A 57079-nucleotide genomic window follows, 5' to 3' on the forward strand; every position below is an offset into this window, starting at 1 on the left:
TTTAGTTCCTTACTATACTTCATCCAGCGACGGCTTTCCTCTAGCCCCTCAATACCAGATTCTTTGTACTTCCGAACCCAGTTCGATAGGGTGTCTTTAAACACACCATGGTGCCTAGCTAACCAGCTAAGTGATTTCCCAGCTTCCAAGTGGAGTAGAACAATTTCTAGTTTCTCAGAGACAGACTTTGGACTTCTTTTGGACATAATAAAACTCCCTTTATAGTTTCTAGTGAAAATTTTTGTTTTTTCACTGTCCACTATAAGGGGAGTATATCAATAACTTGAGGGGATTTTTATGTGTCAGTCGTTGCGATTTCTATGTAAACTAAAATGGTCTGGAACAGGGTCTTCTCCTCCTTCAACAAGCGGATGACAGCGAAGAATACGGGCAATTCCCATAAGGACACCTTTGGCCCCATGTTTTTCAATAGCTTCGATCATGTAAGCCGAGCAAGTCGGTTTGTAGCGACAGGATGGTGGAAAGGCTGGAGATATGAATTTTTGATAAAAGCGAACAGGTGCTATCAAAAGCTTTTTTATCATTTAACCTTATTAATAGCCATGTTATGCAATTGACTAATTTCTTTTTTATTAAGCCTGCGTGATTCACCTGGACGTAGACCTGTCAAATCCAGATTCCCGAAACGAATGCGAGATAACTTGTCCACCAATAGTCCTACACTTTCAAACATTTTTTTAACCTGATGATTGCGACCTTCATGAATAGTCAATTCAACGACAGAGCGGTTCTTTTCTGGCTCAACTTTGATAATATTATAACGTGCTGGCTTAGTTTTCTTGCCATCAATAACAAGGCCTCTAGTCAATGGACGAAGATTCTCCTTTGTCGCTATACCTTTAACACGCGCCAGATAAACCTTGTCAATCTCATTTCGAGGATGAATCATCTTATCAGTGAAATCCCCATCATTGGTTAAAATTAACAAACCAGATGTGTCCCAGTCAAGTCTCCCGACAGGATAAATCCGCTCCTTTACTTGAGGTAGAAGGTCAATAACAGTTTTGCGCCCTTTCTCATCAGATACTGATGAAATCACACCTCGCGGCTTATTGAGAAGATAATAGACTTTCTCCTCATTGTAAATCGGTGTTCCTTCTACTTCAACAAGATCACCAGCTTTGACAATTGTCGCCAATTCTCTAACAACCTGACCATTGATGGTCACAAGACCTTTTTTGATAAGTTCTTCAGCTTTACGGCGGCTGGCAACACCAGCATGCGCAATGTATTTATTTATTCTCATTTTCTTCTCCTCGCGGACTCACGTCCGTGTTTTTTGATATAGTTCCCTAGGATATAGCAGTGGATCACTGGTTATCCTAATATACAACAAAGTGTGCTATGAAAATGGCAGAGGTAAATTACTCATTTTTCTCTTCTTCTGGAATCTCAGTGGTGTTGAATAGTGTCATCTCTTCTTCACCAATTTCCACATCAGAAACATCAACAAGTTCTGCCAAATCATTGATACCCATAAAATCCAAGAAATAATCAGTCGTTGCATATAAATTTGGTCGACCAATAACCTCTTTCTTCCCAGCTTCTGTAATCAAACCCAATGCCATAAGTTTACTAATAGCAGAAGTTGAATTAACACCTCGAATATCATCAACCTCAATTCGTGTGATGGGTTGCTTGTAGGCAATAATAGACAAAACTTCTGTGCTGGCACGCGATAAACTTTGATTAACTGGTGCCTTGGCAAAATCACGCAACAAGTCTGCAAAAACTTCTTTTGTTACCAACTTATAAGTATTTGATGTTTCCAAAAGACAAAGACTGGAACTATCATCTTCTTGGTATTTTTGCGACAATTTTTCCAACTGTTGCTGAAGAGCTGTGGGGGTAAGATTTAATAGACTAGCCAACTGGCGCAAACTCAAGCCATCCTCACCCGCTACAAAAAGCAATGCTTCAACTTGGGCTAAATAATTCATATCATGCTTCTCCATCTACTCGGTAGGTTTGGTTAAAATAATATCCCCAAAATTTTCATCTTGTTCAACTACAGCCTCATGAATTTTTATCAGTTCCAGAGTCGCTAGAAAAAGTGTCAGCATTTCTTGAACAGACTGACATTCTTCAAAAACAGTAGTCAAGGTCAATACTGGCTGAACTGCCAAACGCTGCTGTATGCTACTCATCATATCCTCAATCCGAAAATCATCACGCTCAATAACCGTATGATTGCACCGAAAGGACTCTTTCTTATCTGCCATAAGCTTTGAAAAAGCGAGAAAAAGATCCATGGTAGTCTTGTCCTGATTCAGCACCGCATTTTCAAAAATCAATTCTTGCTTTGGCTTCGAATAAAACTTGGCTCTCTCTTCGTGCTGGAGTGTCATCTCTTCACTCAGAACCTTGAAACGACGATATTCCTCGATTTGTGAAATCAAAACTTGCTCAAGATCCTCTTCATCTGCCTGCTCTTCTACTACCTTAGGCAAAAGTTTTCGGCTTTTTATCAGCATAAGCTGACTGGCCATAAGCATATACTCACCTGCCACCTCTAACTTCATAGCTTGTAAGGTTGAAATATAAGTCAAGTACTGCTCTATCACCTCCACAATGGGAACATCATAAATATCCATCTGGTATTTGGATACTAAGTGAAGCAGTAAATCCAGAGGTCCTTCAAAATCTTTTAATTTAATATCCATTCTTATAATACTTCTCCAGCGTTATTGGACTTTTCAGACCTAGAAGCCGACTAACCTGGCTTATGCTTTTCCCGTCTTCCTTTTGCTTTAGAATAAATTGCTGACGCAGATCTTTAGCTGTCAAAGTTGTTAAGCCTATCTCAGCCAAAAAATCTTTAAGCCGTTGAAAAAACCACTGTCGTGAGTAAGATTTGCCATTCTTATCAAACAGATAAATCTGATCAGAAGAGACAGCACGTTCTAAATAAGGTAGAAGCTGATGTGGAATTTCCAAAACGCGAACGCTACCACTCTTCCCCAAGCGTAAAATAGCAAAATCAAGGTCAAGATTAATCAACTTGATTTCCTTAAGTTCATTTGGTACTAGGCCTAATTCTAAGATTAGTAGAGCAATCAGTTGACCTGAGATATATTTTGTTTCTTGGTAAAATAAACTTCTATCAATCAAATTTTCTTTGACTACTTGAGCGACTAGTTTCTCGCTATTCTTCAGCTTAAAAAAGGTGTCAATTCTACCAGTCTCATAAAGAAAGAATAAAAATTGATTGACTGCTGACAACTTGCGTTTCTTGACAGAAACCTTGAGTTTAGTCAGCGACTGTTCATAAAGCGCCAGCTTTTCTCGGGTGATGGTATCGCAAACTGTCGTCGCAAATTGTTGAAGGTCATAAAAATAGGCTGCTCTGCTATTTTCTGACAACTCCTTACTGGCTACAAAGGCGTCTATCCACTCAATCATGTTTTGACCTTATCTCATAATCGTCGGTAAAATCATGTAAAAGGCTATTTACGGCTTTCAAAATTGATTTACGCGTAATAATACCAATGAAAATATTATCTTTATCAACAACAGGAAGAAATGGGTATTCCACCAATTTGTGCATTGTTTCTGTCAGAGTTGCCTCAATAGGAAGGGTTTCGATTTTATCGTTGACCATACATCCAATATCCATAGAAGTCATTTCCCAATCTGCTAAATGATGTTTAGATTGATAAGAAAGGATATCTGAGATACTGATAGTCCCAACATACTTCTTATCTTTGGTAATGACTGGCACTCGCGAATAACCATTATTAGCCAAAAGTAGCATAACATGTTCAGCATTGTGTGTATCAATAAAAATTGCTAAATCATCAGCAGGAATAAGATAAGAATCAAGGTGGCTTAATAAAAATTGTTCAAATTCTTTTGCAATCATCGTGAAAAATCCTTTGAAATAGCTGGAAAAAGTTTGTGGTCACGTGTGTAATAGTCAACTTTGATACTATCAGTGGTTATCTCTACCAGAGCATAGAGTTTTTCGTTGATTTCTCCACGAGGCTGTAGAACACTACCAGGATTAACAAAAACGATATTTCCTTCTTTCCAAGCTGCTGCCCGGTGAAGGTGCCCATAAAGACAAATATCTGCCTGTGCTTCCTGAGCAAACAAATCCAGCCTATCCCACATAAAATTAATGTGATAAAGGTGACCATGTGTTTGAGCAATGGTTGCATTTGGTAAGTGGACAACCAAACTATTTGGATAGCCTGAGTCATAGTCACAATTTCCTGCCACTACATGGATACCTTCCCAAATTGGATCTGAACTAGACAATTCAGAATCACCATTATGAAAAATAGCATCTACTTTCCCCAGATAACGTTCCTTGATATTTTTAACAATTTCTCGGTCACCATGTGAATCACTCATCACAACTATTCTTGTGCTTGCCATTTTGGAAATACCTCCATCAATTTCTTGACCGCTTGACCACGATGGGAGAGCTCATTTTTTTCTTCTGCTGTTAACTCCGCAGCATGATGACCCGTTTCCCCAACAATAAACAGTGGGTCATAGCCAAAACCATTTTTACCTTTAGGCTCTGTAGCAATGTAGCCTGCCCAATCAGCATCAACTACCAAGCTTTCCTTGCCCGGCGCTGCTACAACTAATGTTGTATGGAACTGAGCAGAACGCTTTTCCTTGTCAAAAACCATGGCCAACTCATGCAATAGTTTAGCATTATTTTTTTCATCAGTTGCGTCTGGTCCAGAAAAGCGAGCAGACCAGACCCCCGGCAATCCACCCAAAGCATCAACTTTGAGTCCTGAATCATCAGATAAGACCATTTTACCAGTCAATTCAGAAATCGTTTCAGCTTTTAGACGAGCGTTTTCCTCAAAAGTAACTCCCGTTTCTGCCACTTCGGGCAAGTCTGGATAGTCATTAAGATTTTCAACCTTGATGCCTAGAGCTGCAAACATCTTTCGAAACTCTTTGGTTTTACCTTCATTGCGCGTTGCAATCAAGATAGTGTCCCCAATCTCATCAATGCCGCCACTTCCAAAAAAGTCTTTTAATAACACCCCACTCTCTGGCAAGTGTACCAGTAAAAGTTGTTCTCCTTCTTTTACCAGAATAGCCCCTTGGTGTTGAAAAACCTTGAACTGACGATTGTTTAATTTATTCAATACCTCACAGGCAAACTGAAAAAGCCTAAAGTCTGATTGTAATTTGATAACTTCAATACTGACACACTGGTTATAATTTTCATCATCATAGTTCCCAGGGATAAGTTGATTTAAGAGATGACCGATCTGAAAGACTTCTTGCTCTCTCCCTATTTCTCCGAAACTGCTAATTAGATTGGCAAAATTAGCTTTTCCGATAAACCAGTTCTGTTCATCTCTGTATTCGTAAATTTTTTCGCTCATTCATACCTCTTCTAATCACTCAGTTCAATGTGTTCAACACTCAGATCCCGACCTAGCCAATTAACAGCAATTTGCTTAAAGCTTTCAGGGTTGGCCGTTGTGTAAAAACAGTGTTCCTTCATCTCAACAGCTCTACTACGATTAATTTGAAAATAATTCAATAAAACAGAAATATCACGTACACACTCGGCACCACTATCAATTAATTTTACTTTAGGTCCCATGACATTTTGAATAATTGGTCGCAAAAGTGGGTAATGTGTACATCCTAAAACAAGTGTATCAACCCTACCGACCAAAGGTGCCAAACTTTCGTAGACTACTTTTTTAGCAATGCTTGAATTGATTTGATTGGATTCCACCAGTGGCGCAAATTTAGGACAGGATAAACTTTTAACCTCCATCTGAGGTGCCAAAGCCATAATCTTCTGCCGATAAATATCTGAGCTAATGGTCATCGGAGTTCCAATAATACCAATATTTCCAGTCAGAGTAGACTTAATTGCCGCACTAGATCCAGGCAAAATCACTCCTAAAACAGGAATATCCAGTTTCTCTTTGACTTCCTCCCAAGCAACAGCTGTTGCTGTATTACAGGCAAAGACTATCATCTTAACGTTTTTGGTCAGTAGAAAATTAACCAGTTCCCAAGTGTATTCACGAATTTGTTCGGCTGGTCTTGGTCCATAAGGAGCCCTAGCGGAATCACCAATGTACACAATTTCCTCAAAGGGTAATTGTCGCATCAACTCCTTCACAACTGTCAGCCCACCAACACCTGAATCTAAAAAACCAATTGGTCTATTATCCATAAATTTTCTTCCTAAATAGAACGTAGAACACTTAAAAACTCAGTTGGTGAGCCAACTGAGTTCTTCTTTTTTGAGCCTTTTTGCTCAAGAATCTAGTTTGCTGACTGCTTTTAATCACCATCAAAACAGTCTTTTCTAATTGATTTAGACTAAAACTATTTTTTCTTAGCCTTTGCAGCTTCTTTAGAATGTTTAATAATATTACGGTAGGTTTGTTGAATCTTAGCTTCATTTGGCTTTTGACCCATTTGACTCATCATTTCACGAAGAGCATCTGGGGTTAATCGTGGGTGTTCGCCGAGTTCTTTCTCAATTTGCTTACGAGCAATATATGCACCTCCGACAAGGCCAGCACCAAGAGCTACAATAATCAATAAAATCCATACAAAAGTTGGCATAATTCTTTAATTCTCCTAAGTTTTATTACGTTCTATATTATAGCAAAAAAGTGTTAGCTTTACAAACTCCAGTAGCTTTTCAAAGAAAATAGTAAGACCTTTAAGAACAGATAAAACAAAAAGAAACTCATTTACTCACTAGAGTAGAGAGTTTCATAACTTTGCAATTTTTCCTTTTTTAGTCAATTAACTTTGAGTAAATACTAATTAATAAATATCATAACTCAATGCGTCAAAGAGACCGTTTTCAACGCGCATCAATAGCAATAGCACAGTAACATTATCAATCTCTGTTTCGAGTATATTATTGCTCCAAAACTTTATTTCTCAAAACCAAAGCCATACAAGGTTGCGAAATAATCTTCCGGTGTTTCAGCACGGCGAATCAAGCGAGCCGAGCCATCTTCTTGGAAGAGAATTTCCGCCGAACGCAGGCGACCATTATAATTATAGCCCATTGAAAATCCATGAGCACCTGCATCGTGGATAACTAAAGTATCTCCAACACGTGCTTCAGGCAATTCACGCTGCTTGGCGAATTTATCGTTATTTTCACATAGTGAACCAACCACATCAACGACTTCAACCTTTCCACTTGGATTAGTCATATTAGTGATGTGATGGTAAGACCCATACATAGCAGGCCGCAGCAAATTGACCGCTGATGCATCTACACCAATGTAATCTCTGTAAGTTTTTTTGCGGTGTAAAACCTTTGTTACCAAAAGACCATGAGGAGCCAACATAAAGCGTCCTAGCTCAGTGTAAATACTGATATGACCGAGTCCAGCTGGCACCAAAACCTCATCAAAAACGTGATGCACACCTTCACCGATAACAGCAATATCATTAGGCTCTTGGTTAGGAAGGTAATTAACGCCGATACCGCCTGAAAGGTTGATAAAACTGAGTTCAACATCGGTCTTTTCCTTGATTTCAACAGCTAATTCAAATAATTGTTTTGCCAAAGTTGGATAATAATCATTGGTCACCGTGTTAGAGGCCAAGAAAGAATGAATCCCAAATCTTTTGACACCAGCTTCTTTCAAGTCCTTAAACCCTTGAATAAGTTGATCATGTGTCATGCCAAATTTTGACTCTTCCGGATTGTCCATAATATCCGTTCCTAGAGCAAAAACACCACCAGGGTTGTAACGAAGAGAAATGGTATCAGGAAGACCAACCTTGTCCTTGATAAAATCAATCATCTCGTAAGCATCAAGATTAATAGTTGCTCCAATTTCCTTTGCGTAGGCATACTCACGCTCAGGTGTATCATTAGACGAAAACATAATATCAGTGAAGCCCAATTTATGCGCCATCAATAGTTCAACCTCTGTCGCACAATCCACACCGCACCCTTCCTCTTGTAAAATCTTCAAGATAGTAGGATTCGGTGTTGCTTTGACCGCAAAATATTCTTTAAAGCCTTGGTTCCATGCGAAGGCTTTGTTAACTGCACGCGCTTTCTCACGAATACCTTTTTCATCATAAAGATGGAAAGGTGTCGGAAATTGTTCCGTTATCTTATCTAAATCTGCTGTTGAAATAAAGGGTGTTTTCATAGTCTATCCTCAAAAATTCAAAATATTAAAACTATTATAACATAAAGCACTGCTATTGCAAAAAATACAGAAAAAAGTTGGCAAAAAGCCAACTCTCATCAATCATTTCTCGCAAATAAACGTAAGATATTTAAGAACAAGTTGATAAAATCAAGGTAGAGACTGAGCGCCATAGAAATAGCCCAGCCATCTCCAACATTACCACCAGTAGCATCGTAAACACGTTTAATCATCTGATTATCATAAGCAATGAGACCTGAGAAAATTAAAACGGATACAATACTAATGATATAACTCATGGTTCCTGAACCAATAAACATGTTGATTAGACTTGCCACAATAATACCAATAATTGCCGCAAAGAATGCTTTAGCTAAACCTGACAAATCCTTTTTAGTCACCACACCTAAGACCGCCATAACCAAAAAGACTACCACCGATGTCAGAAAGGCTTGAAAGACCGTTGTTCTGGCATAAGAAAGAATCACAAAGCTGAGCGTGAAGCCATTTAGAGCTGAGTAAGTTAAAAACAAAGGTAAGGCCAACGGCGAATTTTTTCTTGCCGAACCGGAAGCGACGAAAACAAGCACCAATTCTAATAAAATCGCACCATAGTAAATCATAGGGGAATTTATCATGATTCCTAACATGTTATCCGTAAAAATATAAAGCATGAGGTAGGAAACGAAGGCTGACAAGCCAATCCCCATTCCAACCAGGCCATAAATTTTAGCAAAGAAGCGGTTTAAACCACTGTCTGCTTCTGTGTAAATAAGATTATCGTTCATCATATCTCCTTAAAAATAAATAGAAACTAAAGCGGAACTCCCTTGTATACGTAATTAGTGATCACTGTGTAGAATCTTACGGCTGAAGCGTCTTGGCTTCGAAAAAATTTTCCGTAAAGGTCTAGCAGCCTCTTTGACCGCCCAATACTTGTCAACCATCGTAACAATATAACCTTCCTTGTAACGCGGCGGTGCTATGGTAGCTCCCCACATGTGTTTGAGGATGATGTCTTCTTCTTTTTTATTTAAATCAATCAGTTTTCTTGCGTTACGCACAGCAATTCTAGGATGAACCCAAGCATGTCCCTTATTAAATTTGGTCACTCGCCAGTCATAGTAGAAAAAGTCATGCAAAAGACCACCACGAGCTGTTGACTTAGAATCCCACCCTAGTTTTCTAGCAATCCGAAAACTGGTGTAGGCGACATTTATAGAGTGCTCCATTCGCGTAGAATGTTGGTGCTGTATAATTCCATCCAAACGTTGAAAGCGTGGGTGGTCAATTAAATGCCCCACATATTTCATAAATTCTTGATCTTGTTCATATTTTTTCATACAAGTCACCTCTTATACTACCATTATAACATAGTAACTTAAATTAAGCTGAAAAGAACAATACCCGTAGCAACAGCAACATTTAAACTCTCTGCCTTCCCTGGCATAGTGATGTGTAGCAAATCATCAGCAAGCTCAGCCATCTCCTTAGAAATCCCTTGTCCTTCATTTCCCATAACAAGAGCAAAATGGGAGGGATTTTGAATCACTCTAAAATCCACAGACTGCTGAGAAAGAGTCGTCGCCATGACAGGCACACCTACTATCTGTAATTGTTGGCAAGCTCTGATAACATCCGTCCGCCAAATAGGCAAGTGAAAATGACTACCTTGCATAGAGCGTAAGGTTTTTTGATTGTAAATATCTGCAGACTTGTTTGAAATAATGACGCCATCAAGACCAGCCGCATCAGCCGTCCTAATCATAGTACCAAGATTTCCGGGATCTTGAATATCCTCAAGAACCAAATAACGCCCCGCTTGTAACTCTTCTAATTCACGATGTGGCATAGTAACTTCGGCAACGATTCCCTGAGGTGTTGGAGAATCTGTCAACTCTTTGAGGACATCATTGGTCACAAGAGTTACATTAGTGACATTTGGAAGTCGCTCCGCCATTTCCTCAAGAACAAAAATATGAAGAAAAGTCTCACCAGAATTTTGAGCCTCTTCGAATAAATGCCACCCCTCAATAAGATACGATTCTTGTCGATACTTTTTTTGTAAAAGTTTTTTTGTTTTTTTGATGAGATTGTTTGATTTTGAGGTTATAATAGTCATAGGAATATTATAACATATTGGAGGGATTTGCATGAAAAAAGTGCATTTAATTGTCTCTGGACGTGTTCAAGGCGTTGGTTTTCGTTATTCAACCTATGCGTTAGCACTTGAACTAGGCGATATTTATGGACGTGTCTGGAATAATGATGATGGTACTGTAGAAATTTTAGCGCAGTCAAATGATGCTGCTAAGATGGCCAAATTCATTCAAGAAATCCGCAAAGGGCCATCAAAATGGGCAAAGGTGACCTATGTCGATGTCAAGATGGGATCTTTTGACGATTATAGTGATTTTCGTATGGCTAATTAAAATCAGTCTCTAGAACTATTGTATATTTTGCTAAAAAACAGTAAAATAGTAAGGTATTATTAAATTTAAAGGAATATTTACCATTGAAAAAGAAACTTAATCGTGTCCTGCTTTCAGGACTAAGCTTGTCAATGCTCTTATTCTTAGCAGGTTGTGTTCAGACAACCAAAAAGAATGGGCAAATCGTACCAACTGGTGATGGTTGGGTTTATAACCTCCTCGTCAAACCTATGGGAGCTGTTATCCAGTATTTTGCTAACGATCTCGGACTTGGTTTTGGTATCGCAGTTATCTTAGTAACTATTATTGTTCGTTTTCTCATTTTGCCGCTGGGCTTGTACCAATCTTGGAAAGCCAGCTACCAATCTGAAAAAATGGCCTACTTAAAACCAATCTTTGAACCTATCAACGAGCGCATGCGCAACGCCTCTACACAAGAAGAAAAATTAGCTGCCCAAACCGAACTAATGGCCGCTCAAAAAGAAAATGGTGTAAGTCCATTTGGTGGTATTGGATGTTTACCACTTATCATCCAAATGCCCTTCTTCACTGCTATGTATTATGCTGCCCGCTTTACAGATGGCGTTTCCGAAAGTACATTTTTAGGGATGAATCTTGGTGAGCGCAGTCTCGCTTTAACAGCTATCATTGCAGTTCTCTATTTTGGTCAATCATGGTTGTCTATGTACGGTGTTCCTGAAGAACAAAAAGCACAAATGAAGTCAATGATGTATGTAACTCCATTAATGATGATTTTTATGTCTATCAATCTTCCAGCAGGAGTCGGTCTTTATTGGTTGGTCGGAGGCTTCTTCTCAATTTTCCAACAATTGATTACCATGTATGTCATTAAACCGCGTCTTCGTAAAAAAATTGCTGCTGAATTTGAAAAAAATCCACCCAAAGCTTACAAATCTACCAAAGCTCGCAAAGATGCAACACAAACAAATAACCAACAAACTCAATCGGCGATTTCTACCAAATCAAACAAACGCCGCAACGCAGGCAAACAACGTAAACGTTAATATATTATAAAAAGACGACACTCCATTTGCTAGGTAAACATTCTAGCAAACGGAGTGTCTTTTTGATTACCGTCTTTAACTAAGATCCTCATCTCTGGCACCTACCCTACTATATTTTCAAGAAATACTTGCTAATACTGACTAAAAATCGCTATCTGATAGTAATTGAATATATTAAAAATGGATAATTACACGATTGATGAAATCTTTTGTTATGTTAAAAAGGTATAACTCGTGAATAAATGGGAGATTGCTATTTTTGATTTCGGTTGAATACAGGTTCTAAATTTTGTTTTAGACCCTATGGTGCATCAAAAAGACCCCAATAATTTTGCAATGGACAGATTTACTCATTACGAAATTATGGGACCTGCATCATCATTTTGAAATCATACTCAAAAAATAGTGATAGCTGACTTCATTGATAGTTTTTACGCTGTTTTTTCAACGCTTAGGATTTTCACATCATAGCTACCTGCGGGGGATTCAATTGTAGCAATATCGCCTGTTTTCTTTCCGATAAGAGCCTGAGCGATTGGACTTTCATTGGAAATCTTTCCTGAGAAAATATCTGCTCCTGCTGCACCAACGATATGATATGTGTCTTTATCACTTGTACCAATTTCTTGAACAAGAACTGTCTTTCCAATCGCAACTTCATCTTTTGCAACAGCATCGCTATCAATAATCTCTGCATAGCGAATTTTTGTTTCCAAAATTTGAATTTGTCCCTCAACAAAGGCTTGTTCATCTTTTGCAGCCTCATACTCAGAGTTTTCTGAAAGATCTCCATATGAACGAGCAATTTTAATACGCTCAACAACTTCTGGACGACGAACAAGTTTATAATCTTCAAGTTCCTTTTCAAGTTGTGCTTTTTCAGCAAGTGTCATTACATAAGTTTTTTCTGCCATTTTTATTCTCTTTCCTAAATATATTTAAGTTGAAGTATTGACTCCACTATAAACGTAAGCATGATGCCTAGGCTGACACCATGCTTACATACAATTTACTGATTTAATTGACTATTGATATATTTCTCAACATTGGCTTGATGTTCTTCAAACGTTTCGGAGTAGTAAACTGCTCCAGTTTTAACATCTGCCACAAAGTAAAGATAGTCAGTTGAAGCTGGGTTAATAGTCGCTTCAATAGCTGATAGACTAGGACTATCAACTGGACCAGGCATTAAGCCAGTATTAGTATAAATATTATACGGCGAATCAATCGTTGTGTCAATAGCTGCATCTTCTGCTAAGCTGGTCTTTTCTCCAAGTTTACCCATTGCATACAGGATTGCAATGTTACTTTGCAATGGCATATTAGCATTGAGACGATTATAAAATACACTAGCAATATTTCGACGATCCTCATCTGTTGAACCTTCTTTTTCAACGAGAGATGCTAATGTAAGCACTTCATTAACGGTCATTCCCTTGCTTGCAATTGTATCATAGTAAGATGATAAATAAGAATCTGTCGTTGAAATCATTTGTTCAACTAAATCCTCAAGCGTTGTATCCTCATAATAATTGTATGTTGCTGGGAAAAGATATCCTTCTAAACGATATGTTACCTGATCAGCACTCGGAAGACTTGCAAATAGATTTGGGTACTTAGCTACCATCTTAGCAATGAATGTCTCATCCTTAACTAGTTTCAGAAAAGCATTTTTTGAAAATGGTGTTGAAGTTTTCTCACCTTTTTGAGCAATAGTATTAGTCTCCACCGCATCCGCAATCTGCTTAATTGTATAACCCTCGGTAATTAGAATTTTTCCAAGGGTTGGACGTTCTGGTTCATCAGTTCCACCTTTTTGCAACAATTTACTGATTTCATCTAAATCCATACTTGCCTTAAGATTATAATAACCACTGCCAAAATTAGTATAGTTTTTAAACTTGGTATAAAAATTAAAGATAGTCGCATCCTTAATAACTCCAGCTTTCTCAAGGATTTGTCCAATATACTTATTGCCAGAACCTTCAGGAATTTCTACTGTTATATATTTGGACGATGATTTGTCCAAGGGACCAACTGCACTGGTCACATATCGATAGGTGAAGAAACCTCCAACCAAGATTAAAATCACAGCTATGGAAATGATTGCTGAAGCAATGCGCTTTGCAAGACTATCTGTTCTTTGACGTTTTCGTCTTATTTTAGATGGTCTTGCTGGTTCTTCTGGAATAGTAGATTGTTCTACAGGGACACTTTTAGTTGTCATTGATTGCACAAACTCCTTCTCGTTATCAGGCTGATAACTTGGCTCATCTTTGACTTGCCCTACTTGTTCGTCTAAAATAGTCTCAGTAGGCTCAACTATTTTGCTGTGAGGCAATGTAAAAGCCTGTTCTAGACTTTCTAATGCTTCATCAACTTTTTGACGTTCTGAAGTCAAATGCAATTGATTTTCTTCGAGAGCTCTCTGAGCTTCTTCTGCCAATCTAATCTTTTCTGCAATCAAATCAGCATCTTTGTTTTGCTGAGTAACTTTCTCTTGCTGTTCCAAGGATTTTTGAGCAATTTCTTTAGCCTCTTGCTCTTTTCGGAACATCTCTTCCTCTCGGAGCTGACGCAAGCGATTAGCTTCTTTAATCTCTTCTAGTATCTGCTCCTTGAAACTTTTTGCTTCTTGGCTAGTATCTTTGTCTTTTTCAAAATCGGTCAAAGCTAGTCCTCCTAGTTTTAATCAATCGCCATTATAACCTAAAAATAGCATAAAATCAACAAAATCAATATTTTGTTATCATTTCGTAACAAACAGAAAGCGTTTTACTATTTTTTCAATGGATTTTCCCAAACCATATTATACCATTTAGTACCACCATGTGTTGACAATGACTCACCTTCATCAACAAATCCATTCATTTCATAGTAACCAATCAAATAGTCATGGCAAGTCAGGTTAATCCCTAAACGATTTTGAGAAACAGCTAGATCTTTTAAGGCTGCTAATAAAGATGTCCCAATTCCTTGACCTTTAAAATTCTCAGAAACGGATAGACTCGTAACAGCTATGAAGCCACCTTCTGCTACATTAGGGACCACGTGATGAAAAAGCTCATCTGTCAAGTAGCGATGTGTCACAACTGGTCCTTCGATGTATCCTGCGACTTTTCCGTTGATTTCTGCAATTAAAAATGTATCGCTAATGACCTTCAACCGTTCTGCCATTGCCTCAGGAGTAGCTGCTTCAGCTGGTGAAAAATTTGCCTGTTCTATACGTACCACATCTTCCAAGTCTTCCATATTTGCGTGTCTGATAATCATAAATTTCCTCTCAAAATGCGCAAAGAAGGAGCCTTCATCAGCCCCTTGCATATTATTGGGTATTCTTTGTTAAATTTGACAATAATTCCTCAAAGGAACGTTCATAAAGTTGAATGTCTCCTGCACCCATGAAGACATAGACAGCATTATCATGGTCAAGGAGAGGAGATACATTTTCAACTGTCACAACTTTAGCTGGTTTAACAATTTTTGCAGCCAAATCTTCAACTTTGACATCCCCATGATCTACCTCACGTGCGGAACCATAAATTTGAGCCAGATAAACGGCATCAGCTTGATTTAAAGCATCAGCAAATTCATCCAAAAGGGCAATGGTACGTGTAAAGGTATGCGGTTGAAAAATGGCAACAATTTCTTTTGATGGATATTTTTGACGGGCAGCATCCAAAGTCGCAATAATTTCTGTCGGATGATGTGCAAAGTCATCAATAATGACAGTTCCGTTGATGATTTTTTCTGTAAAACGGCGCTTAACTCCCGAGAATGTTTTTAAGTGTTCAGCCACTAGCGTCATATCGACCCCTGCAATATACAAATTTGCAACAACTGCTGTCGCGTTTAAAACGTTATGACGACCGTAAGTTGGCACATGGAAACTTCCTAACTCCTTATTTTTGTGTTTAACCTTGAAGTCCGAGCCATTGATTGTTCGAGTGATATCATAAGCCATGAAATCATCATCTTCATTAAAACCATAATAATAAATCGGGGCATTGGCCGTTATTTTACGGAGAAAAGTATCTTCGCCATAAAGGAAGAGACCTTTTTTGACTTGTTTAGCATAGTCATTGAAGGCATCGAAAACATCATTAACACTAGTGAAATAATCTGGGTGGTCAAAGTCAATATTAGTGATAATTGAGTATTCTGGATGATAAGGCATAAAATGACGCTCGTACTCATCCGACTCAAAAACAAAGTATTGACTATTTGCCAAACCTCGTCCAGTACCATCACCAATCAAATATGACGTTTCAGTGATATTTTTCAAGACATGAGATAAAAGGCCAGTGGTTGATGTTTTACCATGAGCTCCAGCAACGCCAAGACTGGTAAATTGATTCATAAATTCACCAAGAAATTCATGATATCGTTTAAATTTAAAACCATTTTGAATGGCATAAGCAATTTCAACGTTATTATCTTCGCGAAAGGCATTTCCAGCAATCAATTCGACATCAGCCGTAATATTGTCTTCTGAGAACGGGAGTATAGGAATCCCCGCTTGTTCCAGACCGCGTTGAGTAAAATAGTACTTTGGTACATCAGAGCCCTGTACTTTATGACCCATTTGATGAAGCATAAGAGCGAGGGCACTCATCCCTGACCCTTTAATTCCGATAAAATGATAAGTTTTAGACATGTTTTCTCCTTAAATATAGGTTGCAAAGATAGCGACAATAACTATCACTTGACATCCTCAAAGCGTGACAAATTCAACTCTTGAGCAAAAAGTGCTTCTTTGTGAGACTGATTTTCTTTTTTGTTGTAAATTTGACTGCGTTTTAAAAAATCATAGTTATTTTTTTTGCTTGATTTTCTTGAAGCATTTACAGGCTCCTGATAAACTATTGGTAATTCCGCTAAAATATAATCTTCTTGCCGCAGCTTGTCTGCCAAACAGCTCAGATTAGTCACAGGTAGCTGTTTTTTCTTAGGTAAGCTAGACTGTAAGTCTTTCTGGAAAGTCGGCTTCGATGGCTTTTTTATGTCCTTGACTAGATAAGTTTGTCGCTTTTCTTGCACATCACGTCTAGCTTTTTCACGAGCCAACTCTGCGTAAGACTTCCCTTCATTGATTGTTTTTTCACGTTCAAAAGATTCTTTTCCTCTAGGGACCCGTTGGTTAACAAATTCATAATCGTACGTTACATCGCTATAATCTTTTTCCTGATAGAGGCCCTGAATATTTGTGATGAGATCTTCATTCTCATAAATTTTCATTGCTTTTGGTGTCTCAATAATGGGCTCACTATCTGCCACCGAAGGAAACCTATATGTAGTCATTTTTGACCTCACATCCTTTCTGCTACTATAGCATTCCCATTATAAACTAAAATAGGCTTTTTTTCAAATTCTACATACGAATATTCGTCTCGCAGAAACATTATATCCACCACTTAATTTCTATGCTATTTTGTTTAATATAGTCTTTTAGTACTAGGCAACGAGCTGCAGGTTGCTAGAACAGCCTCTAGGCTGTTCTAGGTTGGAAATAAGACATGCAAAGCAAGTCACTTTCGTAAAGTACGGCAAGGCGAGTTCAAATACTCCAGTGGAGTGTTTGAAGTTGGAAATAAGGAAACGGAGTTTCCTCTTACGTTGAAGTAATAAAAGATAAACTAATTGACTATATTAGGCATTAAAGATTTACCATACTTGAATATCTTGAAAAATTCACTCAAAAAGAGGTCTAAAAATAGACCTCTGTCCAGCTCTAATTTGAACTGACTGAAAAGTCAATCCCAACTTTTTGAGAAAGAATTTTCCAAAGATAATAAGCAATATAAAAATCAACAATTCCGTGAACCATCGAACCAAAACCGATGAGCCCAACTAAAGACCAAATGTAAGCTATACCACTATTTGAAGTCACCGTCAGAACATAAACAACTACAAACTCAGCAAGACCATGCAAAAGATTGACAATCAAAGCAAACATAAAGGTTGGTAAAGTTTTTAAAATTTGCTCTGGATATTTCTTTAGCCAATAAGCAGCTACTAAGGCAAAAATTAAATGTGACAGCGCTCTTAAAACAATAACAATAGGGAAACCTGCTAGCAAAAATCCCAAACTCGTTCCTAGAGCGACCAAAGCAGCTACAGTTGGTGAAATAAAGATAGCTAAAAACAAAGGGACATGACTTGCTAACGTGAATGAAGCTGGGCCAATAATGATTTTAACCGGCATAATCATAGGAATTAAAATCCCAAAAGCAACTAAAATTGCAGTAAAAGCTAATTGTTTAGTATGGTTATTTTTCATTTTCAAACTCCTTGAATCAGAGATTTTTCATCTCATCAATGTTTGAAAACCATTATAAAATAATTTTTGTCATGTGTCAAGACACCATGCTATCTTTCTTCTAACAAAAAACCCTCTTGTGATAAACTCATCTTGATGTCATCAAATATTTCCTTGTTTTGACAAGAAATGGTGTGAACATGAATCCCTTGTGTAAGGGTAGAAAGAAGACTAGCATGTAAAGTTTCAATTTTACCCATGAAATTGACAATATCCTCTTCCGTCTTGATATTCAAAGGAGCTGTCAACATACCATAGACTGGATGTTCAACCTCAACATCTACAACAATCCCCCCTTTTGAGATGATAGTATCTAACTCCTGCTGTGTTGTTGATAAATCATGCTTACAGGCTATCTTTCCAATAAATTGACTAGAATAAAGAGACTGCGTTAGAACATAACCTCGCGGTGTAGAGATAATATCACTTCCATTAGCACGAAGCAAAGCGACATCCCCAACAATAACTTGACGACTCACCCCTAAGTCTTTAGCCAAGCGGCTGGCAGAAATTGGATCAGTAACCTGACTTAGACTATCCAAAATTTTTTGACGACGCTCATTCGCTTTCACTCTTAATACCTCCGCGCATTCATATGTATATCCATCATACCATAAAATAAATAATTTATCATTGACTGATAATGAATAATCACGCCATATACAGAAAAAATGTATATAATCATTTTCTAACTACACGCCTTTTTTCAAAATATTTTTACATAGTTTACAATACGAAAAAGATGGTTCTTCATTTTCAAGGATATTATGTCACATTTTCTAACGAAAAGCAGACCTCACCTCCGAAAGTATGTCTTCTGAAAACAAAACTGCCTTCATGAATTTGATGTGATAAATGACCAAAACTTAAATTGTGAATTCTACATGTTATACCTTCACAACTATTTTTTCAAATAGTACTCTTAAAAAATCAAAATCGGACCTTGCTGACTTTTTGTATTGTTATATTGAATTTTGCTATTTGCATCAAAATCAACAAGGTGACTTTGATTTTAAAAATCATAGACTCAATCTAAGTGAAACTAAAAACCAAATCCGAAGATTTGGTTTTAACTAAACTTATTTGCCAAGATAGTATTCAGCAGTAACGTTCAAATGTTCATCAAATTCAAATACCAATGGTGGGAAGTTTGGAATTTCAACGTCCATAATTTCATCATCTGAGAGACCTTTGATATGTTTAACAAGAGCACGGATTGAGTTACCGTGTGCTCCAACAAAAACGTTTTTACCATCAACAAGTGCTGGACCAATTTTGTCTTCCCAGAATGGAAGAGCACGTTCCAAAGTGACCTTCAAGTTTTCAGCATCAGGGATAACTGATTGGTCAAGGTGAGCATAGCGACGATCAGTATGTGCTGAATATTCATCGTCTTTTGCCATAGCTGGTGGCAATACATCGTATGAACGACGCCAAATGTGAACTTGTTCATCACCAAATTGTTCTGCCGCCTCAGCTTTATTTTTACCTGTCAAACCTCCATAGTGACGTTCGTTCAAGCGCCATGATTTTTCAACTGGCACCCAAAGTTGGTCAGCTGCTTCAAGAGCAAGGTTAGTTGTTTTAATCGCACGTTTCAAAACTGATGTAAAGGCAAGGTCAAATTCAATACCTGCTTCTTTAATCAATTTACCAGCATCAATAGCTTGTTGTGTTCCTTTTTCTGAAAGATCCACGTCAGCCCAACCAGTGAAAAGGTTAGCTTTGTTCCATTCTGACTCACCGTGGCGAGCGAAAACCAATTTTACCATTAGTTGTGTCTCCTTTTTATTTAGGCTTTACGCCATTTACTCTTTCCATTTTACAAAAAAAATAGGAAAAAATCTAGTCAAATCCATAATTTTCTCCAAAAGGCTCAATGGCTCAATGGCTACTTGTCAATTTTAAACCAATAATTCCAATTAATAACAGAACCAAAAATAGGTAAGATAGAGGTGATAAGCGATCTCCCCAAAAAACAACTCCAACAATTACAGTACCAATGGCTCCAATCCCAGTCCAAATAGGATAGGCTAAACTCATAGGTAAATCTTTCAAAGCTCTAGAAAGAAGGTAAAAGCTCAATATCATGCCAAATACTGTTATGATATTATAGCCGACTCTACTAAAACCATCACTTAATTTCATGGTTGTCGCCCACACAACTTCCAGTAATCCTGCCAAAATTAAATAAAACCACATCATATTTCTTTCCACCTTAAAAATAAAAGGATAACAAGACTATTTCTTTATCCCAAAAGAGATATCCCTACGAAATAGTCTCATTATCCTTATCCACCCTTCGGGGAAGGTGGGGAATGATTATTATTTTAACAACAATGATTATAGGACATTCAGACATGCTTGTCAACCCAGCTCTTGAGGAAATTTTCAAAACTGCTGTGCTGCTAACTTTCAGCGAAAATCCAAGACACTCAACTTTGATCAGAGATTTTTTAACTCTCACGATTGAATTTCAAAGTTCTCAATGCATTAATCACAACTAGAACGGTCACCCCGACATCTGCAAAAATAGCCATCCACATATTAGCCACTCCTCCTGCTGCTAAAAGTAAAACTAAAATTTTCACAATAATTGAAAAGATTGCATTTTCATGAGCAATTCTGATGGTTTTTCTGGCTATCATAATTGCTTGTGCTATTTTGCTTAATTGATCATTCATAACAACAACGTCTGCTGCCTCTATCGCAGCATCACTACCAAGTCCACCCATGGCAATACCAACGTCAGCTCTGGCCAAGACAGGAGCATCATTGATCCCATCGCCTACAAAGCCCACTGTTTTCATTGCTTTTCTTTGTTCAAGGCGTTGTTCTAACTCTGAAACTTTATCAACCGGCAATAAGTTCGCCTTGTAGTCAGTTAATTCCAATTCGTCAGCTACAACTTTGGCAACTGTTTCATGATCTCCCGTTAGCATAACCAATTGTCTTATTCCTAACTTGCGTAACTCTCCTAGCGCTTTTTTTGTATCAGGCTTGATACGATCAGAAATAACAATATGTCCTGCATAGACACCATCAATGGCCACATGAACAATCGTTCCAATTTGATGACACTCTTTCCATTTTACACCGAGATCATCCATGTATTTTGTGTTTCCGACAGCAACCGTCTGCTTGTTCACTCTCGCGCTAATCCCTTGACCTGCAGTTTCAACAACCTCGGAAATCAAGCAATCGTCCTCTTCTTTTTGATAAGCAGCTCGCAACGATTGGGCAATCGGATGGCTAGAAAAACGTTCTACGTGACTAGCTAAGTGTAAGAGTCTTTCTTCCTTAATTTTCTCAGGGTGCAGGGCGGTAACTGTAAAAACACCCTCCGTCAATGTTCCTGTTTTGTCAAAAACAAGCGTGTCAAGCTTTGCTAGATTTTCTAAATAATGAGATCCCTTAACCAAAACACCTGCTTTTGAACTAGCTCCGAGACCACCAAAGAAACTCATCGGAATTGAAATGACAAGTGCACAGGGACATGAAATGACAAGAAATGTTAGTCCTCTGCCTAGCCAATCTGGAAAAGTGCTGATAAAGTTATTTGAAAAAATTGGCGGCAAAAAGGCAATGAGTACTGCTAAAATCACCACAGTGGGCGTATAAACTGATGCAAAACGAGTCACTAACGCTTCATTTGTAGACTTATTCGCCGCAGAGTTCTCCATTAAATCTAGAATTTTGGATAAGGTTGATTCCTCTAAAGTTCGCATTACTTTGACTCGAATAAGCCCAGTCATATTGACAGTGCCCGATAGCACCTCGTCACCTACCCCAACCGTACGTGGCAAGCTTTCTCCTGTCAAAGCTGCTGTGTCAATTTGCGATTTTCCTTCAACAATGATGCCGTCTACAGCTATCTTTTCACCAGATTTAATTAGAATAATCTGATCTTTTTGAAGTTCTTGTGGCGATACAGTAACTAGACCTCCATCACTTTCCAACTGAACAGTATCAGGTCGTAAACTTAGCAGCTCTGAAATAGATTTTTCACTGCTCCCTTCTGCAATATGCTCAAAAAGTTCACCGACTTGATAGAAAATCATGACAAAAACAGCCTCTGCAAACTCTGGCTTACCTGTCATAAAACTCAATGCAAAAGCACCAAGTGTAGCCAAAGACATGAGAAAATGTTCACTAAAAACCTTGCCTTTACTCATTTTCTTAACCGCTTTAACCAGTACATCATGACCAACTAATAAATATGGTAGTAAATAGAGCAGGGCTTGCAAAGTCAATGATAAATCAGCTATCTTACTAAAAACATAAACCAAAAGTAGAATCAAGGTTGCCGAAATAATACGAATAAGTCGTTTTTTATCCTTATTTACCATGTCTAATCCTCCTGATAATGTTCAACCACTGAGGTCAAAATACGATTGATATGCTCATCTACTAATGAATAAACCTGACTTTTTCCTTCACGACGAGATGAAACGATATTAAGATGCTTTAGCAAGGTAAGTTGATGGGAAATTGCCGATGGGGTCATTTCTAAAACCTCAGCAAGTTCGCTCGATCGAAGTTCTCCTTGACTCAAACACCACAAAATTTGACTTCTGGTGTCATTTCCCAGAGCCTTAAAAAAATTTGAAACAGCATTTAATAAATCCACTTCTAATAATCTCTTGTTCTCCATTTGCTATTCTCCCGTAAAGCAATATGCTCAAACGATTGAACACTTGTTCAACTGTTCTTCGTTTGTATTATACATCAATATAAAATAATTTACAACTTTTATATCATTTAACGGATTATATTAGTCGGACAATGTCATTGTTCGGGGAAATACTTGCTTTCGGCTTTTTTTAATAGTAAAATAGAGTAAATTATTAAAAATAGGGGAATATTATGCCATCTACTGCAACAACTATCGGAAATTTTGCTTTTGACAATTGCCTCATGAACGCTGCCGGAGTTTACTGCATGACTCGTCAGGAACTTGATGAAATTGAGGCCTCTGCTGCCGGTTCCTTTGTGACCAAAACTGGAACCTTAGAAGAACGCCAAGGAAACCCCGAACCACGATATTCTGACACAGCACTTGGATCAATTAATTCTATGGGGCTGCCAAACCTTGGTTTTCAGTATTATTTGGACTATGTGATTGAATTGCAGGACCAACCTCAAAGTAAAAATCATTTTCTTTCCTTAGTTGGACTTTCTCCTGAAGAAACACACATCATACTTAAAGCTGTACAAGCTTCTGAATATCAAGGATTGGTCGAGCTCAACCTCTCTTGCCCAAATGTTCCAGGTAAACCTCAAATTGCTTACGATTTTGAAACAACGGAAAGTATTCTATCGGAAGTTTTTAGCTATTTCACTAAGCCTCTTGGTGTTAAATTGCCGCCTTATTTTGATATTGTGCATTTTGATCAAGCAGCCGCTGTTTTCAATAAATACCCTCTCGTTTTTGTCAACTGCATTAACTCCATCGGCAATGGATTAGTCATTGAGGATGAAACTGTTGTTATCAAACCTAAAAATGGTTTTGGTGGTATCGGTGGTGATTACGTCAAACCTACAGCTCTGGCTAATGTTCATGCATTTTACCAACGTCTCAATCCGTCTATTCAAATCATTGGTACGGGCGGTGTCAAATCAGGCCGAGATGCATTTGAACATATTCTTTGCGGTGCTAGCATGGTGCAAATCGGCACTGCTCTTCACCAAGAAGGTCCTTCTATTTTTGAACGCATTACCAATGAGCTAAAAGCCATTATGATCGAAAAAGGCTACCAAAGCTTAGAAGATTTCCGTGGAAAATTACACTATATAAACTAAAAGTTGCTATCCCTTACTAAAAATAAAAACGCTTTTGACAAGTTATCCTTAACCAGCAGCATTGCGCTGATAAAGGGTATCTTCATCAAAAGTATTTTTGTTTTATTGATAAATTTTATTAAAAGTCGTTATCATCTTCGTCATCCAAAAAAGATTTTTCTGCTCCTTCATCGAATGCTTTTTTCTCAGCAGCCGTCATTTCCTGAGGTGCTAACTTACGACTCACAAAAATAATAGCTATAATTTTGATTAGTGAAAAAATCGCTAAGATAATAATGATTATTTTTAGCATAATGAATAATTCCTCACCTTCTTAATCTCCATATTATTATAGCTTTTTAAAAGAATAAGGGCAAGGCAGTCTCCTCCCTTAAATAGAAAATATTTTACAATTTATCCAAAAAAATAGACCTACCAGTCAACATAAACGTCGACTGATAGGCCTCACTGTTAATTATTTTACAGCGTCTTTAAGAGCTTTACCAGCTTTAAATGCTGGAACTTTAGATGCCGCAATTTCGATTTCAGCACCAGTTTGTGGGTTACGACCTTTACGAGCAGCACGTTCACGAACTTCAAAGTTACCAAAACCGATCAATTGTACTTTATCGCCTTCAGCAAGGAAACCTTCAATTGCTGCAAATACAGCATCAACAGCTGCTGCTGAGTCTTTCTTAGTCAATTCAGTTGCTTCTGCAACTTTTGCAATCAAATCTTGTTTGTTAGCCATTTAACAAATCCTCCAATTTTTTTTAAGCATTATGCTTTAACATGTATTATCATATCGAAAAAGTCGCTGTAGGTCAAGTATTTAATGACTTTTTATTCGCTTTTCTTATAGATATCAAAACTAATGTCATCGTTGACAAGATTTATCGTTTGTGCTTTCAGATAAATCCCTGCTTCATTATCTAAATTTTGAACATTTATAGTAATAGTTGACTGGTTAGGTTGAATTTTGACAAATTTCGGCAAATCATAACTAGATTTAATATACTTAAGGACTTGATCTTCTGGTAAAGGGAGGGTACCAACAGAAAAAGACGTTACCTTTAATTGTACTGCACCATTTTCCAGACGGCTAGGTTGAAAATAAACATAGAGTGGGACTTCGTAACCAAGTAGGGTGTAGGTTCCTTCAAAAAGAATCTGACTTGAAGTCGCATATAATTTATAAGTCATTCCTTTCTTTTGGTAATCTTCTAGATAGGAAACCACGGTCTTATTTAATTGCTCTTTGGTTGTGCTAAAGGTCCCAATCTTAATTCCCCCTTTTGTCTTAGTAGCAATATTTTCCGCCTCAGGTTCTCGAATCTGAATGATTCGACTCGCCACAACACCGACAAATGCTAGATTGATTGCCAAAATCAACAAACATAGCCATTTCCAAATATTAATTTTTTTCCCAATTATCCTTTGTTTCACTGATTTCCTCCATCACTGCATTTGCCATAATCTGATATCCAATGTTATTAGGGTGAAAGTGATCTCCCGAAAACAGGGCATCGTTCAGTACTGTCGTTTGTTCTCCAGAAGTTTGGACAACCCCTTCTTCACCATCAATCCCCTTATAAAGCAGATCATTTATAGGAACAAAATACACATTGTTATATTCTTTAGTGACTGCTTGAGTTGAGTTATTCCAGTTGTCAATAATCTCCTGCATTTCTGTCATCTCTGGAAAATTAAGATAAAAAGGGTTGTAAATTCCTAAAACGTAAATAGGCAAATCGGGATTCTCCTTACGAGCTAAAGTAATAATCTGTCGCAGGCGCCCCTGATATTGAGTTGCGGGTTTGGTAAATGTTGAAACCTTTAACGTTGTCAAATGCTTTCGAATAACAGCCATAACATCATTTCCGCCGACAGTTAAGGTCATCAAATCCGCCTTTTTCAGATCTTTCTGAATATCCTCTTGGGTTTTCATTCGTTTGAGAATTTGATTACTTGTATTGCCGGAGACGCCATAATTACTGTAACTTACATCATAATTATAGCTTTCAATTAAACTTTGAATAAGTAAGGGGACAAAACCACCCTGCCCTGTTGTATCACCGACACCTTCTGTTAATGAATCGCCGATAGCCACATAATTTAATTTAGTTGCCTTATTAGCTAGGAAATCTTTTTTAGTTAATTTAGAATCTGATTTTGGAATAATGACATTTAATAGTAAAACTGACAGCAAAAGGCTTGTTACAAAAAAGACAAGCCCTGATAAAATACTCTTTTTACTCATAACGAACCATTACCGCAAAAGCATCTTCACCAGTATGAGTTTGAATGATTGAGCCTGTTTCAAGAACAGCAATCGGTGCACCTAGCACAGCCAATTTTTCCTTAAAACTATTAGCCATATCAATCGTACCACAGTAAGAAATACCGATTTCAGCCACTTTCTTGCCCTTAGCATGTTCGATAAAAGTATCTAGCCACTTGTTGAAAGTTTTCGCTCCACGTCCTTTCATCACAGGATTTAGAACATGATCTTTCAACTCCATAACGACACGAATATTAAGAAGTGTACTCAATAGTCCTGTAACACGACCGATACGTCCACCTTTAACCAAATTTTCAAGGGTAGAAACACCAATAAACAATTCAGATTTTTCACGAACTTCTTCAATGCGTGCCAAAACTTCTTCCAGACTTCCTCCATCTTGAGCCAATTTTGCAGCCTGAACGACTTGAAATTTCTGACATTGATCTGTAAAAGTAGAGTCAACAATCGTCACTGGAGCACCCGCAATCACAGCGCCTTGTCGCGCAGCTTCTACTGTTCCAGATAAAGTATGCGTGATGTGAATAGACACAATATGTTCGGCACCTTCTTTTACCAAATTTTCATAAACCTCAGCAAACACACCTACAGGAGGTTGACTCGTTTTGGGCAACCCCTTGCTGTTGCGCATCATGTTGAGGAATTTGCCTTCCTCTTTCAAATCATTATCCGAATAAAGAATCCCATCAATCATTACTGTTAAAGGAACAACAGTGATGTTATACTTTTCAACCAATTCAGGTTCAATTGTCAATGAGGAATCTGTTACAATTTTTATCTTACTCATGTCTTTTCCTATTTTCATTCATTTTGTAATTTATCGCGAAATAACAGACTTGAACAAAACAGCTGATAGGGTGATTATTCAGTTTACTTTTAGTACTGAATACAGCAAAGAGAGATAATAAAAGCAAACTAAACAACTATACTAGCTCATAATGACAGTCTGGTATCACTACACTATATGTTATTATACCAAATTTTTGAGAACTAGGTGATAAATTCGTCAAAAATTGATAAAAGTAACGTAAGCTTTACGGTGAACATTTGATTACTATTTTTTAAAATGTCATTCTTCTACTTTTAGTCGGCCTTCATCAATATGGTATTATAGTCTTTTGGTTTGCTTTTAGTACAAGGCAACGAGCTTGCAGGTTGCTAGAACAGCCTCTAGGCTGTTCTAGGTTGGAAATAAGACATGCGAAGCAAGTCACTTTCGTAAAGTACGGCAAAGTGAGTTCAAACAAGCCACTGGATTGTTTGAAGTTGGGAATAAGGAAACGGAGTTTCCCCCTACGTCGAAGTAATAAAAGATAAACTAATACTCAATGAAAATCAAAAGTAGCCTAGGAAACGAAGCCGACGATAGAACTTGAGTTCATCAAGGCAAGTTGACAACGGATAATTTTGATTTTCGAAGAGTATAATTGACTATATTTAAGAGCAAAGTGGTATATGACATTATTTTCTACAATTTAGCGCCTAGTATGATTTTATTTTTCATTTACTATGAGGGCGTCAAAAAAGGTCTGAAACACAAGAATAGTCCCAGACCTAAACCATAATATAATAGCGTATTTTTGAAATTACCTTCAAAATGAACTAATGCTCAAGCGCACTTCTTCTCTTAGTATAGATTAAGGTAGTTTTCAACTTCCCATTGTGAGACGAAAGTCGCATAACTTGCCCACTCAATTCGTTTAGCTTCAATAAAGTTTGTTGTAATATGACTACCAAGTGCAGCTTTAACAACTTCATCTTCTTCAAGGGCTTTTAGGGCATTATGCAATGTTGACGGAAGATCAATAATGCCTGAGGCCTTACGCTCTGCAGGAGACATCATGTAGATGTTTGTTTCCACAGGTGCTGGAGCTTCTATTTTATTTTCAATGCCATCAAGTCCAGATTCAAGTAATACAGCCAAGGCAAGATAAGGATTAGCTGTAGGGTCAACAGAGCGGAGTTCCAAACGTGTTCCCATTCCACGAGAAGCAGGTACACGAATAAGTGGTGATCGGTTGCTGCCTGCCCAAGCAATATAGACAGGTGCTTCATAACCAGGAACAAGACGTTTATATGAATTGACCGTTGGATTCATAATTGCTGTGTAACTGTAAGCATGTTTCATCAAACCACCAAGGAAATAGTAGGCATTTTCAGAAAGTTGCATACCTCGTGGATCTTTTGGATCATAGAAAGCATTTCCTTCTTCGGTGAATAGTGACATATTACAATGCATACCTGAACCCGCGATTCCAAATTTAGGTTTCGCCATGAAAGTTGCGTGAAGACCATGTTTACGCGCAATTGTTTTTACAACAAGTTTGAAAATTTGGATGTTATCACATGCTTTCAAAGCATCTGCATATTTGAAATCAATTTCATGTTGACCTACTGCAACTTCATGATGGCTAGCTTCAACTTCAAAGCCCATTTGTGTCAAAACATTGACAATCTCACGACGAGTATTATCTGCAAGGTCAGTTGGTGCAAGGTCAAAATAACCACCGTGATCATTTACTTCGAGAGTTGGATTCCCCAATTCATCCATCTTGAACAAGAAAAATTCTGGTTCAGGACCAAGATTGAAAGATTTAAAACCAGATTCTTCCATGTGGCGCAAAGCTTTTTTCAAGTTACCACGCGGATCACCTGCAAATGGCTCTCCAGTAGAGGTATAAATATCACAAATCAAACCAGCAACAGCCCCATTTTCGTCTCCCCAAGGAAAAACTGTCCAAGTGTCCAAATCTGGATACAAGTACATGTCAGACTCGTTGATACGAACAAACCCTTCAATAGATGAGCCATCAAACATTGCCTTGTTCGACAAAACTTTTTCAACTTGTTCATCGGTTGCAGGGATTTCAACGTTTTTCATCACACCTAAAATATCTGTGAACATTAAGCGGAGGAAAGTCACATTTTTTTCTTTAACTTCACGACGGATGTCAGCAGCTGTAATAGCCATTGGAATTAGGTCTCCTTTTTTCTTTCTACCAAAAACAATATGTGAATGTGTTAAACACGCCAATTGCCAAATTGTGATGGGCTGGCAAAACGTCCTTGATTGCGGAGTTCATCTTGTAAGATACGTCGAACATCAGCATCCGTCAAGGTCTTCTGTTTTTTCAGTGCCTTATCTCTACGATCAGCGTACTCACGCTTAATAGCCGCAATATTAAGCCCTTCGTCCAAAAAATCCTTAATTTCAAGCAAACGATCCATGTCATTCAATGAATACATGCGACGGTTACCCGAAGTGCGTTCTGGCGTAATTAAGCCTTGATCTTCATAATAACGGATTTGACGTGCTGTCAGATCTGTCAATTTCATTACTGTACCAATGGGAAATACCGCCATCGAACGTCTGAGTTCTTTTTCTTTCATGACTGACTCCTTTCACTTTTTTATTATAAAATGAAATTTTTTAACTGTCAAGTTTTATGTTAGAAATTCTAACATAAAACGTAAAAAAAAGCAAATCATTACTTTGACTTGCTTTTAATTTTTTCTCTTATCTTATCAACATCAGCATTAACTAAAGTGGCAACAAAAACGCCACAGAATGTTTCAAAGACTCGAGCAAAGACATAAACAATGGTCTCGTTTGCTGGAATGGACAAGGTAATAATCAATAGCGCGGAGGTTCCTCCAATAATACCCGCTTTATTATCAATCGCAACATTGATCATTATCCCCAACATGGTACAAACAGGGACAAAGATAAGCGTTACCCAAAATTGATGGTGAAAGGCTTGATCTAGCAAGAAAAACAGAAGGGATAGCAAGCCTCCTACGCTATTGCCGACAACACGTGATACTCCAAAGTGAACACTTTTATCAAAATCTTCGCGTAGGCTAAATACAGCCGTTAAAGTTCCGATTTGAGTCCCTTCCCAACCAAAAAAGTGAAATAATAGAAGGACAATAAAGACAGCTAGACCCGTTTTTAAAGTTCTCATTCCTAGTTTAAATTTTTTAGGATTAAATTGATAACGTTTAATGAGTTTTTTTAGATAATTCATGTTTTTACAACCATTAAGAATAAGTTCCGATTTGAGATTTCTTGTTTCCAATAACCATTCGGTAATCTTTATGAAAATATTATTTGATGAGCCACACGTTTATATCAGTCAGTGTTTTTTAGCCCAAGCAACAGTTCTCTAGCCTGTTGACGTGCTGTTACTGTCACATCTGCTCCTGCTAGCATCTTAGCAATTTCTTCAACGCGTTCTTCTTTGTTCAAAAGACGCACAGTTGAAACAGTTGAGTTTTCATTGCTTCTCTTTTCAATGAAAAATTGATAATCCGCAATAGCAATTACTTGTGGTAAATGCGAAATGGCTAAAACTTGACCGTGCTTGCCAATTTTATAGATTTTTTGGGCAATAGCCTGTGCAACGCGACCTGATACACCGGTATCCACCTCATCAAATACGATACTTGTCTTATCTTCCTTTCGAGAAAAGGCGGATTTAATAGCCAACATGAGACGTGACAATTCACCTCCTGAAGCAACTTTGACTAGAGGTTTAAAACCCTCGCCTGGATTAGTTGAGATATAAAACTCTACGAGTTCATTGCCATCTCTGTTAAATTTTCCCTTGGTAAATTGAACTTGAAAATCTGCTTTTTCCATGTAAAGTTCAGCCAACTCTTGTTTAATTTCAGCCTCCAATGCATTAGCCAGTTCGTGACGCTTTTGGCTGAGTTTCGCTGCCGCATCCACTAATTCTTTCTCTAAGCGTTTGAGCTCCTTTTCCATGTCATCTGATGATTCATTGTTCCCAGTCAAAAGGTTATATTCCTTGGTTATATTGTCAAAATAATCCAAAACATCATCTACACTACCTCCATACTTACGCGTAATGCTATTAATAACATCTAAGCGGGATTCGATTTGCTGAAGTAAACCAGCATCAAAATCAAGGTCCTCAATGACGTCGCCAAGATGCTTGGTAACCTCTTCCAAAACATAATAAGCTTCAGAAAGACTGGTTGACATCTCTTTGTAGTCTGGATCAAATTCTTCCAAAGTCAACAAATCATTCATTGCTGAACGTATGTTGGAAAGACTTGAAAAGTCCTCGTTATCTAGCATAACATAGGCATTAGTAAGCGTATCAGCGATATTCTTATGGTTAAGTAGTTTATCGCGTTGCTTATTAAGTTGGTTATCCTCGTCATTTTTGAGTGCTGCTGCCTCAATTTCTGCAATCTGAAACTCCAGCATTTCAATGCGTGCCTTATGTTCACGTTCATTTTTCTGTTTGTCCAAAACGCGTTTTCGGAGTTTACGGTAATTGTCAAAAATTTCTTGATAACGTTTCTTACTTGTCCAGAAATCATCCTGACCAAATTCATCTAACATGGCAATGTGAAGATTTGGTCGCATGAGTTCTTCCTGATCGTGTTGACCGTGAATATCAACCAAATATTGTCCAACAGCGCGCAAGGTTGATAAATTCACCATTTGACCATTAATTCGACTAACACTACGGCCATTTTGAAGAATCTCTCGTCGAATAATCAACTCATCAGTAAATTCAATACCATTCTCTTCTAAAATATGAGCCAGCGCAGCGTTTTTTTCAACAGAAAAGAGGCCTTCAATCTCGGCTTTTGGAGTTCCATGACGGATAACTTCCACACTAGAACGTGCGCCTAACATCATGTTCATGGCGTCAATGATGATAGATTTTCCTGCACCAGTCTCCCCAGTTAGAACAGTCATACCATTATCAAAAGTGAGGGAAATTTCCTCGATAATAGCAAAATTTTTAATGGAAATTTCTAAAAGCATCGGCTACCTCTTGTTTTAAAACTGTGCATCCATCCATTGGACAACTTTTTCACGGACAGCTTGAGCAGACTCAGCTGACTTCAAAACAATCAAAATACTGTCATCATCAGCTATAACACTGAAAACATCATCTTTAAAATCTTCTAGGATAAATTTCTTAATCAAACGTGAATTTCCTGGAACAACGTCCAAATGAATCATATTTTCTAACCCGACAACAGGATCAGAAATCGCTAAAATAGTGCTTCTTATAGGTCTCTGCGGACGAATAACTGTCTTAGGTTCTTCTTTGATACCGTAAACATATTTCCCTGAAAGAGACGGTACTTTAACGATGCCAATCTCATTCATGTCACGAGAAATAGTGGCTTGTGTCAAATGAAGTCCTTCTAACTCCAGCAATTTTAATAATTCATGCTGAGTAGCTATTTCCTTTTCCAATACTAATTTTCTGATAAGAGATAAACGTTCACTCTTCTTCATTTTTTGCAAACTCCCTATGTGCTTTTTCTGTAATATCGTGAATTTGTGAGAAAACTAGGTTCTCCGGCGTAGCTGATTTCTCTAAATGCGCTAGAAATTCAATATTTCCATGTCCGCCTTGAATTGGTGAAAAATCAAGCCCTTTAACTGTAAATCCGTAATCTATAGCAAAAGTCGTCACCATTTTTAAAACATTTTCATGGACTATCTTATCTTTGATAATACCATTTTTACCAATCTGCTCACGCCCCGCTTCAAACTGCGGTTTGATTAATGCAACAACCTGACCGCCATCAGCTAATATTCTGGCTAACGCGGGCAAAATCAAGTTTAGCGAGATGAAACTGACATCAATACTGGCAAAGGTAGGCTGTCCTTCTGTGAAATCCGCCAATTCAGCATAGCGGAAATTGTACTGCTCCATAGAGCGCACGCGTGTGTCTTGACGTAATTTCCAGACCAGTTGGTTGGTACCGACATCTACTGCGTAAACTAGTTTAGCTCCATTTTGCAACATGACATCTGTAAAACCACCAGTGGAGGCTCCAATATCAATGGTAGTTGCTCCATCCACTGAAAGTTCAAAAACTTGCAAGGCCTTTTCAAGTTTTAGACCGCCGCGACTGACATATTTGAGTTTTTCACCTTTAAGTTTCAGTTCGGTATCATCAGCGATTTTTTCACCCGGTTTATCATAACGTTCACCGTTAATAACATTAACCACAAGCCCCGCCATGACACCTCGTTTAGCCTGCTCACGCGTCTCAAAAAGTCCTTGTTTATAAGCTAATACGTCCACTCGCTCTTTAGCCATGCAGTCGCAACCCTTCTATCATTTCTTCTGTTTTTTCGGAATTAAACCCTCGATTATTCTTCAGTTTTCGGAAAATAGCTAACGCTTGATCCAATGAGTCATCCAAAATCTGATGCGATTTATCCAAACCAAACAGACTTGGGTAGGTTGATTTCTCCGCATCCAAATCTTTTTGCGGTGTCTTGCCAATTTCCTCAAAAGTCGCAGTCACATCCAAAATATCATCACGCACCTGAAAGGCTAAACCAATTAGCTCCCCTGCTGTCCGCAAATCAGCCACATTAGCCGACCCCAGCTCTGCTATTATCCCTGCCGCTACAAATGGAAAAGCCAGTAGCTTACCTGTCTTGTTAGCATGAATGAGCTGAAGTTCAGAGATAGCCAGCTGCTGCTCTTCACCCTTCATATCAAGCATCTGACCACCAACCATACCATAACTCCCTGCTGCATAAGACAGCTCACGCAACAGTTCAACCTTGATAGTTACAGGCAAATCGCTCTCTGCCAGCAAACCAAAAGGATCAAGAAACAGCGAGTCACCAGCCAAGATGGCAGTTGCTTCACCAAATTTCTTATGATTGGTTAGGCGGCCTCTACGGTAATCATCATTATCCATTGCTGGTAGATCATCGTGAATGAGGCTTCCGGTGTGAATCATCTCTACTGCTGCCGCTACATCAAAATGTGCTGCTGTCAACTCCAAACCCATATCTTCCAATAAGTCCAAAAGTACCAGCGGACGAAGCCGTTTACCTCCCGCATTGACCGAATATAAGATAGCTTCAATCAAATCTCCCGATACGGCCTTTTGACTATAATATCGGTGAACAGCATCATCAATTCCTGCCAACTTATCCATTAAGCATCCATTTCCTTTTCAGATCCATCTGCCTGCATGACCTTGACCAAAGTTTCTTCAGCATTTTTCAGAGTAGCCTGCAAATCCTTTGACAGCACCATACCTTTTTGAAATTCGATGATGGCTTCTTCCAAAGCTACATCTCCGTTTTCAAGCTTAGCCACGATGGCTTCCAATTCCTGTAAATTTTCTTCAAATGTTTTCTTGTTTGACATCCTTAACCTCAACTTCTAAGCGACCATCACGCATGAGCACGCTGACCAAGTCGCCCTTTTCTATATCTTCGGTGCTAGCCACCACTTTATCATTTTTTTGGATCATAGCATAGCCACGCGCTACAATACGGCTGGTATCCAACGAGAGCAGCGCATCCTGTGCTTTCTCAAATCGAGCGACCTTACTATCATACTGGTTAGTCATATTTGACAAGAGAAGACGTTTATGCGTACCCAAACGTTCCTTATAACGTTCTATCTGCCTTAATAAATCCACCGCTAATAAGCGTTGGCTAAGTAAGCGCTCATCTTGCAATGCCTTAGTGTAATATTGGCGCATATGAGCTATCAGTTGACCAGTTAAATTATCTAGCTTCTGTGCATAACCATCGTAAAGGCGTTCTGGTTGCCTAAAGATGACAGATAAGCTAAGTTTATTTAGCTTTTCTTGTTTAAGTTTAAGACTTCTCAGCACGGCTTGGTAGGCTCTATTTTGCTGGTCTGCTATCCACGAAATGATATCAGCCTTAGTAATCGGCGTTGCTAATTCTGCTGCTGCCGTGGGGGTGGCTGCTCTACGATCACTGACAAAATCCGCCAAAGTTGTGTCTGTCTCATGACCTACAGAAGAAATCACTGGCAAATGACTTTCAAAAATGGCCTGCACCACAATTTCCTCATTGAAAGCCCAAAGGTCTTCAATAGAACCGCCACCCCGGCCAACAATGAGCAAGTCTAGGTCATCACGCTGATTAGCCTTGTTTATGTTAGTTGCTACTTCTTCGGCACTCCCTTGACCCTGAACTTTTGTTGGAAAAAGTAAGATTTCTACTCCAGGGAAGCGACGACCGACCGTCGTGATAATATCTCGGATAACAGCACCACTTGGACTAGTAATAACCCCAATCTTCTTTACAAACTGAGGGAGTGGCTGCTTGTGACGCTCAACAAAATAACCTGCTTCGGTTAACTTTTTCTTGAGCTGTTCAAATTGAACGGCCAAAGCTCCTATCCCATCTGGCTCGGCTTTTTCAATAACAATGGAATAAGAACCACTTGGCTCATAAAGTTGAACACGACCGATAACATTAATCTTCATGCCTTCTTCCAACTCAAAACCAAGTTTTTTGTAAATACCAGACCACATAGTAGCCTGAATCACAGCCTTCTCATCCTTCAGTGAGAAATATTGGTGATTAGGACGCCGACGGAAATTCGAAACCTGACCCGTCAGATAAACCCGCTCCAAATAAGGGTCACGGTCAAATTTTAATTTTAAATACTTGGTCAGAGAACTAACCGATAAATAATCGGACACGCAAACACCCTTCTTTCTGTACTCATTTGCATACTCATACAATTATACCAAAAAATAGTAAATTTAGCAGAAAATAAGATAATAAAAAAAGTGCCATATTAGGCACTTCTATCTGTTATAAGTCGTTTTGTGTATAAAGACTTTTACAAGGTCAGCGGTAACTCACATTTTTTCTTCTAATTCCTTCCTAAACTGATCAATGGCTTTAATTAAATCAATAACATTAGGTCTTGTATCTCCCCATAGTTTCATCTTCAAATCATCTGAAAACTGGAACAATTCACGAAGTTTTTTCTTCATTTTTCTTTGATCTGAGGCATAGTAGAGACCAGCACCAGCAAGTGCAACCGGGGCAGCCACTGTTGCTGCAACGCTAGCTATTCCACCTACTGCTCCACCAACGCCGTAAGCAGCCAAACCACTCATAATCCCTGCGCCAGACAGCCCAGAAAAAGCAGCTAAAACACTACCTACTCCAATAGCCCCACCACCAATGGCTCCGATAAGGCCTGCAAGCTCTGGGGAAATAGAATCTGAATATTCCAGTTTATCAGGATTTTCTAAAAAACTGTTTAATTCAAGTACAAGTAGTTGAAATTCTTCAACCTGTTTTTTTCTTAACATAAATAAACCTCCGATAAAAAAATTATTGTAATGTCATTATACCCCCCCCCGAAATAGCTTTGTCAAGCGATTTAAAGCACTTTTTAGTTTTATTTTTCCTGAATTAGATATAAACTATCTACTGTCTGCTGGCTATAAAAATTCGTGACGATGATATAATGATGAATGTTATACAAGTCTTGTTTAACCGGTTCGGCTAATTCATCTGATACCTATGAAAATTGGCCAAGATGAAACTCTCTTCTGACATCGACTAGTGAGCTCGTCTTCTCATCTAAAATCGCTTAGTGTCTGAGCAGAATTTCCTTTTTCAACTCTTCAAAAAAATCTTTTAACAGACCATCATCCTCTTGAAGGGGTAAATCACCTTTATCAATAATGCACTCTACAAATAAGTTGAGGACCTCAGACACTGTCAGTCCTCTATTAGCTAAAATATCTTTTGCTTTATCAAGTAATTCACCATTTACTTGAAAATGATATTGCTTATTTCTTGATAAAGTGTCCATTATTTTCGCTCCTAAATATATATAGTGCAAGTATAGTAAAACTCGAATTGTCCCGAAAGAAAAAAAGCGCCCACAAGAGGCGCTTGTCAGATAAACATCAGTAAAGCAGAATTTTTATCGATACATGGCTAATTCCATACTGTCGAGGTATTGTCCCAGAGAGCGATTAAAGTTTTGATAGTCAGCTTCTTTAAATTCTTCTGAGGCACAGGCCACCCAGACATTGACAACATCTGATTGATTGAAAAATGTAATCATCAGCGGAACCCTGATAATTTTTGACATACCTCGGATGGTCATCGCTCCTCCTTCTTCAAGTTTTAGAAGGTCGTTTTTGGATGACAAATCAACCTTCACATTATCAATTAAAATTTCTAGGTTATCATAATAATCATAGGCTGAATTTGCCGCCTTACAAATTCGCTGCCAGCCTACTGGATAGGTTAATTGCCATTTGGATGCAAGCCATCCCTTTTCTTCTTTTACACCAATGAGTAACATCAATTTCCCCCTTCGTCTATTTGCTTAGAACCTATATTATCACTTCTTCAAAGTATATTAATAGAACTCGCTCTCTTTTTTAACTTTATTTCTTAAATATTTGTGTCACCAGTTGCTTGCGACCAAGGCGATAGGCTAAATGGCATAAAACAACTAGCCATGATAAGACTGTACCTGCCAGCATCGCTTTTTCTAACAGCCCAGTCCTGTAGTAGATAAAGAGAGTATTTGTTTGATGGGCTTTTTGCTTAACAGATGGGGTTCCTATCCTACTCAGATTCAGCTGCCTGTGCGCTATTTCTTTGCCATTGTGAATGACTACCGTATCCTTATAGACTACCACAGGGACTTCCATCTCAGTGCTCGACATTCCTAGCCACTCAACCTGCAGTCCCCCATGAGTAACTGTCTTTGTAAACTTTTTATTGGCTGTCACAATTTTCGACAGGTAGAGGTCGTAACGATTTTGCTTATCACCTGACCGCTTGGGATAAATGGGCAAGTAATCAGGTGTTCCCTTGGCAACCAAGTCCAACGCTTTCTTCTTATCTCTATCGTAAAAAGACTGCTTAACGCTAGCAACATCACCGTTAAAGATCACCTTGTACTGTGAAGGCATGAAATTCGTCTCAGTATTCCAATGTGTTGTCGCACTAACCAAAAGAAACAGAGACTGCACAAGGCTAATCACCAGACCAAGCGAGAGAAAAATTTTCAGATAAGGTTGTAGACCTTGAACCCGACTGCAAATCTTCAAAATCAAGTAAATGGCAATGACAGGCACAGGGACAAAAAAACGAAAAGGAAATTGCACCAGCTCTGCCACCGAATTGTTCTGCTTAATTAGCCAGTCCCAAGGAACAAGACTGGTCGACAGTAGTAACATAAGGGTCATTACCCCAAGCCAAAGTCTGTCACCAGCCGTCATTGACCGCCATTTCCATACAAAAACAAGATAAATCACAACCAAAATTGGAGCAAGGATAACAGGATTTAGGAGCCAATAAAAACTGTGCTGGTTGATGGTAGAATAACTCATCTCATGATTAATGAAAGGTCTAGTCATCTGATTGCGAGCAAAGACGGTCACATAAGCTAGCCAGACATTTAAGGTCAAGCAAATAAAGATTAGTATCTCCACAACCAAATCTCTGATAAATTTACCTTTTTGACGATTTTGGAAAAAGGCATAGCCAAAGAAAGGAAGGTAAATCAACACCAAGATAAGCGAGGTCAACATATGGGTCTGAACCATCATAGCTGTGTAAATACCCAACAGCCACTTGGGAACTTGCTTAGTCTCTGTCAATTGAAAGAGAATACTCAGCGCTAGGGGTAAAAAAGCCGCTCCCCAGCTGGTAAAGCCCTGTCTGATAATCCAATACTGAATAGAATAGGTGGACAGATAAACCAAACTTCCTATCAGCGCATAAGGCTTTTTCAACTTTGCCTTTATCAAAAAGATATACATTGATAGACCAGCCAGACAATACAAAAGCCAATTTGATAACAGCTGATAAGTGAACCAATTCCTGCTCACCAAGACCAGCACTCCCTGACAATAGGAAAGCACTGGACCATACAAAGCATTGACAATCCGTCCCGACTGCTGAAAACCATACAGAGATATAAAATAATCAAAGTTCAAATGCCGCACTTGTTCCGCCGTATCATAAAACCGATTAAAATGAAAAATGACATCTGACCCCAGAACCATATTTCCAGATATGAGTTGTGGTAATATCAAGACAAAAGCGACTATAGCTATCGTCAGGCAGTAAGTCAAGTGCTTGGTTTTGAGGTGTTTTATCATGGTTGCTTGTCTCCAAAAAGTGTGAGTTAAAGTTAAAAATACCACTTTTCTTTCTTAAAATCACTTGATGCTACTATTGTTACAAAAATAGGTGATTATTGCAATAATTTACCTTTTTTCTCTAGTTTGGTTCAATCTCCCTTCTGCATCAACAACTGGAAGAATGAAATTGAACGTGCTATACTAAGGTACAGATATCTTAGGAGGATAAAACCATGTGTAAAGAATGCTATGTGGACAAAAACCGAATAACACCACTATTAAACCCTGCGGCCTGCTTAAAAAATCATCTCCAATACATTTGTGGAAGTTGTGGCAGATGTATCTGCATTGACAAAGACCCTCAGCGCGGCTTACAGCGCTGGCAATTTCCTTTTAAATCCTTAGAAATCGCAAAGCTGTACTTGCGAACAGCAGACTATAGCATGAAGAAAGCCTGCGGAATTTATGAAATCAAAAGCGAAAACAAAAGACTGTCTTATAAAATATTCCCTTCCCAAGAAGACTTAAACCGATACTTAAAAAAGAATAAGACAAAAGCCTCTACCAGTACCGCTCCACTTTTTTGCATGACAGATTATCACGACTTTCCCGACACCCAAGTTCGCAGATTAATGCCAGCCGAAATTGACCAATATCTGTCAGAACGTTAGAGGTATTTGCTAGCACCTAATAACAATCATTAAGGAGGAAGTTATGCAAAAGCACTATGCTATCGGGGAATTCTCTAGAAAATGCGGACTTTCCATAGATACCCTTAGATATTATGAAAAAGAAGGACTCATCCACTCTCATCGACTGACCAACAACCACCGCTACTACGATGAAACAGATATCGCATGGGTACAATTTATCATTCGTCTGAAACAAACAGGAATGCCTATTAAGCACATGAGGACATATGCCAAACTGAGGTATCAAGGAGATGAAACCATACCTCAAAGGTTAGAACTCCTGTTTCGCCAGCTTGATAAACTTCATGCCCAACAGAAAGACATCGACCTGCACATTGACTTTCTAGAGAAAAAAATCAAGACCTATCTTGGCATTGATAGCTCAAAGAATTAGATTTAAAAAATCTGTCACCTCCTATTGACCTAGAGTGTACACCAGATGTTATGCTTGATTCATATCACCTAAGGAGGTATTTGATATGGACACACTAAAGCACTATACTTGCATTACTGGCGCTAGCTCTGGGATTGGCCGGGCAGCAGCCAAGGCTTTTGGGCAGATGGGGCACCATCTCATTCTAGTTGCACGGCGCAAGGCATTACTTGAAGACCTAAAGAAAGATATTCTCAAAGACCAACCGAACCTTGATATCGTTATCAAAGTCGTTGACCTCTCCATCCCACAAAATGCCATAGATCTGTACGATGATTTAAGGCCATTTCACATCAGCACTTTTATTAATAATGCTGGTTTTGGTAATTATGACAGCATAGCAAGACAAAATCTTGATAAAGTGAGCAGGCTTATTCACCTCAACATTGAGACACTGACCATCCTATCTACCCTCTACATCAGAGATTACCAAGATGTGCCAGATACACAGTTGATTAACATCTCTTCTCGTGGCGGTTATATGCTGGTTCCCAAGGCTGTCACTTACTGCGCCAGCAAATTTTATGTTAGTGCCTTTACCGAAGGGCTCGCCTTAGAAATGCAGGAAGGCAAACACCCCTTAAAGGTCAAAGTGCTAGCGCCAGCAGCTACCAAAACTGAGTTTGGCATGCGAGCCACTGACACTAAGCAATATGACTATGACAAACAGTTTTCAACCTACCACAGCAGCCAAGAAATGGCAGCATTCCTCATCGCATTGTACAAAAGCGATAAAGTCGTTGGCTGGATTGACGTTTCTGACTTTAGTTTTCACCTTGGTGGCCCATTGTTTAAGCATTGAAAATGCAAAATACTTTTAAAATTTTACTTAATACTGTTAATATACTGTTAATTCCTAATCACTTATAAACCACTACTGCACATCGTCACATAAATATAAAATAAAGTTTAAGATTACTCTTCATATTAATGTACTAGGAAACAAGTTGCAAACAGTACTGGAGCTAAGGTAACGAGAGTTCAAATCATCTCAAATTATTTGAAGCTAGAAATAATGAAACAAGATTTCCTCATTCGTCGAAGTAATAAAAGATAAGCTACCTAAAAGAAACTCTCATCCTAAGGATGGACTGAGAGTTATATTTTTTGTGAGTAAAACTATAGAGACAGAACTTTAAAAAGGATATCCTTCATTTCCTTTTTCTATTCCACAGATTTCAAGGCTTCCAACATATCAACCTTTCTGAGATTATGATTGACTAGCCAGCCGAGTATCGCTAAGATGAGCACAATAGCAAAGATTGGAACCAAATAAACATAGAGAGCTACCGAAGGATTAAACATAATATTGTCTGAGCCAATAATATTTAAAATAGCTTGGTGTAGCCCATACCCACCAAGTAATCCCAGCACAATCCCAATAATGGACAGGCTAATGGTTTCTCTGTAGATATATAAGGTCACTTCTTTGTTATGAAAGCCCAACACCTTAATTGTCGACAATTCACGAATCCGCTCGGCAACATTGATATTGGTCAAATTATAAAGAATAACTACTGCTAGTAAAACTGACAAGACAATCAAAATCAACATGACTGAATTGAGGGAGCTAGAGACAGTCTCCACTTGCTTAATCAAGGAGGTGTTTTGCGAAACTCCAGCAACTCCCGCTAGTGCTAGAAAATTAGCTGCAACTTTACGGATTCCTTTGCTAGAGCCATTTTTTAGCCTTACCAAATAACTGTTTTTAGCCTGTGCTTGACCAGTTAATTCTCGGTAATAAGTTGCGGTCATATAGACAAAGTGTCCCGCATACATTTCAGAAATACCAGATACGTTAACGTTCACCGTTTTGCTATCTAGGTTCATCTTAATGTTGTCGCCAACTTGAACTTTATAGAGTTTAGCTAGTTTTTCAGAAATAACAGCACCGCTATTAGTTAGTTTGAGTGATTGACCACTAGTACGATTTTTTAGCTTGATAAAGTTCGCAAGGTCTGAACTGTCAGAAACCAGCACAGAGACTGTTTGGTTCTCTGCCACTCCTGAAATTTTCTGATCGGTAGTCAGGTATTGAACAGCTAATTTATCACTAACCTGACTGGATGATAATAAATTATTTACAGCTTTTTTATCCTCTTGGCTAGCACCGCTATTTTCAACCACAATCATATCATACTTTAAAATATCGCCAAATTGGCTATCCACAATACCAGAAATGGACGATTGAATTCCCAGTCCTGCAAAAAGTAAAGCCACTGATCCAGCCACTCCAAAAATGGTCATAAGCATGCGCTGTTTGTAACGAAAAATATTGCGAGCCGTTACCTTATGAGTAAAGCTAAGCCGTTTCCAGATAAAGGTCAACCGCTCCAAAAGTATCTTAGAGCCTGAAACCGGTGGTTTTGCCAATAACAATTGAGCTGGTTCTTCCGTCAGTTCCTTTCGTGCCACCAAATAGGCTGGTAGGACAGCTGAGATAAGCCCCAGAAAGATGGTCAAAAGCGTCCACGAAGGGTAAAAATAGAGATGGGAAGCCCCAATGACAGATGTTCCTGAGATGATATTGCCAATCACTGGAGAAAGAATGACATTTCCCGCCAAAATCCCAACTGCAGTCCCAAGCATACTAGCTACTAAGCCATAAATGACAAATTTAGCTAAAATTTGACGATTGGTGTAGCCTAATGCCTTAAAAATACCCGCCTTATTACGTTCTTCATCAACAAATCGAGTCATGGTTGTCAAGGTCACCATGGCAGCTACTAGGTAAAGCACAACCGGAAAAATATTACCAACTGAGGAAATACTTCCCGTTGCCGCACTATAAGTGGTGTAGCCCTCTCCACCAGGAAGACTAGAACGAGTGTAAGAATTGTAGGTGGGAGTTTTCAGAGAATCCAATTTTTCCTGTGCAGCTTCTAAATCGCTTTTTGAGCTAGCGATTTGGCTCTCTGCTTGAGACTTTTGTTTTTCATAATCTGCTTTAGACTGAGCCAGAGCCGCACTGGCAGCTTGAGTTGGTAGTTGACCAGAGGCTATTTGACTTTCAGTTACTGCTATTTTCTGAGCAGCTTCCGCAAGTGATTTTTCAGTTTTTTCAATTTCTACATAGCCTTTGTCAATATCTGCCTGACCATCTTTCTTTAACTGAGCCAAGCGTTTCTTACCATTGTCTGCCAATAAATCATCCAAATCGTCCTTGTGCTGATTGAGTTTTTCCATGTACTCATCACTGGAATAATCTAGATTTTTCAAATTATCATATCTAATCCGTGCAATCAGATAAACATCAGAATCAAAAGCATCAGCCGTTGTTACCCCATAACCCGTTAATTGACCGTAACCAGCTGTTGAAGTTCCCATGGTCTTTTCATCCCAAATCTCAGATGAATCCACGAAACCCGTAACGGTGAAACTAGTATTTTTCAAAATACCAGTTTCCGATTGTTTAAAGGAAATCTTATCACCAATCTTGTAATCGGATTTCATGCTAGATTCCAAAGCAATCTCATTAGCTTTTTGAGGCATTGCTCCCGAAATGAGCTTATAACGTGAAATGTTTTGACTTTCCGAAAAAATCCGAATCGCATCATTACTTCCCTTAATTGTAACATCAGATAAATAGCCATATTCCACTGTCGCATTGTCGAGAGCATTTAACTCCTTAACATCGTCTTCATCCAAACCATAGCTACCCATGACAGTTAGATCCATGGTTTTGTAGCGGTCAATGTAGGTCTGAGCCGTCCGTTCCATATTTGGTGGAGTTACTTTCAAACCAACTAAAGCAATGGCACCGATGGCCATCAAACTGAAGATTGATAGAAATCGCCCCTTTGACTGACTAAATGACAGCCTAATATCTTTCCAATAAGTTCTTTTTGCCATGACAACCTCCTAGTATTCTAAGGTAGCAATATCTTGAGGATGATCATTGACCTTGATAGACTTAACTGTCGCATCCCTCATATGAATGACGCGATCAGCGATAGGTGCCAAAGCTGAGTTGTGAGTCACAATAATGACCGTTGCCCCTTGGTTGCGAGACATATCTTGTAGGATTTGCAGAACTTGTTTTCCTGTGTTGTAGTCTAGGGCACCTGTAGGTTCATCGCAGAGCAGGATTTTAGGTTTTTTCGCTACTGCACGTGCGATGGATACCCGTTGTTGTTCTCCACCCGAAAGTTGCGCTGGAAAATTATTAATCCGATTCGCCAATCCAACCTGATTTAAAATCTCAACAGGATCCATAGCATCTTTCACAATTTCTGAAGCCAACTCCACATTTTCTTTGGCTGTCAAATTGGCAACCAGATTATAAAATTGGAAAACAAATCCCACATCGTCGCGTCTGTAATTGGTTCTCTGATGTGAATTAAATCGGGCAATATCTGTCCCATCAATGATGACTTGCCCTTCATCGTTGGTATCCATGCCACCTAAAATGTTGAGCATGGTTGATTTCCCAGCTCCCGAAGAACCTAGGATAATAACTAGCTCACCCTTTTCAATCTCAAAATTGACATCTTCATTTGCTGATATGATAGTATCTCCCATGCGATACCGCTTAGAGGAATGTTTAACTTCTATATAGGCCATAATATCTCCTTCACTTAATAAGACTTGACATTTCATGAATTTTCACTATAATAATTATAACACAAAATGAACAACGTGTTGATTTTTAAACCTGATATTAAGTATAAAAGACTTACTTTAAAAAAACAATGGTCAAAAATCAACAATATGTTGATTTAAGAAAGGTATTAAAATGAAGCAAAAACGTACAACAGAAACCAAGTCCTATATCAAACAGGCATTGACACGACTGATTAACATAAAAAATTTCGAAGAGATTTCAGTAACCATGATTTGTAGAGAAGCTGGTATCAACCGTGGTACCTTTTATCTACATTATATTGACAAGTATGATATGATTGAAAAAATGAAAGAAGAGACTTTTGCTGACATATACAGCATTATCGGAGAAGATACAAGCGTGCTGTCTAAGGAAGTTATACTCGGAGCTCTCCTCTATATTAACAAAGACTTTGAATTTATCTCCGCCCTTTCCACTTCTACCTACGTTGATTTGCCACATTCTATCAGACAGTTTATCACTACAGTTCTGGATAAAATTCCCAACTTCGATCAAAGTGTTGAAGAGCGTTATCATATTCCTGCACGCTATGCCAGAACTTCCTATATCGCCTCTATTGAGTCTATCATTTCTCGATGGATAGCTGATGGAGGTCAAGAAAGTCCTGAAGAGATGGCTGATATTGTTTATAAAATTGCTTGTTGAAAACGTAAAATCCAGCTTCCGCAAAAAGAAACTGGATTTTATTTTTTATATTTTGATGACTTATACTCAATGAAAATCAAAAGTAGCCTAGGAAACGAAGCCGACGATAGAACTTGAGTTCATCAAGGCAAGTTGACAACGGATAATTTTGATTTTCGAAGAGTATTATTGCGTGCCTTCCACCAGTTCATACACACCTGATACTAGATTTTCTACAATAGCTGTATTCTTCTCATCAAAGAGGTGGTTAAACAAGTCGGTAAGATTACTTTCAAAATCTCGAGGCAAGTGCAAGCAAGTTTTCTTGGCATAAGTCAACATGCGTTTCTCTCCAGGGTGAGGTTGCCCGTTAAAAGCGAAAATCAAGTCAAAGTAAGATGCTAAGAACTCAGCTACCCTATGATTGACCGCTACAAAATCGCCACGCTCTAGAGCTTTCTTAATTTGACGAGGATAAGCTGGTAAGCTAGTTTCCAGCAGTTGCAACTGACGATTGATGATATTGACTTTCAGTTTTTGAGGAAATGGTAGAGTCAACTCCTTTTGCAGTTTCGCATAACGCCCTATGCGATCAAAGATAATCTTGCTGTGCAACAAATTGTACCACATCGCTGTTGTGTAACTATTATGAGCCTGATGCTTCAAGACTACCGCTTCTACTTCCTGGCGAAAATCGTCTAAATTGCGATAAATAAGTTCAATCTCAATACCGTTATTAAGTACACCATCATCTTCCAACTCCCAAAATTGATTGCCATACTCCATATAGGAACAATACTTATCTAGCACATTTCGGCGCTTTTCGACAGCCAAAGGCTCTGCTAGATAAACATAAACATCATAATCTGATTGTTCATCAAAGAGTTGACCTGCCCTTGAGCCACCCAGAGCGATAGCCTCCACTTCATCGTAATGTGACAATTCTTCAACCAGTTGACTAAACATTATTTTTTCTCCTTGTTAGCTTTTTTGTCAGAACAAATTACAAGAATAAGTGCAACTTTTTTAAACTCATTACTCACTACTTTTTAGCTGTCTTCACTTCTATCTCTCACTCAATCGCTTCATCCATTTTGAAATATCCGTGCTAATATTGGTTGGTAGTACTACATAATGCTCTTGAGACGAGCTTTCCGCGATGGCAGAATGCAGATAAGTTGCCACAGCTACCGTCTCAAACAAATCATTTCGAAATTGTGCCAGAAACCCTGCTATCATTCCCGCCAAGGTATCGCCCATACCTCCAGTTGCTTGATAAGGACCACCCACAGTTAACTCGCCTATCCGTTGATTTTGAAAAATCTTTGTTTGATGCGATTTAGCCACTAGTACTGTTTCTTTAGGAAAATGAGTTAGTGCTGTTTGTGTCTTTTCCACTGATTGCTCAGCAATCGGAAGCGCAGACAACCTCTCCCACTCTTTCTGATGAGGTGTCAACACTAGCTTTTCTGTTGGCCACTTGAGCACCCCCTGTCGCGCCAAGAGATTGAGGGCAGAGCCATCAATAATCAAGGTCTGATGAGGACTAATGTTTCCAAAAACGATATCAAAAGACCTTTGTGCTAGGTCATCTTCGGATAGACCTGGACCAATCAAGATGACATCTACTGCTGCCACTTGATTTGCTAATCGTTTTTCTTCTGCCATGTCAAAAGCCATAGCTTCAGGTAGATGGCTGTGCAAGGCGGTGATATTATCTCGGTGAGTTGCAACTGTTACCAAACCCGCTCCGCTATTGACACAAGCCAGAGCCGCCATGATAATGGCTCCACCGTAAGGATAGTTTCCCCCAACAAGAAGTACTTTTCCAAAGGTACCTTTATGACTGTTCAGCGGACGAGGTTGGATAATTTTTGCTGCTAAGTCTTCATCAATAATCATGTTTCGTCACACTTCTAAGGGCCGCTTGATAGGTTTGTTCTAGCAACATGGTAATGGTCATTGGACCGACACCACCTGGCACTGGAGTGATAAGACTAGCAATAGGAGCAACATCAGCAAAATCAACATCACCAATTAGTTTTCCATTGGCATCGCGATTCATCCCCACATCAATAACAACTGCACCTTCTTTAACAAAATCTTTAGTCACAAAATGACCTCGACCAATTGCTACGATAAGAATATCAGCCTGCTTGGCGACTTCTGGCAAATTGCGTGTGCGGGAATGAGTCAGTGTGACAGTAGCATTCTTATCAAGCAACAATTGTGCCATAGGCTTACCAACGATGTTGGAGCGACCAATAATGACAGCCTGCTTACCCTCAAGATCAACGTGGTATTCGCGTAACATTTCCATGATACCAGCTGGCGTGCAGGGAACCATCTGAGGACGACCATTCCAAAGGTGGCCTGTGTTCATTGGGTGAAAGCCATCTACGTCCTTTTTAGGATCAATGGCCATCAAAATCCGTTTATCATTGATATGAGCTGGCAGAGGCAACTGTAACAAAATCCCATGAAAATCTGGTTCGTTGTTGTACTGCTCAATGACAGTAAGTAATTCTTCTTCACTAATGCTGTCTGACAAACGTACTGTTTTACTTTTAAAGCCTGCAGCAAGGGCAGAGCGCTCTTTATTGCGGACATAAACTTGACTGGCAGGATTATCCCCAACTAATATTACAACCAAACCTGGAATAATGCCATAGTCTGCCTTCATTTGTACAACTTTTTCAGCTAGCTGTCCTTGTATTTTCTGTGCTAGTGCTTTTCCATCTATTTTTTTTGTCATCAATTACGCATCTCCTAAATATTATTAAAACCATTATACCAAAAAAGGAAGCGATGTCACTTCCTTTTTCTGAATATTCTAACGCACTATTTCATTTGTCCTTTTAAGTGCCTTTTTTGGAGGTGAACTGAGAGCATTACAATCAGGGCTGAATATAAAACAAAGCGCAGCCACATGTCAAAAGGCAAGGACACATGTGCAGTGTTCATTTGATTCATGAGGAGAGCCAATTTTGATGAAGCTAGAACATTGCCAAGTTCTGGAATGATATTCTGCGCAGTGAGAATAAAGCCTCCAAGTCCTACCAGCATTGACAAAGCAACTGGCGGTGCAAAACTTTTAATCACCAGCGAGAGATAAGACTGGATAGCCACCAAAGCAATGGAAAAGAGCGTAGCTATTAAGTTCCAACCAAGCAACTCCAGCGGATAGGCCATCTTAAAGTGGAAGAAAAAACCACTCAGAGAATACAGCCACAAAAAGTAAACTTGAGACAGCATGACCAAGGTAAAGGCCACTAGCATCTTTGCCCAGATAATCTGCCTAAGTGAATAAGCCGACGTCAGTAAAAGCTTGATGTTATTATGTTTGTGTTCACCATACCAGATATAAGCACAGACAATACCAATCATACACGGAAAGAAAAAACTACCATAAAAGAGATAGACTTGTGTCCACAAACTAAGCCATTCTTTCTTGAGTATGCCTTGATTGCCTGCATAATTGATACTGCCATAAAGAACTGATAGAAGCGGCAAAATCAAAAGCGGCAACCACAATCTTGCTCGACGTAATTTTAGGCATTCAATTTTTAATAAAGTCATCTTAATCTCCAATCTTAACGCGCTTGCCGACTTGATAAAGGACAAGTCCCAGAATAACGGATGCTATCAAAGGATAATAATCAAATGCAGCGATATGGTAAATAAACTTGTCTCCAACTTTCTCAAGCTGACTGGCCATGAGAAAAGCATACCAAGTATAAGGAATGACATACATAGTAGCTTTTGAAATGAAAATCATAATCACACTCATCAAACTGGCTAAGACAGCTACTGACAAGCTGATGAGCTGATTAGCCCATTTGAGCGATAAGAGATAATGAATGAGCATGATTGTCCCTGAAATAGCCAGCATGGTCAGGCCATACAAAACCATTCTTCCTATCGGTATGCTGACGGTATATCCCTTCATTTTAATCAGGGCAGTTATCGACAAGAATTCTAAGATTTGCATTAGGGCATAGGCTCCATAGATGTAGCAGAATTTGACAGCGTAGATAGACTTATAATCCACACCGCTACTGGTCAGAACCTTCCACATCTTATGACGATTTTCCAGCTGAACAGCTATACTGACCAGACTCGCCAATATCACCGGCTGAACAATAATTTTGACCATAGCAACTGCATCCCAAACCCCATAGAGTTTGGCCAGACTCGCCAAATCTGCCGCAGTTTTATGATCAAAAATCTGTATGCAAGAAAATAAGATAGATATGACAAGAGAAACAAACAAAAGGCGGAAAATGGGCAAGCCACGGTATTTTTGAGATTCAATCTTAAAAAGTTTCAGCATAGCAACCTCCTACAAGACATCACTGATAGTGAAGTCGATGAAAAGTTCTTCTAAGGACTTGCTAACTTCAAACACACGATAGACTGCCACATCAGCAAGCACCAAGCGTTTCACGACTTGTGCTAGTTGGGCATCAGCATAATGCGGCAACAAAATACCTTGCTCCGTTAATTGTGTTTGGTTAACATCAAGTCCCAAAAGTGCAGCCACCATATCATCAGATGATGTTCTTAGACAGATATTGCTACTATGTTGACTCTTGAACTGTTCAATGGTTCCCTGATAAAGCAGTTTCCCTTTCCCGATGATACCAATCTGAGTCACCATCTTTTCGATTTCATCTAAAGCATGAGAGGAAATCATGACTGTGGTGTGAAACTTCTCAGGTAGGCTGCGAATAAGCTTACGAATCTCTTCACGCGCCTGTGGGTCAAGTCCATTAGTTGGCTCATCTAAGACAATCAATTTAGGACGCCCCATGATAGCCATGGCAATGCCCAAACGCTGCTTCATTCCTAGGGAATAATGCTTGACCCGCTTATCCTTATAATCCGTTAGTCGGACAATAGCTAGCGCTTCTGCCACGTCATGATCCGTCAGCCCCTTCAATTCTTTGAGAATCTGCATATTCTCAAAGCCTGTCAGATTATCGTAGTAAGCGGGCTCCTCAATCAGAGAACCAATCTGCTTTAGAATACCCACGCGATTAGCCTCCGTCATAGGAACTCCTGCCACCGTAACCTGACCAGAGCTTGGCTCCAGAAGACCACAAATCATTTTCATGATAGTTGACTTACCAGCACCATTTGGTCCGATAAGTCCGTAAATCTCTCCTTGTTCAATATGCAAATCGCTTAAATCAACAGCAATCTGCTTTCCAAAAACTTTCTTGACTTCTTTTAAACGAATCATTGTTGTCATGTGTCTACCTCCTTTTTCTTGACACTTTCAGTATAGCGTTCCTACCTTACCAGTCCTTACTCTCTACCTTAATTCTTCCTTAATTTTTAGGAAAATGGCAGAGCGGGCTTTTTGATTATGCTATACTAAGATTGAGGTGAACTGATATGAAAGAAAAAGAGAGAAAACTACTCATCTTAGATGACAATCCCGAGATTTTAGACATGATCACAGAAAGTCTATCTATTGCTGGTTTCAGTCATTTGACACGGGCTGTCAGCAAAAAAGAAGCTTTGAAACTTCTGGAAAGGGGAGCCTTTGACTTAGCTATTTTGGACATCATGCTACCAGATGGTTCAGGTTTCGAAGTTTTGCGGGAAATTCGTAAAAATTCCAACATGCCTGTGCTCTTTCTGTCTGCGGTGTCTGACATTGAAAAGCAATACCAAGGTTTCGAGCTGGGAGCGGATGACTACATCGTCAAACCCTTTCGTCCTAAGGAACTAGAACTGCGGCTCTTGTCTATTCTCAAGCGCAGCTATCCGCCGCAAGATGACGTGGTGCAATTAGATAGTTGTCAGATTGATTTTGAGCGCGCAGCCATTCTCAAAGAGGACCAAGAAATTCCGCTAACCGCTAAAGAATACAGCCTGCTCAAGGTGCTATACGATCACAAAAATAAAATCGTCACCTTCGACCAGCTCTTGAGTAAGGTTTGGGGCGACAATTATCAAGGTTATGAAAATACGCTCATGGCTCATATCCGCAAGGTGCGGCAGAAGATAGAGGCTAATCCGTCTAAACCTGTCCACCTCATTACTATTAAGGGGCTGGGCTACCAGCTGCGGGTGGATTAAATGACGACTTTTAAGTATTTTTCTAAGGTTTTGCTGACCTATTTTGCGACAGTGGTTCTTCTGGGGCTGACTGCCATTTTTATCTTTTTATTTGGCAGCTATCACATCATTGATAGCATGCAAAACAGTCATGAAGAGCCGACAGCTATCGTCAAAACAATGGTCAGTCATAGCCAGTTACAGCTAACCACTCAGAATAAGAAATTTCTAGACAAGCAAAAAATCTGGCTTATGCTATTGTCAGAGCAAGGGAACATTGAACAATCCTACCGCTTACCAGACAAGCTTAAGCGCCACTACAGCATAGCAGATGTGGCTCGTTCGTCACGCTGGTATTTGGACGATTATCCTGTTTTTACCTTTGTCGTTGGTGAAAAAGTTCTCATCTTAGGCTATCCCAAGGGGTCTTTTGAAAAATATCCTGCCAATTACTACAACGTCCAAAATTTCTTTAGCATCGCAAAGCTGGTTGCAGGTATTTTTGTGGGACTGATCATAGCCTTATTGGCTATTTACCTGCGGTCGCAAATGAGGCTGCGTAAGGAATTCAAACCGATCACTCAAGCCCTTGCTGACTTGTCTGACAGCCGACCTGTCCTTCTTGATGAAAAAGGCAATTTGTCTGAAATCAAGTTCGCTCTTAATCAGACCTCGCAGCTCTTGATTGAAACCAAGGAAATGCGCAGCCATTGGATACGCGGTATCAGTCACGATCTGCGCAACCCTCTGACCCTTATCCTTGGGTACACTAACCAACTTGAAAGTCTGCAAGGTCGCAGTCATCAAACTCAACAAATCGAAGCTAATATTCATAAAATGGAGGACATCATCTCCAACCTTAATATGAGCTATCTGCTGGAGAATCAAGATATTGAGCAGGAAATGACCAGTTTTGACCTTAATGGTCTCCTCAGACAAATCATAGCTGATCTCTACAATAACTATGAAGGGATTGATTTGAGCTTTAAACTGCCAGAAGAAGCAACTCCTGTTTTGGGTAATAAAACGCTGCTGACACGCGCCATCAACAATATTCTTCTCAACAGCCTAACGCACAATGCCTCGCCACAACTGAAACTCAACTTACAACAGGTTGGAGACCACGCACAACTGATAATCACAGACAATGGTTCTATTAGTGCTGAAAAAATTCTTGAACTCAATCAGAAATCCCGCAATTATGACACTCACGGTATGGGAACCGTCATCACCAAACAAATCATTTTCCTCCATCAAGGAAATATTCACTTTGACAGTAACCATCCTGGCCTTCTAGTTAATATTGAGCTTCCGATAGTGGGAGAGTAATAATTGGATAGTTTATACGCAATGGAAATTAAATCACACTACAGCTACGCAAACAAAGGAAGCCGAGACAAAAGTCCCAGCTTCCTTTATTTATGTCATTTTTTTGCCTTATGCATCTCGTTTTTAACTGGACAGGAGCAATTACAATCCCCACAAGACCCCTTGCCCTTGATAAAACTACGCAGGCCATAAAAAACCGCCACTGCAATAATGAGTGTAATCACTAATGTTGCCATGATGCCCTCCTTACTTTTGACTCAAAGCCAGATTGTCTAGCGTAATGACTTTTTCTTTAATTGCGCGTGGTTTTCGGACAATAAAGTAAATGATGATCAATAGCAAAGCAAGTGCAACAAGAGTCCAAAAATTGATGGCTTTACCATACAACATAACCAGACCAATTTGATAAATGATTAAGCTAACCACATAAGCAAGCCCTGTTTGAAATGCAATAGCACCAACCGTCCACTTAACATTATTCATTTCACGCTTAATAGCTCCAATGGCTGCAAAACACGGTGCACACAACAAATTGAACGTCAAGAACGAATAAGCAGCTAGTGCTGAATAATCTGCGAGCAGAGCCTGAGACAAACCAGTTTCAGAACTATCGTGATATAAAATACCAAAGGTTGCTACAACCGTTTCTTTGGCCGCAAGACCTGTCACCGCAGCTACCGTTGCCTTCCAATTTCCAAAGCCAAGTGGTGCGAAAATCCAAGCGACAGCTTTTCCTAAACTAGCTAAAATAGAGGACTCTGTATCCACTACCTGTAGGGTGAAGTTATAGTTGGACATGAACCAAATCAGTACTGTCAAACTAAAGATAATCGTTCCTGCCCGCTTCACAAAACTAAGCGCCTTGCTAAATGCATAACGCAAGACAGACAGCAGTTTTGGCAAGTGATAAGCTGGCAATTCCATAATGAAAGGACTCGTAAAGCCACCAAGGAAACTAGTCTTTTTAAGAGCAATCCCTGACAAAATGATAGCAACCAATCCTAAAAAATAAGTTGAAGGTGCAATAAATGGATTATCTGGGAAAAAGGCTCCTACAATTAGCGCAATGATTTCTAACTTAGCTGAACAAGGCATGAAAGTTGATGTCATGATGGTAATACGACGGTCACGCTCATTTTCAATGGTACGACTAGCCATAATCGCTGGTACACCACAACCTGTCGCAATGAGCATTGGAATAAAAGATTTTCCTGATAAACCAAAACGTCTAAAGATACGATCCATGACAAAGGCAATACGGCTCATATAACCAATATCTTCCAAAATACCTAGACAGACAAAAAGCACAAATATCTGTGGCAAGAAACCAAGTACCGTTCCAACCCCAGCAACAATCCCATCAATAACGAGAGATTCCAACCAACCTGCCACATGTAAATAATCCAAACCAGATTTAACCCAATTGGGAATCCACTCTCCAAAAAGGACATCATTAACCCAGTCAGTCCACATGGTTCCGACTGTTTGAATTGACAGATAATAAACCAAAAACATGACCAGTGCAAAAATCGGTAAGGCTAAAAGACGATTGGTTACAATCTTATCAACCTTATCAGAAATCGTCATTTTAAAGTCGCTTTCCTGACTCTGTGCCATTTTTGCCACACGTTCAATGAAGGCGTAACGCTCATTGATGACAATCGTTTCCGAATCTTCAGTAAAGACTTCCTCTGTAATCCTGATAATTTCGGCAATTTCTTGTTTCTGAAATTCAGACAAATTGAGATCTAGATTTACTAGGCTGTCACGTTCAAAGAGTTTAATGGCATAAAAACGTGCTGAACGCTCTGGCGCTGAATCACCAAGAACCTCAATAATCTGGGCAATAGCCGCTTCAAACTTATCATCGTAAAGTGGAAATTGAATGCTATCAACAGTCGCTTTGGTTGTCTGGGCAGCCATTTTGACCGCTTTATCCACTCCATAGCTTTTAACGGCACTGGTTGAAATGACTGGAACCCCTAATTGATAGGATAATTTTTCCGTGTTGATAGATTTTCCTTGACTCTTGAGCACATCACTCATATTGAGCGCAATGGTAACAGGAATCCCTGTCTCAATAAGTTGGGTCGTTAAATATAAGTTTCGCTCCAAGTTAGTCGCATCAACCACATTTAAAATACTGTCAGCATGATTGCTGAGCAGGTAATCACGCGCAACCTTTTCCTCTGGCGTGTAAGGCGACATCGAGTAAATCCCTGGCAAATCCTGAATTTTAAGAGATTTGTTTTTTTTGACCGTTCCACTTTTGCGCTCAACTGTTACTCCAGGCCAGTTTCCAACACGCTGATTGGTTCCTGTCACCAAGTTAAATAGACTGGTTTTTCCACTATTAGGATTCCCAATTAAAGCAATCTCAGTCACCTGTTACCTCCTTCCTTGTTTTCACAACACTAATCATTTGCGCTTCAGACTTACGTAACGTTAATTCATAACCGCGTAAGCTAATCTCAATCGGATCACCCAAAGGTGCAACCTTTCGCAGATAAATCTTAGTATGACGCGTCAGCCCCATATCCATAAGACGACGTTTTGCCTCGCCAATAGCAAAAATTCCCTCTACATAGGCGGATTCTCCAACTTTTAGTTCTGATAATGGCAGAGCTTCCAGAATATTTTCCTCCTCTGTCACATCAATGTGTTTTAAAATAGATTGATCAAAAGCCAACCGACTGGCCTTAAGCATAATAATAGCGCTCGTCTTAGTTTTCGATACAATCTTCACCTGACTGCCAACCTTGACACCAAGATTGGACAAATGCCGCTGGCTTTCCTCTGGTAAATCAATACTGACAATCTTATAAGCCACCTCAGGTTTGGCATCTAGTAAAATCAACTCATTAGCCTCCTTCGCTAGTCAACCCTAAAAATACTTTCAACGTCACCATTATAACACAAAAAAATACCCATTTTAGCAAAAAAATGAATATTTTGTGTATTTTATACATTGTTTAGAGTCATTCTAAATAAATACATGTGTTATTTAGAATAATTATAAATTAAACCAGTTTTCGTCTGAAAAGAAATAGACTAACAGTTTTTGATTTGATATCTACAATGAAAATACGCTGACCAAATCAACAATTTCTCCACAAAATCCTCTCATGAAACAATTTTTTCAAACTCTTCATGCCACTGCTTAGCCTCCTCCGCTGAAAATAATAAGGTAATAGCACTCAAAACTTGTTGGTGTTGCCTTTTTGCTTCTGATCTATCTTGCCACAAATAATCAAAACTTGCTTCCAATTCTAACAAGGCAAGTTTTTCATAGGCAAAATAGTGAGGTAGGGAAAACTGCTTTAAGTGATTTAATAAGGTCTGACTTAAACTCTTTTCTTTCCTAGAAAGCAAAACAGATAAGCAGTTCAAGAGTGTGTCATATTTAATTCTGTCTAAATTATTGCGTGGTTCAGAATTGAGTTCTTTTAGGATATCTGTGGCTAAAAGAGCTAGCGTATCTGCTGTTAAAAACGACACCACATTTCCCGATAAACCAATATCTAAATTCGTCCAATAATCTATCGAGAAAAAATAATCTGTTAACTCTGCAATGATTTCCTGATCTGGCTCTTTCCCCTGTAACTTAGCTAAGACAATAGCAATTGTCAAACTAATAATGTGGTAAATATAGTGACCTTGACTTGAAGCCAAAGTTTCAAAGACCTGCGTCAAAGAAAACAGTTCTTCTTGATTACCATCAGCTATTGCTTTTTGTAAGTGATTGACTTGAGTGAAGAAGTCAGACTTGTAAAAATAATCCCACTCAAAAAATTCATTAACTTCAACAATCATATAACTCAACAGTTCTAAGAGTACATCGTTAGAAAGCATCGTTTTACCATTTTCAAAATCAGATATACTGGTTGCTGATCCTGCGATACTTGCCAACTGCTTTAAAGATAGTTTACGTTGCTTACGAATAGCTCTAAATTTTTCTCTTGCTTCCATTTGCTTCCTTTCGGATTTCACATTAAAACTCATTGATAAACGCAGATTTAAAATCGGTATCCCATTCCTCTGCCAATCCTTTTAACTCAATAAACTCTAAAGTTTTCAAAACTTTCTGATGCAGATTCAGACCATTTGATTTATTTTTAAAACAATAATGATAGGCGGATTCAAGCTCCTTAAGATATAGGCTCTGTAAGGCAAAATAATCAGGAAATCTAAGTTCTTCTAAAAGTGATAAAAATCGCCTGCTTTCAGCACTTTCGCCAATTTTGATGAGGTAAAAGATACAACTACCAATGCTGTCAACCTTAATACGATCAAGATTATTTCTAGGTGGATGATCGATACTAGCCATAATTTCATTCATAAAAATGGTTAATGTTTTTACATTAAAAAC

Annotated in this window: 66 protein-coding genes (1 of these 66 cut by a window edge); 9 read left to right on the top strand and 57 right to left on the bottom strand. The window is 38.8% G+C overall.

The features are described from left to right. The 15 genes from A3I7_RS0109045 to A3I7_RS0109115 all read right to left on the bottom strand — a co-directional run. A partial coding sequence (locus A3I7_RS0109045) for a helix-turn-helix domain-containing protein (protein WP_018376159.1) occupies positions 1-206 on the bottom strand: 206 nt, incomplete at its 3' end. 96 nt (positions 207-302) lie between these two features. Continuing rightward, positions 303-545: a membrane protein insertion efficiency factor YidD gene (yidD, locus tag A3I7_RS0109050; RefSeq protein WP_018376467.1), complete on the bottom strand. Its 243-nt coding sequence runs from the start codon at positions 543-545 to the stop codon at positions 303-305. Then, positions 542-1267 (bottom strand): pseudouridine synthase, encoded by a 726-nt coding sequence (locus A3I7_RS0109055; protein WP_018376468.1) that lies wholly within the window; start codon positions 1265-1267, stop codon positions 542-544. Before A3I7_RS0109055 ends, yidD begins: the two co-directional genes overlap by 4 nt. A gap of 118 nt (positions 1268-1385) precedes the next feature. After that, positions 1386-1961, bottom strand: a complete 576-nt coding sequence (scpB, locus tag A3I7_RS0109060; RefSeq protein WP_018376469.1) for an SMC-Scp complex subunit ScpB — start codon at positions 1959-1961, stop codon at positions 1386-1388. 15 nt (positions 1962-1976) lie between these two features. Further along, the gene (locus A3I7_RS0109065; protein WP_018376470.1) at positions 1977-2684 is read right to left on the bottom strand and encodes a segregation/condensation protein A; all 708 of its coding nucleotides are present in this window, start codon (positions 2682-2684) and stop codon (positions 1977-1979) included. After that, positions 2674-3423: a site-specific tyrosine recombinase XerD gene (xerD, locus tag A3I7_RS0109070; RefSeq protein WP_018376471.1), complete on the bottom strand. Its 750-nt coding sequence runs from the start codon at positions 3421-3423 to the stop codon at positions 2674-2676. The genes A3I7_RS0109065 and xerD overlap by 11 nt, the downstream gene beginning before the upstream one ends. After that, complete coding sequence (gene cbpB, locus A3I7_RS0109075; protein ID WP_018376472.1) at positions 3416-3883, bottom strand: cyclic-di-AMP-binding protein CbpB; 468 nt, start codon at positions 3881-3883, stop codon at positions 3416-3418. The genes xerD and cbpB overlap by 8 nt, the downstream gene beginning before the upstream one ends. Then, positions 3880-4401, bottom strand: coding sequence for a metallophosphoesterase (locus A3I7_RS0109080; protein WP_018376473.1), 522 nt, complete (start codon positions 4399-4401; stop codon positions 3880-3882). Before A3I7_RS0109080 ends, cbpB begins: the two co-directional genes overlap by 4 nt. Further along, positions 4383-5381 (bottom strand): nucleoside-triphosphate diphosphatase, encoded by a 999-nt coding sequence (locus A3I7_RS0109085; protein ID WP_018376474.1) that lies wholly within the window; start codon positions 5379-5381, stop codon positions 4383-4385. Before A3I7_RS0109085 ends, A3I7_RS0109080 begins: the two co-directional genes overlap by 19 nt. An 11-nt stretch (positions 5382-5392) precedes the next feature. Further along, on the bottom strand, positions 5393-6193 hold the full coding sequence (gene racE, locus A3I7_RS0109090; protein WP_018376475.1) for a glutamate racemase: 801 nt from the start codon (positions 6191-6193) through the stop codon (positions 5393-5395). Between the two features lie 155 nt (positions 6194-6348). Further along, positions 6349-6591 (bottom strand): YneF family protein, encoded by a 243-nt coding sequence (locus A3I7_RS0109095; RefSeq protein WP_018376476.1) that lies wholly within the window; start codon positions 6589-6591, stop codon positions 6349-6351. Between the two features lie 320 nt (positions 6592-6911). Continuing rightward, positions 6912-8156, bottom strand: a complete 1245-nt coding sequence (locus A3I7_RS0109100) for a diaminopimelate decarboxylase (RefSeq protein ID WP_018376477.1) — start codon at positions 8154-8156, stop codon at positions 6912-6914. A gap of 98 nt (positions 8157-8254) precedes the next feature. After that, positions 8255-8944: a Bax inhibitor-1/YccA family protein gene (locus A3I7_RS0109105; protein WP_018376478.1), complete on the bottom strand. Its 690-nt coding sequence runs from the start codon at positions 8942-8944 to the stop codon at positions 8255-8257. A 54-nt stretch (positions 8945-8998) separates the two neighbouring features. Next, on the bottom strand, positions 8999-9499 hold the full coding sequence (locus A3I7_RS0109110) for an HD domain-containing protein (RefSeq protein ID WP_018376479.1): 501 nt from the start codon (positions 9497-9499) through the stop codon (positions 8999-9001). A gap of 38 nt (positions 9500-9537) precedes the next feature. Next, positions 9538-10278 carry a TrmH family RNA methyltransferase gene (locus A3I7_RS0109115; protein WP_026217212.1) on the bottom strand — a complete coding sequence of 247 codons (741 nt, stop codon included), beginning with the start codon at positions 10276-10278 and terminating at the stop codon, positions 9538-9540. Positions 10279-10309: 31 nt separating this feature from the next. Between A3I7_RS0109115 and A3I7_RS0109120 the strand changes: the two genes are divergently transcribed. Continuing rightward, complete coding sequence (locus A3I7_RS0109120) at positions 10310-10588, top strand: acylphosphatase (RefSeq protein ID WP_018376481.1); 279 nt, start codon at positions 10310-10312, stop codon at positions 10586-10588. Positions 10589-10671: 83 nt separating this feature from the next. Next, positions 10672-11613: a membrane protein insertase YidC gene (yidC, locus tag A3I7_RS0109125; protein WP_018376482.1), complete on the top strand. Its 942-nt coding sequence runs from the start codon at positions 10672-10674 to the stop codon at positions 11611-11613. Between the two features lie 431 nt (positions 11614-12044). On the opposite strand, the gene greA is transcribed toward yidC, so the two are convergent. The 11 genes from greA to A3I7_RS0109180 all read right to left on the bottom strand — a co-directional run bounded on the left by greA (position 12045) and on the right by A3I7_RS0109180 (position 22586). Continuing rightward, positions 12045-12527, bottom strand: a complete 483-nt coding sequence (gene greA / locus A3I7_RS0109130) for a transcription elongation factor GreA (protein WP_018376483.1) — start codon at positions 12525-12527, stop codon at positions 12045-12047. Positions 12528-12622: 95 nt separating this feature from the next. Then, complete coding sequence (gene mltG / locus A3I7_RS0109135; RefSeq protein WP_018376484.1) at positions 12623-14284, bottom strand: endolytic transglycosylase MltG; 1662 nt, start codon at positions 14282-14284, stop codon at positions 12623-12625. A gap of 107 nt (positions 14285-14391) precedes the next feature. Next, complete coding sequence (locus tag A3I7_RS0109140) at positions 14392-14886, bottom strand: GNAT family N-acetyltransferase (RefSeq protein WP_026217213.1); 495 nt, start codon at positions 14884-14886, stop codon at positions 14392-14394. A 52-nt stretch (positions 14887-14938) separates the two neighbouring features. Further along, positions 14939-16270, bottom strand: coding sequence for a UDP-N-acetylmuramate--L-alanine ligase (gene murC / locus A3I7_RS0109145; RefSeq protein WP_018376486.1), 1332 nt, complete (start codon positions 16268-16270; stop codon positions 14939-14941). A 44-nt stretch (positions 16271-16314) separates the two neighbouring features. Continuing rightward, a complete protein-coding gene (gene zapJ / locus A3I7_RS0109150) occupies positions 16315-16914 on the bottom strand; it encodes a divisome accessory protein ZapJ (protein ID WP_018376487.1) in 600 nt (199 codons plus the stop codon). A 430-nt stretch (positions 16915-17344) separates the two neighbouring features. Beyond that, positions 17345-17893 (bottom strand): ECF transporter S component family protein, encoded by a 549-nt coding sequence (locus A3I7_RS0109155; protein ID WP_018376488.1) that lies wholly within the window; start codon positions 17891-17893, stop codon positions 17345-17347. Between the two features lie 89 nt (positions 17894-17982). Then, a complete protein-coding gene (locus tag A3I7_RS0109160) occupies positions 17983-18504 on the bottom strand; it encodes a transcription repressor NadR (protein WP_018376489.1) in 522 nt (173 codons plus the stop codon). A 507-nt stretch (positions 18505-19011) separates the two neighbouring features. Further along, positions 19012-19704, bottom strand: a complete 693-nt coding sequence (locus A3I7_RS0109165) for a phosphoglycerate mutase (protein WP_018376490.1) — start codon at positions 19702-19704, stop codon at positions 19012-19014. 112 nt (positions 19705-19816) lie between these two features. Further along, positions 19817-20137, bottom strand: a complete 321-nt coding sequence (locus A3I7_RS0109170; RefSeq protein ID WP_018376491.1) for a DMT family transporter — start codon at positions 20135-20137, stop codon at positions 19817-19819. A gap of 251 nt (positions 20138-20388) precedes the next feature. Beyond that, positions 20389-22281 (bottom strand): heavy metal translocating P-type ATPase, encoded by a 1893-nt coding sequence (locus A3I7_RS0109175; protein ID WP_018376492.1) that lies wholly within the window; start codon positions 22279-22281, stop codon positions 20389-20391. Positions 22282-22283: 2 nt separating this feature from the next. Further along, the gene (locus A3I7_RS0109180) at positions 22284-22586 is read right to left on the bottom strand and encodes an ArsR/SmtB family transcription factor (RefSeq protein WP_018376493.1); all 303 of its coding nucleotides are present in this window, start codon (positions 22584-22586) and stop codon (positions 22284-22286) included. Positions 22587-22798: 212 nt separating this feature from the next. Between A3I7_RS0109180 and A3I7_RS0109185 the strand changes: the two genes are divergently transcribed. Further along, complete coding sequence (locus A3I7_RS0109185; RefSeq protein ID WP_018376494.1) at positions 22799-23734, top strand: dihydroorotate oxidase; 936 nt, start codon at positions 22799-22801, stop codon at positions 23732-23734. Between the two features lie 118 nt (positions 23735-23852). Here the strand turns inward: A3I7_RS0109185 and A3I7_RS14180 are convergent, their stop codons facing one another. The 18 genes from A3I7_RS14180 to A3I7_RS0109275 all read right to left on the bottom strand — a co-directional run bounded on the left by A3I7_RS14180 (position 23853) and on the right by A3I7_RS0109275 (position 38957). Further along, positions 23853-24026, bottom strand: a complete 174-nt coding sequence (locus tag A3I7_RS14180; protein ID WP_018376495.1) for a hypothetical protein — start codon at positions 24024-24026, stop codon at positions 23853-23855. Positions 24027-24188: 162 nt separating this feature from the next. Then, positions 24189-24464 (bottom strand): HU family DNA-binding protein, encoded by a 276-nt coding sequence (locus A3I7_RS0109195; RefSeq protein WP_018376496.1) that lies wholly within the window; start codon positions 24462-24464, stop codon positions 24189-24191. A 92-nt stretch (positions 24465-24556) separates the two neighbouring features. Continuing rightward, positions 24557-25159, bottom strand: coding sequence for a YpmS family protein (locus A3I7_RS0109200; RefSeq protein WP_018376497.1), 603 nt, complete (start codon positions 25157-25159; stop codon positions 24557-24559). Continuing rightward, positions 25128-25973, bottom strand: coding sequence for an SGNH/GDSL hydrolase family protein (locus A3I7_RS0109205; RefSeq protein WP_018376498.1), 846 nt, complete (start codon positions 25971-25973; stop codon positions 25128-25130). The genes A3I7_RS0109200 and A3I7_RS0109205 overlap by 32 nt, the downstream gene beginning before the upstream one ends. Then, a complete protein-coding gene (locus tag A3I7_RS0109210; protein ID WP_018376499.1) occupies positions 25966-26802 on the bottom strand; it encodes a DegV family protein in 837 nt (278 codons plus the stop codon). Before A3I7_RS0109210 ends, A3I7_RS0109205 begins: the two co-directional genes overlap by 8 nt. Positions 26803-27642: 840 nt before the next feature. Next, positions 27643-28986, bottom strand: a complete 1344-nt coding sequence (gene glnA / locus A3I7_RS0109215; RefSeq protein WP_018376500.1) for a type I glutamate--ammonia ligase — start codon at positions 28984-28986, stop codon at positions 27643-27645. Between the two features lie 50 nt (positions 28987-29036). Next, positions 29037-29405: a MerR family transcriptional regulator gene (locus A3I7_RS0109220; protein ID WP_018376501.1), complete on the bottom strand. Its 369-nt coding sequence runs from the start codon at positions 29403-29405 to the stop codon at positions 29037-29039. Positions 29406-29503: 98 nt separating this feature from the next. Next, positions 29504-30043 (bottom strand): FUSC family protein, encoded by a 540-nt coding sequence (locus A3I7_RS0109225; protein WP_018376502.1) that lies wholly within the window; start codon positions 30041-30043, stop codon positions 29504-29506. Between the two features lie 104 nt (positions 30044-30147). Further along, positions 30148-31821 carry a DNA repair protein RecN gene (recN, locus tag A3I7_RS0109230; protein WP_018376503.1) on the bottom strand — a complete coding sequence of 558 codons (1674 nt, stop codon included), beginning with the start codon at positions 31819-31821 and terminating at the stop codon, positions 30148-30150. A gap of 15 nt (positions 31822-31836) precedes the next feature. After that, positions 31837-32304 carry an arginine repressor gene (locus A3I7_RS0109235; protein ID WP_018376504.1) on the bottom strand — a complete coding sequence of 156 codons (468 nt, stop codon included), beginning with the start codon at positions 32302-32304 and terminating at the stop codon, positions 31837-31839. Next, complete coding sequence (locus A3I7_RS0109240; RefSeq protein ID WP_018376505.1) at positions 32291-33118, bottom strand: TlyA family RNA methyltransferase; 828 nt, start codon at positions 33116-33118, stop codon at positions 32291-32293. The genes A3I7_RS0109235 and A3I7_RS0109240 overlap by 14 nt, the downstream gene beginning before the upstream one ends. Next, positions 33111-33977 carry a polyprenyl synthetase family protein gene (locus A3I7_RS0109245; protein WP_018376506.1) on the bottom strand — a complete coding sequence of 289 codons (867 nt, stop codon included), beginning with the start codon at positions 33975-33977 and terminating at the stop codon, positions 33111-33113. The genes A3I7_RS0109240 and A3I7_RS0109245 overlap by 8 nt, the downstream gene beginning before the upstream one ends. Next, positions 33977-34192, bottom strand: a complete 216-nt coding sequence (locus tag A3I7_RS0109250) for an exodeoxyribonuclease VII small subunit (RefSeq protein ID WP_018376507.1) — start codon at positions 34190-34192, stop codon at positions 33977-33979. Before A3I7_RS0109250 ends, A3I7_RS0109245 begins: the two co-directional genes overlap by 1 nt. Next, the gene (gene xseA / locus A3I7_RS0109255) at positions 34170-35510 is read right to left on the bottom strand and encodes an exodeoxyribonuclease VII large subunit (protein WP_018376508.1); all 1341 of its coding nucleotides are present in this window, start codon (positions 35508-35510) and stop codon (positions 34170-34172) included. The genes A3I7_RS0109250 and xseA overlap by 23 nt, the downstream gene beginning before the upstream one ends. A 162-nt stretch (positions 35511-35672) precedes the next feature. Then, positions 35673-36134, bottom strand: coding sequence for a hypothetical protein (locus tag A3I7_RS14385; RefSeq protein WP_018376509.1), 462 nt, complete (start codon positions 36132-36134; stop codon positions 35673-35675). A gap of 284 nt (positions 36135-36418) precedes the next feature. Beyond that, positions 36419-36643, bottom strand: coding sequence for a type II toxin-antitoxin system RelB/DinJ family antitoxin (locus A3I7_RS0109265; RefSeq protein WP_018376510.1), 225 nt, complete (start codon positions 36641-36643; stop codon positions 36419-36421). 114 nt (positions 36644-36757) lie between these two features. Next, a complete protein-coding gene (locus A3I7_RS0109270) occupies positions 36758-37144 on the bottom strand; it encodes a hypothetical protein (protein WP_018376511.1) in 387 nt (128 codons plus the stop codon). Positions 37145-37229: 85 nt separating this feature from the next. After that, the gene (locus A3I7_RS0109275; protein ID WP_018376512.1) at positions 37230-38957 is read right to left on the bottom strand and encodes a glycosyltransferase family protein; all 1728 of its coding nucleotides are present in this window, start codon (positions 38955-38957) and stop codon (positions 37230-37232) included. A gap of 215 nt (positions 38958-39172) precedes the next feature. Here A3I7_RS0109275 and A3I7_RS0109280 point away from each other — a divergent pair, with 215 nt between their 5' ends. From A3I7_RS0109280 to A3I7_RS0109290, 3 genes are all read left to right on the top strand, one after another. Continuing rightward, the gene (locus A3I7_RS0109280) at positions 39173-39610 is read left to right on the top strand and encodes a hypothetical protein (RefSeq protein WP_018376513.1); all 438 of its coding nucleotides are present in this window, start codon (positions 39173-39175) and stop codon (positions 39608-39610) included. Positions 39611-39653: 43 nt separating this feature from the next. After that, complete coding sequence (locus tag A3I7_RS0109285; RefSeq protein ID WP_018376514.1) at positions 39654-40025, top strand: MerR family transcriptional regulator; 372 nt, start codon at positions 39654-39656, stop codon at positions 40023-40025. A gap of 85 nt (positions 40026-40110) precedes the next feature. Next, positions 40111-40866: an SDR family NAD(P)-dependent oxidoreductase gene (locus A3I7_RS0109290; RefSeq protein ID WP_018376515.1), complete on the top strand. Its 756-nt coding sequence runs from the start codon at positions 40111-40113 to the stop codon at positions 40864-40866. A 362-nt stretch (positions 40867-41228) separates the two neighbouring features. Here the strand turns inward: A3I7_RS0109290 and A3I7_RS0109295 are convergent, their stop codons facing one another. Together A3I7_RS0109295 and A3I7_RS0109300 are read right to left on the bottom strand one after the other, a co-directional pair. Next, the gene (locus tag A3I7_RS0109295) at positions 41229-43916 is read right to left on the bottom strand and encodes an ABC transporter permease (RefSeq protein WP_018376516.1); all 2688 of its coding nucleotides are present in this window, start codon (positions 43914-43916) and stop codon (positions 41229-41231) included. A gap of 9 nt (positions 43917-43925) precedes the next feature. Continuing rightward, positions 43926-44627, bottom strand: a complete 702-nt coding sequence (locus tag A3I7_RS0109300) for an ABC transporter ATP-binding protein (RefSeq protein WP_018376517.1) — start codon at positions 44625-44627, stop codon at positions 43926-43928. 172 nt (positions 44628-44799) lie between these two features. On the opposite strand from A3I7_RS0109300, the gene A3I7_RS0109305 reads away from it, so the two are divergent. Continuing rightward, entirely contained in the window at positions 44800-45333 is a 534-nt protein-coding gene (locus tag A3I7_RS0109305) for a TetR family transcriptional regulator (RefSeq protein WP_018376518.1), read from the top strand. 165 nt (positions 45334-45498) lie between these two features. Here the strand turns inward: A3I7_RS0109305 and A3I7_RS0109310 are convergent, their stop codons facing one another. The 6 genes from A3I7_RS0109310 to A3I7_RS0109335 all read right to left on the bottom strand — a co-directional run bounded on the left by A3I7_RS0109310 (position 45499) and on the right by A3I7_RS0109335 (position 50566). Then, positions 45499-46278, bottom strand: a complete 780-nt coding sequence (locus tag A3I7_RS0109310) for a nucleotidyltransferase domain-containing protein (RefSeq protein WP_018376519.1) — start codon at positions 46276-46278, stop codon at positions 45499-45501. Positions 46279-46377: 99 nt separating this feature from the next. Further along, complete coding sequence (locus A3I7_RS0109315; protein ID WP_018376520.1) at positions 46378-47214, bottom strand: NAD(P)H-hydrate dehydratase; 837 nt, start codon at positions 47212-47214, stop codon at positions 46378-46380. After that, positions 47204-48067, bottom strand: coding sequence for a bifunctional methylenetetrahydrofolate dehydrogenase/methenyltetrahydrofolate cyclohydrolase (locus A3I7_RS0109320; protein ID WP_018376521.1), 864 nt, complete (start codon positions 48065-48067; stop codon positions 47204-47206). The genes A3I7_RS0109315 and A3I7_RS0109320 overlap by 11 nt, the downstream gene beginning before the upstream one ends. A gap of 86 nt (positions 48068-48153) precedes the next feature. Then, complete coding sequence (locus tag A3I7_RS0109325) at positions 48154-48891, bottom strand: ABC transporter permease (protein ID WP_018376522.1); 738 nt, start codon at positions 48889-48891, stop codon at positions 48154-48156. Position 48892: 1 nt separating this feature from the next. After that, the gene (locus A3I7_RS0109330; protein WP_018376523.1) at positions 48893-49645 is read right to left on the bottom strand and encodes an ABC transporter permease; all 753 of its coding nucleotides are present in this window, start codon (positions 49643-49645) and stop codon (positions 48893-48895) included. A gap of 9 nt (positions 49646-49654) precedes the next feature. Continuing rightward, positions 49655-50566 (bottom strand): ABC transporter ATP-binding protein, encoded by a 912-nt coding sequence (locus A3I7_RS0109335; protein ID WP_018376524.1) that lies wholly within the window; start codon positions 50564-50566, stop codon positions 49655-49657. Positions 50567-50712: 146 nt separating this feature from the next. Here A3I7_RS0109335 and A3I7_RS0109340 point away from each other — a divergent pair, with 146 nt between their 5' ends. Together A3I7_RS0109340 and A3I7_RS0109345 are read left to right on the top strand one after the other, a co-directional pair. Next, on the top strand, positions 50713-51402 hold the full coding sequence (locus A3I7_RS0109340; protein ID WP_018376525.1) for a response regulator transcription factor: 690 nt from the start codon (positions 50713-50715) through the stop codon (positions 51400-51402). Beyond that, positions 51403-52710, top strand: a complete 1308-nt coding sequence (locus A3I7_RS0109345; RefSeq protein ID WP_018376526.1) for a sensor histidine kinase — start codon at positions 51403-51405, stop codon at positions 52708-52710. It abuts the gene before it with no gap. Between the two features lie 95 nt (positions 52711-52805). Here the strand turns inward: A3I7_RS0109345 and A3I7_RS13770 are convergent, their stop codons facing one another. The 5 genes from A3I7_RS13770 to A3I7_RS13255 all read right to left on the bottom strand — a co-directional run. After that, positions 52806-52946: a FeoB-associated Cys-rich membrane protein gene (locus A3I7_RS13770; protein WP_018376527.1), complete on the bottom strand. Its 141-nt coding sequence runs from the start codon at positions 52944-52946 to the stop codon at positions 52806-52808. Positions 52947-52956: 10 nt separating this feature from the next. Further along, positions 52957-55095 carry a ferrous iron transport protein B gene (gene feoB / locus A3I7_RS0109355; RefSeq protein WP_018376528.1) on the bottom strand — a complete coding sequence of 713 codons (2139 nt, stop codon included), beginning with the start codon at positions 55093-55095 and terminating at the stop codon, positions 52957-52959. Further along, the gene (locus A3I7_RS0109360) at positions 55088-55567 is read right to left on the bottom strand and encodes a ferrous iron transport protein A (protein ID WP_018376529.1); all 480 of its coding nucleotides are present in this window, start codon (positions 55565-55567) and stop codon (positions 55088-55090) included. Before A3I7_RS0109360 ends, feoB begins: the two co-directional genes overlap by 8 nt. A 266-nt stretch (positions 55568-55833) precedes the next feature. Continuing rightward, positions 55834-56679, bottom strand: a complete 846-nt coding sequence (locus A3I7_RS0109365; protein ID WP_018376530.1) for an Rgg/GadR/MutR family transcriptional regulator — start codon at positions 56677-56679, stop codon at positions 55834-55836. Between the two features lie 22 nt (positions 56680-56701). Then, on the bottom strand, positions 56702-57079 hold the 3' portion of the coding sequence (locus A3I7_RS13255; RefSeq protein ID WP_051071847.1) for an Rgg family transcriptional regulator. The gene runs 228 nt beyond the window's last position; only the last 378 of its 606 coding nucleotides appear in the window; its start codon lies beyond the right edge, outside the window; the stop codon is at positions 56702-56704.

The sequence above is a fragment of the Streptococcus orisratti DSM 15617 genome (assembly GCF_000380105.1).
GTDB classification, from domain to species: Bacteria; Bacillota; Bacilli; order Lactobacillales; family Streptococcaceae; genus Streptococcus; species Streptococcus orisratti.

What these genes read in the sequence shown, in the direction of transcription:
- yidD (WP_018376467.1), bottom strand. Translation starts at nt 545, where the DNA reads ATGATAAAAAAGCTTTTGATAGCACCTGTTCGCTTTTATCAAAAATTC.
- A3I7_RS0109055 (WP_018376468.1), bottom strand. Translation starts at nt 1,267, where the DNA reads ATGAGAATAAATAAATACATTGCGCATGCTGGTGTTGCCAGCCGCCGT.
- scpB (WP_018376469.1), bottom strand. Translation starts at nt 1,961, where the DNA reads ATGAATTATTTAGCCCAAGTTGAAGCATTGCTTTTTGTAGCGGGTGAG.
- A3I7_RS0109065 (WP_018376470.1), bottom strand. Translation starts at nt 2,684, where the DNA reads ATGGATATTAAATTAAAAGATTTTGAAGGACCTCTGGATTTACTGCTT.
- xerD (WP_018376471.1), bottom strand. Translation starts at nt 3,423, where the DNA reads ATGATTGAGTGGATAGACGCCTTTGTAGCCAGTAAGGAGTTGTCAGAA.
- cbpB (WP_018376472.1), bottom strand. Translation starts at nt 3,883, where the DNA reads ATGATTGCAAAAGAATTTGAACAATTTTTATTAAGCCACCTTGATTCT.
- A3I7_RS0109080 (WP_018376473.1), bottom strand. Translation starts at nt 4,401, where the DNA reads ATGGCAAGCACAAGAATAGTTGTGATGAGTGATTCACATGGTGACCGA.
- A3I7_RS0109085 (WP_018376474.1), bottom strand. Translation starts at nt 5,381, where the DNA reads ATGAGCGAAAAAATTTACGAATACAGAGATGAACAGAACTGGTTTATC.
- racE (WP_018376475.1), bottom strand. Translation starts at nt 6,193, where the DNA reads ATGGATAATAGACCAATTGGTTTTTTAGATTCAGGTGTTGGTGGGCTG.
- A3I7_RS0109095 (WP_018376476.1), bottom strand. Translation starts at nt 6,591, where the DNA reads ATGCCAACTTTTGTATGGATTTTATTGATTATTGTAGCTCTTGGTGCT.
- A3I7_RS0109100 (WP_018376477.1), bottom strand. Translation starts at nt 8,156, where the DNA reads ATGAAAACACCCTTTATTTCAACAGCAGATTTAGATAAGATAACGGAA.
- A3I7_RS0109105 (WP_018376478.1), bottom strand. Translation starts at nt 8,944, where the DNA reads ATGAACGATAATCTTATTTACACAGAAGCAGACAGTGGTTTAAACCGC.
- A3I7_RS0109110 (WP_018376479.1), bottom strand. Translation starts at nt 9,499, where the DNA reads ATGAAAAAATATGAACAAGATCAAGAATTTATGAAATATGTGGGGCAT.
- A3I7_RS0109115 (WP_026217212.1), bottom strand. Translation starts at nt 10,278, where the DNA reads ATGACTATTATAACCTCAAAATCAAACAATCTCATCAAAAAAACAAAA.
- A3I7_RS0109120 (WP_018376481.1), top strand. Translation starts at nt 10,310, where the DNA reads ATGAAAAAAGTGCATTTAATTGTCTCTGGACGTGTTCAAGGCGTTGGT.
- greA (WP_018376483.1), bottom strand. Translation starts at nt 12,527, where the DNA reads ATGGCAGAAAAAACTTATGTAATGACACTTGCTGAAAAAGCACAACTT.
- A3I7_RS0109140 (WP_026217213.1), bottom strand. Translation starts at nt 14,886, where the DNA reads ATGATTATCAGACACGCAAATATGGAAGACTTGGAAGATGTGGTACGT.
- murC (WP_018376486.1), bottom strand. Translation starts at nt 16,270, where the DNA reads ATGTCTAAAACTTATCATTTTATCGGAATTAAAGGGTCAGGGATGAGT.
- zapJ (WP_018376487.1), bottom strand. Translation starts at nt 16,914, where the DNA reads ATGACTACATATAGGTTTCCTTCGGTGGCAGATAGTGAGCCCATTATT.
- A3I7_RS0109155 (WP_018376488.1), bottom strand. Translation starts at nt 17,893, where the DNA reads ATGAAAAATAACCATACTAAACAATTAGCTTTTACTGCAATTTTAGTT.
- A3I7_RS0109165 (WP_018376490.1), bottom strand. Translation starts at nt 19,704, where the DNA reads ATGGTAAAATTGGTTTTCGCTCGCCACGGTGAGTCAGAATGGAACAAA.
- A3I7_RS0109170 (WP_018376491.1), bottom strand. Translation starts at nt 20,137, where the DNA reads ATGATGTGGTTTTATTTAATTTTGGCAGGATTACTGGAAGTTGTGTGG.
- A3I7_RS0109175 (WP_018376492.1), bottom strand. Translation starts at nt 22,281, where the DNA reads ATGGTAAATAAGGATAAAAAACGACTTATTCGTATTATTTCGGCAACC.
- A3I7_RS0109180 (WP_018376493.1), bottom strand. Translation starts at nt 22,586, where the DNA reads ATGGAGAACAAGAGATTATTAGAAGTGGATTTATTAAATGCTGTTTCA.
- A3I7_RS0109185 (WP_018376494.1), top strand. Translation starts at nt 22,799, where the DNA reads ATGCCATCTACTGCAACAACTATCGGAAATTTTGCTTTTGACAATTGC.
- A3I7_RS14180 (WP_018376495.1), bottom strand. Translation starts at nt 24,026, where the DNA reads ATGCTAAAAATAATCATTATTATCTTAGCGATTTTTTCACTAATCAAA.
- A3I7_RS0109195 (WP_018376496.1), bottom strand. Translation starts at nt 24,464, where the DNA reads ATGGCTAACAAACAAGATTTGATTGCAAAAGTTGCAGAAGCAACTGAA.
- A3I7_RS0109205 (WP_018376498.1), bottom strand. Translation starts at nt 25,973, where the DNA reads ATGAGTAAAAAGAGTATTTTATCAGGGCTTGTCTTTTTTGTAACAAGC.
- A3I7_RS0109210 (WP_018376499.1), bottom strand. Translation starts at nt 26,802, where the DNA reads ATGAGTAAGATAAAAATTGTAACAGATTCCTCATTGACAATTGAACCT.
- glnA (WP_018376500.1), bottom strand. Translation starts at nt 28,986, where the DNA reads ATGGCTATTACAGCTGCTGACATCCGTCGTGAAGTTAAAGAAAAAAAT.
- A3I7_RS0109220 (WP_018376501.1), bottom strand. Translation starts at nt 29,405, where the DNA reads ATGAAAGAAAAAGAACTCAGACGTTCGATGGCGGTATTTCCCATTGGT.
- A3I7_RS0109225 (WP_018376502.1), bottom strand. Translation starts at nt 30,043, where the DNA reads ATGAATTATCTAAAAAAACTCATTAAACGTTATCAATTTAATCCTAAA.
- recN (WP_018376503.1), bottom strand. Translation starts at nt 31,821, where the DNA reads ATGCTTTTAGAAATTTCCATTAAAAATTTTGCTATTATCGAGGAAATT.
- A3I7_RS0109235 (WP_018376504.1), bottom strand. Translation starts at nt 32,304, where the DNA reads ATGAAGAAGAGTGAACGTTTATCTCTTATCAGAAAATTAGTATTGGAA.
- A3I7_RS0109240 (WP_018376505.1), bottom strand. Translation starts at nt 33,118, where the DNA reads ATGGCTAAAGAGCGAGTGGACGTATTAGCTTATAAACAAGGACTTTTT.
- A3I7_RS0109245 (WP_018376506.1), bottom strand. Translation starts at nt 33,977, where the DNA reads ATGGATAAGTTGGCAGGAATTGATGATGCTGTTCACCGATATTATAGT.
- A3I7_RS0109250 (WP_018376507.1), bottom strand. Translation starts at nt 34,192, where the DNA reads ATGTCAAACAAGAAAACATTTGAAGAAAATTTACAGGAATTGGAAGCC.
- A3I7_RS14385 (WP_018376509.1), bottom strand. Translation starts at nt 36,134, where the DNA reads ATGTTAAGAAAAAAACAGGTTGAAGAATTTCAACTACTTGTACTTGAA.
- A3I7_RS0109265 (WP_018376510.1), bottom strand. Translation starts at nt 36,643, where the DNA reads ATGGACACTTTATCAAGAAATAAGCAATATCATTTTCAAGTAAATGGT.
- A3I7_RS0109270 (WP_018376511.1), bottom strand. Translation starts at nt 37,144, where the DNA reads ATGTTACTCATTGGTGTAAAAGAAGAAAAGGGATGGCTTGCATCCAAA.
- A3I7_RS0109275 (WP_018376512.1), bottom strand. Translation starts at nt 38,957, where the DNA reads ATGATAAAACACCTCAAAACCAAGCACTTGACTTACTGCCTGACGATA.
- A3I7_RS0109280 (WP_018376513.1), top strand. Translation starts at nt 39,173, where the DNA reads ATGTGTAAAGAATGCTATGTGGACAAAAACCGAATAACACCACTATTA.
- A3I7_RS0109285 (WP_018376514.1), top strand. Translation starts at nt 39,654, where the DNA reads ATGCAAAAGCACTATGCTATCGGGGAATTCTCTAGAAAATGCGGACTT.
- A3I7_RS0109290 (WP_018376515.1), top strand. Translation starts at nt 40,111, where the DNA reads ATGGACACACTAAAGCACTATACTTGCATTACTGGCGCTAGCTCTGGG.
- A3I7_RS0109295 (WP_018376516.1), bottom strand. Translation starts at nt 43,916, where the DNA reads ATGGCAAAAAGAACTTATTGGAAAGATATTAGGCTGTCATTTAGTCAG.
- A3I7_RS0109300 (WP_018376517.1), bottom strand. Translation starts at nt 44,627, where the DNA reads ATGGCCTATATAGAAGTTAAACATTCCTCTAAGCGGTATCGCATGGGA.
- A3I7_RS0109305 (WP_018376518.1), top strand. Translation starts at nt 44,800, where the DNA reads ATGAAGCAAAAACGTACAACAGAAACCAAGTCCTATATCAAACAGGCA.
- A3I7_RS0109310 (WP_018376519.1), bottom strand. Translation starts at nt 46,278, where the DNA reads ATGTTTAGTCAACTGGTTGAAGAATTGTCACATTACGATGAAGTGGAG.
- A3I7_RS0109315 (WP_018376520.1), bottom strand. Translation starts at nt 47,214, where the DNA reads ATGATTATTGATGAAGACTTAGCAGCAAAAATTATCCAACCTCGTCCG.
- A3I7_RS0109320 (WP_018376521.1), bottom strand. Translation starts at nt 48,067, where the DNA reads ATGACAAAAAAAATAGATGGAAAAGCACTAGCACAGAAAATACAAGGA.
- A3I7_RS0109325 (WP_018376522.1), bottom strand. Translation starts at nt 48,891, where the DNA reads ATGACTTTATTAAAAATTGAATGCCTAAAATTACGTCGAGCAAGATTG.
- A3I7_RS0109330 (WP_018376523.1), bottom strand. Translation starts at nt 49,645, where the DNA reads ATGCTGAAACTTTTTAAGATTGAATCTCAAAAATACCGTGGCTTGCCC.
- A3I7_RS0109335 (WP_018376524.1), bottom strand. Translation starts at nt 50,566, where the DNA reads ATGACAACAATGATTCGTTTAAAAGAAGTCAAGAAAGTTTTTGGAAAG.
- A3I7_RS0109340 (WP_018376525.1), top strand. Translation starts at nt 50,713, where the DNA reads ATGAAAGAAAAAGAGAGAAAACTACTCATCTTAGATGACAATCCCGAG.
- A3I7_RS0109345 (WP_018376526.1), top strand. Translation starts at nt 51,403, where the DNA reads ATGACGACTTTTAAGTATTTTTCTAAGGTTTTGCTGACCTATTTTGCG.
- A3I7_RS13770 (WP_018376527.1), bottom strand. Translation starts at nt 52,946, where the DNA reads ATGGCAACATTAGTGATTACACTCATTATTGCAGTGGCGGTTTTTTAT.
- A3I7_RS0109365 (WP_018376530.1), bottom strand. Translation starts at nt 56,679, where the DNA reads ATGGAAGCAAGAGAAAAATTTAGAGCTATTCGTAAGCAACGTAAACTA.